Origin of the sequence: Streptomyces sp. NPDC091412, from assembly GCF_044756885.1 — a bacterium.
In the GTDB taxonomy this organism is placed as follows: Bacteria; Actinomycetota; Actinomycetes; order Streptomycetales; family Streptomycetaceae; genus Streptomyces.
Genome location: NZ_JBIVTV010000004.1, coordinates 96,818 through 151,951 on the forward strand (window position 1 = coordinate 96,818; position 55,134 = coordinate 151,951).

Consider the following 55,134-nt stretch of genomic DNA (forward strand, 5'->3'; position numbering starts at 1 on the left):
GGCCTGCTGTGGGCGGCCGTACTGCGCTCGCCGCACCCGCACGCGCGGATCGTGTCCATCGACACGGCACACGCGCGCGAGATGCCCGGCGTACGGGCCGTCGTCACCCACGAGGACGTCCCGGGCCGCCCCGTGTACGGCCGCGGCACGCCCGACCGCCCGGTGTTCGCCTCCGAGGTCGTACGCCACCACGGCGAGCCCATCGCGGCCGTGGCCGCCGACCACCCGGACACCGCGCGGATGGCCGCCGCCGCCGTCATCGTCGAGTACGAGGTGCTCGACCCGGTGACCGATCCCGAACAGGCTTTCGAGGCCGAGCCGTTGCACCCCGACGGCAACCTGATCCGGCACATCCCGCTGCGCCACGGCGACCCGGAGGCGGCCGGCGAGGTCGTCGTCGAGGGCCTGTACCGCATCGGCCGCCAGGACCCGGCCCCCATCGGCGCCGAGGCCGGTCTCGCGGTGCCCCGCCCCGACGGCGGGGTGGAGCTGTACCTGGCCTCCACCGACCCGCACACCGACCGCGACGCGCTCGCCGCCTGCTACGGACTGGAACCCGAGCGCGTGAAGATCGTCGTCACCGGCGTGCCGGGCGCCACCGCCGACCGCGAGGACCAGGGCTTCCAGCTCCCGCTCGGCCTGCTCGCGCTGAGGACCGGCTGCCCGGTGAAGCTCACGGCGACCCGCGAGGAGTCGTTCCTGGGCCACACCCACCGCCACCCGACGCTCCTGCGCTACCGCCACCACGCCGACGCCGAGGGCACGTTGGTCAAGGTCGAGGCGCAGATCCTGCTGGACGCGGGCGCCTACGCCGACACCTCCTCCGACGCCCTCGCCGCCGCCGTGTCCTTCGCCTGCGGCCCCTACGTCGTCCCGAACGCCTTCATCGAGGGCTGGGCCGTGCGCACCAACAACCCGCCCTCCGGCCATGTCCGCGGCGAGGGCGCGATGCAGGTGTGCGCCGCCTACGAGGCCCAGATGGACAAGCTGGCCAAGAAGCTCGGCCTGGACCCGGCCGAGGTGCGCCTGCGCAACGTCATGGCGACCGGCGACGTGCTGCCGACCGGCCAGACGGTGACGTGCCCGGCCCCGGTCGCCGAACTGCTCCAGGCCGTACGGGACCACCCGCTGCCGCCGCTGCCCAAGGACGTCCCCGAGGACGAGTGGCTGCTGCCCGGCGGCCTCGAGGGAGCGGGCGAACCGGGCGCGGTGCGCCGGGGCGTGGGCTACGGCCTGGGCATGGTGCACATGCTCGGCGCGGAGGGCGCCGACGAGGTCTCCACGGCGACCGTGCGGGTCCAGGGCGGCGTGGCGACGGTGCTGTGCGCGGCGGTGGAGTCCGGCCAGGGCTTCACGACGCTCGCCCGGCAGATCGTCCAGGACACGCTCGGCATCGACGAGGTGCACGTGGCCCCGGTCGACACCGACCAGCCGTCGGCCGGCGCGGGGTGCCGGGGCCGCCACACCTGGGTGTCGGGCGGCGCGGTGGAACGCGCGGCGAAGATGGTCCGCACCCAGCTCCTCCAGCCGCTCGCCCACAAGTTCGGCATGTCCACCGAACTGCTCCAGATCACCGACGGCAAGATCACGTCGTACGACGGCGTGCTGTCCACCACGGTCACGGAGGCGCTGGACGGCAAGGAGCTGTGGGCGACCGCCCAGTGCCGTCCGCACCCCACCGAGCCGCTGAACGAGTCGGGCCAGGGGGACGCCTTCGTGGGCCTGGCCTTCTGCGCCATCCGCGCGGTGGTGGACGTGGACATCGAACTGGGCTCGGTACGGGTCGTGGAGATCGCCCTCGCCCAGGACGTGGGCCGGGTGCTCAACCCGGCCCAGCTGGCCGCCCGGATCGAGGGGGGCGTCACCCAGGGCGTGGGCATCGCCCTCACCGAGAACCTGCGCACCCCGCGCGGACTGGTCCGCCACCCCGACCTCACCGGCTACGCCCTGCCCACGGCCCTGGACGCGCCCGACGTCCGGATCGTGAAACTGGTCGAGGAGCGGGACGTCGTCGCCCCCTTCGGCGCGAAGGCGGTCAGCGCGGTACCGGTGGTGACCTCCCCGGCGGCCGTCGCCTCCGCGGTGCGCGCCGCCACGGGCCGTCCCGTCAACCGTCTGCCGATCCGCCCGCAGGCCGCGGTCGTGACCACGCAGTGAGCGGTGTTCGCCCGCGGTTGCCCGGGCTGGAAGGGAACGCCGGGCGCCCGCCCGGCGTCTTCCGTTCTGAGGCGTTGTCAGTGAGGGGGCGTAGTCTTCGGGCAGTGGGGGAAAGGGCCGTCGCCCGAGGCGCGGCGCCCGGACCGCCCAGCCCGGGACGCCGTCCGTTCCGGAACCTGAACCGAACCGCACGGGGGAGCGATGAGCACGACCGACACCATTGTCAGGGTGATCACCCTGCCCGAGGCGGGCCGCGATCTGCGCCGTGGGTACGGCGAGTTCGCGTTCCGCCCGGCGGCGGCTCCCACCCGCCCGGCGGCCCGTGTCCGCGCGGCGGTGCCGGCCGTGAGGCCCGGCACCGCCTCCGGGCTGACCCTCGACCTGCGCGCCCGCCTGCTGCACCGTGAGTTCGGCCACGGCCGGATCGCGCGCTACGAGGAAGTCGACTTCCCCGCCACGCTCACCCACGAGCCCACCCGCCGCTTCCTGCGCGACACGGGCCTGCCCGAGGACGGCGTACTCCTCCAGTCCGACACCGACGTACCCCTGCCGACGCTCGCCGAGTTCTGCGCCGACGAGTGCCCCGACGACTTCTGGCCGGACGAACTTCCCGCCCGCGCCCACCAGTTGATACGCCTCGGCCGCTTCGCAGGCGGCAGCAGCCTGCTGGTCGACGGCACCACCGGCGCGGTCCTCATCTGGACCGGCCCCGAAGCCGCCCCGGCCCCCCTCAGCAAGGACGTCTCCACCCTCGCCTTCACCCTCTGGCTCCTGCGCCGCCGGGCCACCCGCCGCTGAACCGCTCGGTCGCACGGCCTACGACCAAGGTCCCGGCCGCGGGCCGACTCCCGACAGGGGCCAAAGTGGACTGCGCACCTTACGCTGGCGACCATGAGCGCCCTGGAACCGCGCGACACCGAGGTCGCGGACATCTCTGACAGATCCGGTCCCCACGACGTGGCGACCGACACCGTGCTGAGCCGCAACCACCGGGCGCTGAGCATCGGGATCGTCTCCGTCGTCCTGCTGATCGCCTTCGAGGCGACCGCCGTCGGTACGGCGATGCCCGTCGCGGCGCGGGAACTGGACGGGGTGTCGCTGTACGCGTTCGCGTTCTCGGGGTTCTTCACCACCAGCCTGTTCGCGATGGTGCTCTCCGGGCAGTGGTCGGACCGCCGGGGGCCCCTGGCGCCGCTGACCGCGGGGATCGGCTCGTTCGTGGCCGGGCTGCTGCTGGCGGGGACGGCGAGCACGATGTGGGTGTTCATCGCCGGGCGGGCCGTGCAGGGACTCGGCGGCGGCCTGGTGATCGTCGCCCTGTACGTCGTCGTCGGCCGGGCCTACCCCGAGCGGCTGCGCCCGTCGATCATGGCGGCGTTCGCGGCGGCCTGGGTGGTCCCGTCGATCGTCGGCCCGCTCGCCTCGGGCGCGGTGACGGAACACCTGGGCTGGCGCTGGGTGTTCGTCGGCATCCCGGTGCTCGTGGTGTTCCCGCTGGCGATCGCCCTGCCGCAGATACGGCGGCGGGCGGGCGGCCCGGTGGGCGAGGACGCCGGGGAGGGCGCTGAGCGGTCCTCCTTCGACCTGCGCCGCATCCGGCTCGCCCTCGGCATCTCCCTGGGCGCCGGGCTGCTCCAGTACGCGGCGCAGGACCTGCGCTGGCTGTCGCTGCTGCCCGGGGTGGCGGGGGCCGCGCTGCTGGTCCCGGCCGTGCGGGGGCTGCTGCCGCGCGGCACGTACCGGGCGGCGCGCGGGCTGCCGTCCGTGGTGCTGCTGCGCGGGGTCGCGGCGGGCTCGTTCGTCGCCGCCGAGTCCTTCGTGCCGCTGATGCTCGTCACCCAGCGTGGGCTGTCCCCGACGCTGGCCGGGTTCTCCCTCGCTGCGGGCGGGGTCACCTGGGCGCTGGGCTCGTGGGTGCAGTCGCGGCCGCGGATGGCACAGCACCGGGAGCGGCTGATGACCCTCGGGATGGTGCTGGTGGCCGCGGCCATCGCCGCCGCGCCCAGTGTGCTGATCGAGGCCGTCCCGGTCTGGACGGTCGCCGTCGCCTGGGCCTTCGGCTGCTTCGGCATGGGCCTGGTCATCGCCTCCACCAGCGTGCTGCTGCTGCGGCTGTCCGCCCCTGAGGAGGCCGGCACCAACTCCGCGGCCCTGCAGATCTCCGACGCCCTCTCCAACGTCGTCCTGCTCGCCGCGGGCGGCGCCGCCTTCGCCGCGCTGGGCGGCGGCACGGTGGCCCACACCACCACGACCACCGCCTCCGCCTCCCACCCGGCGGCGTTCGCGGTGGTCTTCCTGCCGATGGCGGCGGTGGCGCTGACGGGGGCGTGGGTGACGCGGCGACTGCGGTCCGTGGCCTGATCGCCAGGCGGCTGAGGTGCCTTCACGAGGGGATGTGACCTCAGTCCCATCCCCGGGTGACGCCGTGCCGTCGGCGCGTTGACACCGGCGGGCCGCCGGTAGGGTGGCCCGGTCGTCATACGTAGCCGAGCCCCCCAGCACAGCGAACCGGAGACCGTGACTACTACCGCCGCCAGCTCGTCCCACTCGCATCACCTCTCGCCCGCCTTCCCCGGTCGTGCCCCCTGGGGTACCGCCGGGAAGCTGCGTGCCTGGCAGCAGGGCGCGATGGAGAAGTACGTCCAGACCCAGCCCCGCGACTTCCTGGCGGTGGCCACCCCCGGCGCCGGAAAGACGACCTTCGCGCTGACGCTGGCCTCCTGGCTGCTGCACCACCACGTCGTCCAGCAGGTGACCGTGGTCGCGCCGACCGAGCACCTGAAGAAGCAGTGGGCGGAAGCCGCCGCGCGGATAGGCATCAAGCTCGACCCGGAGTACAGCGCGGGCCCGCTCGGCAAGTCGTACCACGGCGTCGCCGTCACGTACGCCGGTGTCGGCGTTCGCCCCATGCTGCACCGCAACCGCGTCGAGCAGCGCAAGACCCTCGTCATCCTCGACGAGATCCACCACGCCGGCGACTCCAAGTCGTGGGGCGAGGCGTGCCTTGAGGCGTTCGAGCCCGCGACCCGCCGGCTCGCCCTCACCGGTACGCCGTTCCGCTCCGACACCAACCCCATCCCGTTCGTGACGTACGAGGAGGACGGGGCCGGCATCCGGCGTTCGGCCGCCGACTACACCTACGGTTACGGCTCCGCCCTCTCCGACGGCGTCGTCCGGCCCGTCATCTTCCTCTCCTACAGCGGCAACATGCGCTGGCGCACGAAGGCGGGCGACGAGATCGCTGCCAAGCTGGGCGAGCCGATGACCAAGGACGCCGTCAGCCAGGCCTGGCGCACCGCGCTCGACCCGCGCGGCGAATGGATGCCGGCCGTGCTGCGCGCCGCCGACCAGCGGCTGACCGAGGTCCGCAAGGCCATCCCGGACGCAGGCGCCCTGGTCATCGCCTCCGACCAGGACTCCGCCCGCGCCTACGCCAAACTGATCCGCGAGATCACGGGCAGCAGCGCGACACTCGTCCTCTCCGACGACGCCGGCGCCTCGAACCGGATCGACGACTTCAGCGGCAGCGAGAACCGCTGGATGGTCGCCGTCCGCATGGTGTCCGAGGGCGTCGACGTGCCCCGGCTCGCGGTCGGGGTGTACGCCACCACCATCTCCACCCCGCTCTTCTTCGCCCAGGCCGTCGGCCGTTTCGTACGGTCCCGCCGGCGCGGCGAGACCGCCTCCGTGTTCCTGCCGACCGTCCCGGACCTGCTGACCTTCGCCAACGAGATGGAGGTCGAGCGCGACCACGCCCTCGACAAGCCGAAGAAGGACGGCGAGGAGGACCCGTACGCCGAGTCCGAGAAGGAGATGGACGAGGCGAACCGGGAGCAGGACGAGGACACCGGCGAGCAGGACATGCTGCCCTTCGAGGCGCTGGAGTCCGACGCCGTCTTCGACCGGGTCCTCTACGACGGCGCCGAGTTCGGCATGCAGGCCCACCCGGGCAGCGAGGAGGAGCAGGACTACCTCGGCATCCCGGGCCTGCTCGAACCCGAACAGGTGCAGATGCTGCTGCAGAAGCGGCAGGCCCGGCAGATCGCGCACAGCCGCAAGCGGCCCGACACCGAGGCCGACCTCCTCGAACTGCCCGCCGACCGGCGGCCGGTGGTGACCCACAAGGAGCTGATGGAGCTGCGCCGGCAGCTCAACACGATGGTCGGCGCGTACGTCCACCAGAGCGGCAAGCCGCACGGGGTCGTCCACACCGAGCTGCGCCGGGTGTGCGGCGGCCCGCCCAGCGCCGAGGCGACGGCGGGTCAGTTGCGCCAGCGCATCGCCAAGGTGCAGGAGTGGGCGACGCGGATGAAGTGACACGGGGGTGCCGCCACGCGTTCCTGATGCGTGGTCCGACGGCACCGCCGGAGTACGTATCGGGATGAACACCGCACTCCGTACCGGACGGTGACCGGATTCTGGACGGAGGCTTCCGCTCAGCGAACCGGCTTCGCTAATGTCCCGCTACGCCGACGCACCGTGGCAGCGCCGCCGCGGAGCGCAGCCGTGAAGCGACTTCAGTCCGGGACGGCCCGGACCGCCGGCCGATCGGTGGCCTCTGCCGCACGTCACCGACGGGACCCGGGGACGTGCCCGACGCGAAGAGGGCCGCCGACCTCACCACTAAGGAGTGGGCGTCGTGACCGCGGAGACCTCCCAGACGCTCGACCGGGGACTGCGAGTCCTCAAACTGCTGGCCGAGACGGACCACGGGCTGACCGTCACCGAGCTGTCGCACAAACTGGGCGTCAACCGGACCGTGGTGTACCGGCTGCTCGCCACCCTGGAACAGCACACGCTCGTCCGCCGCGATCTGGGCGGCCGCGCCAGGGTCGGGCTGGGAGTGCTGCGGCTGGGCCGCCAGGTGCATCCGCTGGTACGGGAGGCGGCGCTGCCCGCGCTGCGGTCGCTGGCCGAGGACATCGGGGCCACCGCGCATCTGACGCTGGTGGACGGTTCGGAGGCGCTGGCCGTCGCCGTGGTCGAACCGACGTGGACCGACTACCACGTGGCCTACCGGGCCGGTTTCCGGCACGCCCTGGAACGGGGCGCCGCGGGCAAGGCGATACTCGCGGCCCGCCGGCAGCCGGCCGTGGACCCCGGCTACACCCTGACCCACGGCGAACTGGAGGCCGGGGCCTGCGGGGCGGCGGCACCGCTGCTCGGCGTGACGGGCCTCGAGGGCAGCGTCGGGGTCGTCATGCTGGCGGACTCCGTACCGGAACGCGTGGGCCCACGCGTCGTACACGCGGCCCGCGAGGTGGCGGAGGCCCTCCGCTAGCCACTGCCACGGGGCGCCGCCCCACGGGACGCACCTCGCGCCGCCCCGGCGGCCCACCTCGTGCCGTCCCGGCAGCTCGCCCCGTGCCGTCCCGCCGGCCCGGCTCGTGCGGTGCCGACGGGCGCACTGTGCGCATGGGCGGCGGTCTACGTGCTGTGCCGGCGGTGCACACCCCGCGCTCCCGGCAGCTCGCCGCGTGCCGTGGCGGTGGCCTACCTCGTGCCGTGGTGGTGGGCGCACTTCGTGCTGTGCCGACGGCGCGCCTCGTGCTGTCCCGCCGGGCCCCACCCCGTGCTGTCCCGCCGGGCCCCCACCCCGTGCTGTCCCGGCGGGCGCACCTCCTGCTGTGCCGGCGGGTGCACCGCGTGCCGTGCCGACGGCCCACTCGTGCCGCGTCGCCGAGCCCACTCGTGCCGTGCCGACGGCCCACTCGTGCCGCGTCGCCGAGCCCACTCGTGCCGTGCCGACGGCCCACTCGTGCCGCGTCGCCGAGCCCACTCGTGCCGCGTCGCCGAGCCCGTCCCGTCCCGGCCACCGGCGGCGCCACCGCCCCCGGTCGCCGGGAACGGCTGCCAGGTGGCCGGACATCGGTCGGGGGATAGATTGAACCCGTGCTCTCTCGTCTCACACATTCCCAGGCCCTCGCCGTCTGTGCGGTGCCCGTCGCGGCTCTGATCGCCACGGCGGTGTTCGCGCCGCTGCCGTTCTCGGTGGCGCAGCCCGGGATGACGGCGAACGTGCTCGGGGAGAACAAGGGCACCCAGGTCATCACCATCTCCGGCGCCCCCACCCGCAGCACGAGCGGTCAGCTCCGTATGACGACCATCGAGGCCACCGGCCCCGACGCGAACGTCTCGCTGGGGGACGTGATCGACGGCTGGTTCGCCACCGACCGGGCGGTCATGCCGCGCGACGCGGTCTACCCGAGTGGCAACAGCCTGAAGGAGATCGAGCAGCACAACACGGAGCAGATGAGGCAGTCGCAGGACGCGGCCACCCGGGCCGCCCTGAAGTACCTCGGCGTCAGCGACAAGAAGGTCAAGGTCACGCTGAAGCTCGCCGACGTCGGTGGCCCCAGCGCGGGTCTGCTGTTCTCCCTCGGCATCGTCGACAAGCTCCACGGCGACGGAAACGGCGGCGACCTCACGGGAGGCCGCACCATCGCCGGTACGGGCACCATCAACGCCGACGGCACGGTCGGCGCGGTCGGCGGCGTGGCCCTCAAGACGCAGGCCGCCCACCGGGACGGCGCCACCGTCTTCCTGGTCCCGAAGGCCGAGTGCGCCGACGCCAAGGCCGAACTGCCCAAGGGCCTGCGCCTGGTCCCGGTGACCACCCTCAACGGCGCGGTCGGCGCGCTGGTGGCCCTGGAGAACGGCAAGGGCACGGTCCCGAGCTGCTAGTGCGGTGACCGTAAAGGTTCACCGGCTCGCGGCGCCCGGCACTCCCCCAGCCTTCGGCCGGGGGTACCCCCACGCCGCGTTGTCGCATCACCCGAGTACATCCCGTACGCGGGTGATGCTCCGCCTTGCGAGGCTCCCCCACTGCCCGAAGGGCGTGGGAGGTGCCCCCGGCACCGGACGCCGCGAGCTTCCCGGCAAACCTTCCCGGCCACAGCACTAGACCGCCGATACGGCAGGGGCCGTCCTGCGAGCGGCGGCAAGACGCAGGCCGAGGTCAACGAGGGTCCAGCCGAGCTGGGTACGGAGGGCACCGGGCTGCCTGGCCTGGGCGGCAGCGTGGTGCCCCGTGGCCTGGGCCTGGAGTTCGGCGGCGCGGGTGCGGTGCAGGATGAGGTGGGTCTCGGCATGCATGGGGCGGCCTCTCAGTCCGTGTGGGTGGGGAAGACGTGCGAGTGGACGCGCACCTGCTCGGTGTCCGGGGTGCCGTCGGCGGGGGCCAGGGCGCGGTAGCTCTCCACGAGCTCGTGCATCTTCTCGATCAGTTCGAGGGCGAGTTCGGGCGTGAGGCGCAGCGTCCAGGAGCTCATGTCCGCGGCGCGGGTCCATGCCTCGGACCAGTCGCTCCTCGTGCCGAGCCAGGTCGCCAGCTCCTGAGTGCGCTGGTTCGCGACCTCGTGCATGAACAGGTCCGCGGCGCCGCGTACTTCGGGGTCGGGGTCCTTCAGCAGCGTGTCGTCGAAACTCTCGCCCCCGTGGGCCGCCCGCCACCAGCGCTCCCGCCCCTTGCCGTGCCCGGGCGCGTCCTCGACGAAGCCGTGCGCGGCGAGCTGACGCAGGTGGTAACTGGTGGCACCGCTGGACTCGCCCAGTTTCGCGGCCAGTTGGGACGCGGTGGCCGGCCCGCCGCGCCGCAGCGCGGTCAGCAGCCGCATGCGGAGGGGGTGTGCCAGGCCACGCAGCGAGCGGGCATCAAGAGGGCGGACCCGAGGGTCCAGGGGTTCGGCCATGCATACAAAGATAGCGTTGCAAAGAAGGCTTTGCAACAGGTTCTTTGGAAGTAGCCCCTCTCACTCCTCCTCCGCCGCCTGCTCCACCAGCGGGATGATCCGCAGCGGCACCGGGTTCTCCATGACGATTGCCGTCGACGCCCGGTCGATGCCCTCGAACCCCACCACCCGGTCGATCACGCGCTGGAGATCGGCGTTGGAGCGGGCGACCAGGCGGCACAGCATGTCGCCGGTGCCGGTCGTGGTGTGCAGCTCCAGCACCTCCGGCACGGTCGCCAGATGGGCCCGTACGTCCGGGCCCTGCCCCTGCCGGATCTGGAGCGTCGCGAACGCCGTGACCGGATAGCCGAGCGCCGCCGGGTCCACCTCCGGCCCGAAGCCGCGGATCACCCCGCGCGCCTGAAGGCGGTCCAGACGCGCCTGGACCGTCCCCCGCGCCACCCCCAGCCGCCGTGACATCTCCAGCACGCCGACGCGCGGCTCGCGCGCCAGCAGCACGATGATGCGGCCGTCCAGATGATCGATCGCCACGCGTCCCGCCCCCCGAATGGTCATCCTGTACAGAAAGTCCGAAGGGCCGCCGCCTTCACCGAGCATATTGCCCAGTGAATGTGCGAACTATTGCGCACCTTGCGAGACCGGGTGACGCTTCCGCTATGACGCAGACCACACACCTCACTCCCGACGCGACCGCCCGGCAGGCCGACCCCTTCCCGGTCAAGGGAATGGACGCGGTCGTCTTCGCCGTGGGCAACGCCAAGCAGGCGGCGCACTACTACTCCACCGCCTTCGGCATGAAGCTGGTCGCCTACTCCGGACCGGAGAACGGCAGCCGGGAGACCGCGAGCTACGTCCTGGAGAGCGGCTCCGCCCGCTTCGTGTTCACCTCGGTGGTCAAGCCCGCCACCGACTGGGGCACCTTCCTCGCCCAGCACGTGGCCGAGCACGGCGACGGCGTCGTCGACCTCGCCATCGAGGTCCCGGACGCGCGCGCCGCGTACGCCTACGCCATCGAGCACGGCGCCCGCTCGGTGACCGAGCCGTACGAGCTGAAGGACGAGCACGGCACCGTCGTCCTCGCCGCGATCGCCACCTACGGCCAGACCCGCCACACCCTGGTCGAGCGGGCCGGCTACGAGGGCCCGTACCTGCCCGGCTACGTGGCCGCGAAGCCCATCGTCGAGCCGCCCGCCCAGCGCGTCTTCCAGGCCGTCGACCACTGCGTCGGCAACGTCGAACTCGGCCGCATGAACGAGTGGGTGGAGTTCTACAACAAGGTCATGGGCTTCACGAACATGAAGGAGTTCGTGGGCGACGACATCGCCACCGAGTACAGCGCGCTGATGTCGAAGGTCGTGGCCGACGGCACGCTCAAGGTCAAGTTCCCGATCAACGAGCCCGCCGTCGCCAAGAAGAAGTCCCAGATCGACGAGTACCTGGAGTTCTACGGCGGCGCCGGCGTCCAGCACATCGCGCTCAACACCAACGACATCGTGCAGACCGTACGCACGATGCGCGCCGCCGGTGTCGAGTTCCTGGACACCCCCGACTCCTACTACGACACCCTCGGCCAGTGGGTCGGCGACACCCGCGTGCCCGTGGAGACCCTGCGCGAGCTGAAGATCCTCGCCGACCGCGACGAGGACGGCTACCTGCTACAGATCTTCACCAAGCCGGTCCAGGACCGCCCGACCGTCTTCTTCGAACTCATCGAACGGCACGGCTCGATGGGCTTCGGCAAGGGCAACTTCAAGGCCCTGTTCGAGGCGATCGAGCGCGAGCAGGAGCGCCGCGGGAACCTCTGAGCCCGCCCGCCGCGAGCCCGCCCACGGGCACTCCGCCCGCCGCGACACCCGCCCGCCGCGACACCCGCGCGGCGGGCGGGCGGCCGTCGCGGCTCGCTGGTCGCGGACGTGTCCGGGCCCGGCAGAGGGTTCTCCACGGCGCCCACCGTGCGTCAGGACGGCGACCGTCACCCGGCAGGCCGAGGGGCGGGGCCGACGGGGTTCACACCGATGGCCCCGGGTGCGAGGCTGTGATCGTGAGCCGCATTGAAGCCGCACCCGACGAAGCCCAGGGCAACCTCACCGACCGGCTCCTCGCGGGCCTGCCGGCCGAGGCGGTCCTCATCGATCCCGATGTCACGTCCTCCTACGCCAACGACATGGCCAGCTTCTGCCCGTCCGGCGCCCCGGCCGTCGTCGTCCTGCCGCGCACGGTGGAACAGGTCCAGCACGTCATGCGCACCGCCACCGAACTGCGCGTCCCGGTCGTCCCGCAGGGCGCCCGCACCGGCCTGTCCGGTGCGGCCAACGCCTCCGACGGCTGCATCGTGCTGTCCCTGACCAAAATGGACCGCATCCTGGAGATCAGCCCGGTCGACCGGGTCGCGGTCGTCGAGCCGGGCGTCGTCAACGCCGCGCTCTCCCGCGCGGTGAACGAACACGGCCTGTACTACCCGCCGGACCCCTCCAGTTGGGAGATGTGCACGATCGGCGGCAACATCGGCACCGCCTCCGGCGGCCTGTGCTGCGTGAAGTACGGGGTCACCGCCGAGTACGTGCTCGGTCTGGACGTCGTGCTGGCCGACGGGCGGCTGATGTCCACCGGCCGCCGCACCGCCAAGGGCGTCGCCGGATACGACCTGACCCGCCTGTTCGTCGGCTCCGAGGGCTCGCTCGGCATCGTCGTGCGGGCCGTTCTGGCACTCAGGCCGCAGCCGCCGCAACAGCTCGTGCTGGCCGCCGAGTTCGACTCCGCGGCCGCCGCCTGCGACGCCGTGTGCCGGATCATGGCGGGCGGACATGTGCCCTCCCTGCTCGAACTGATGGACCGTACGACGGTGAAGGCCGTCAACGACCTCGCCCGCATGGGCCTGCCGGAGACCACCGAGGCGCTGCTGCTGGCCGCGTTCGACACGCCGGACCCGGCCGCCGACCTCGCCGCGGTCGGCGCGCTGTGCGAGGCGGCCGGCGCCACCCAGGTCGTCCCCGCCGACGACGCCGCCGAGTCCGAGATGCTGTTGCAGGCGCGGCGGCTGTCGCTCACCGCGCTGGAGGCCGTCAAGGGCACGACGATGATCGACGACGTGTGCGTGCCCCGCTCCCGGCTCGGCGAGATGCTCGAAGGCATCGAACGGATCGCCGAGAAGTACCAGCTCACCATCGGGGTCTGCGCGCACGCGGGCGACGGCAACACCCATCCGACCGTCTGCTTCGACGCGCAGGACCCCGACGAGTCGCGGCGCGCCCGCGAGTCCTTCGACGAGATCATGGCCCTCGGTCTCGAACTCGGCGGCACCATCACCGGCGAGCACGGCGTGGGCGTGCTGAAGAAGGAGTGGCTGGCGCGCGAGATCGGCCCGGTGGGGGTCGAGATGCAGCGGGCGATCAAACAGGCCTTCGACCCGCTGGGCATCCTCAACCCCGGCAAGCTGTTCTGACGCCGCCGCGTTCACTGGGCGAGCAGCCCGGCCAGCTCGTCGTCGATGCCGAGCTGCTCGCCCTCGGTGCCCGGCGGCACCAGGCGCAGCGTGCGCTCCAGCCAGGCCGACACCTGCGCGGCGGACGCCTCCAGCAGGGCCTCGCCGTCGGGCGCGCTCAGTGCCAGCAGCACCACGCTGCGGCCCAGCGCCTTCGACGGCCACACCCGCACGTCGCCGTTTCCGCACGGCCGGAACACCCCCTCCACGAGCAGTTCCCGGGCGAACGTCCAGTGCACGGGGTGCTCGGAGTCGACGTGGAAGACGACGTGCACGGCGTACGGGTCGTCGGTGCGGTAGGCGAGCCGTGCCGGGACGGGGACGCCGCACTCGGGCGACAGGATCAGTCTCAGCTCCAGTTCGCGCTCCACCACGGTGTGCCGCATGGTTCTCTCCTCTCTCCCACGGGCCCCTCGGTGGGCCCGTGTGAAGGGAGAGGGCGCTGGACGCCGGGCATTACGCGGGTTGTCCGAACTTTTTCGATCCGGATCTCGCGTGATCGTGAAGTATGTGTACGAGGTTGCCCGGAAAGGAGTGGGTCCGGCCGGACCGGCGGTGTCGGCTGTCCCGGTCTGATAGATGTGGAGGCCCTCAAGACGACCTCCGAGCAGATACGGGACGACGGACATGAGCGCCCCAACCCCGGCACCCGGTGACGACAGGCCACGCGAAGGCTACTACCCGGACCCGTCCATCCCTGGCTACGTCCGGTACTGGAACGGCGCCTCCTGGGTGCCGGGCACCAGCCGCCCGGCACCGACCGACGGCGAGCCGCTCGGACCGCCGCCCGGCGTGCACACCACGGCGGTCCCGACAGTGGAGGAGACGGGACCGCACTTCTTCGACGAGGACCCCGTCGCCGACCCGAATCCCGCCGCGGCACCGCAGGGCGGCCGGCCCGAACCGGCGTCGGCGTGGGGCGCCGACCGCAACCGGCAGTCCGGCTTCGGCGGCGGCCAGGACCACCGCGTCTCCTGGGGCGCCCCGGCCCCGGCCGACCCGCGGGTGGCCCACACGGCGGACCCCGCACCGGCCGACGCGGATCCGGCCCGGGACGGGGGCCGCTCCGACGGCACGTTCGTCTTCCGCCGCCCCACGACCGGCGGCACTCCCGGGGCCCCGGGTGACGCCGTCCCCGGCGTTCCGGGACCGGGCACGCCCGTCGACGAGGGCACGATGACCTTCCGCGCGGTGCCTCCCAGGACTCCGGGGGCAGGCACGCCGGGCCTTCCCGGCCAGGGCTTGCCCGGCTCCGGCTCCGGGGCCGCGTCCGGCTCCGGCCTGCCGGGCCCGTCCGGTGGCGCCGGCTTCCCGGGCGGCGCCGGGGCGGCCGGGGCCCCCGCTGCCGGTGGGCCCGCCGCGAGCGGTGCCGGCGGTCCCGGTTTCGGGGCCGGAAAGGCCGCCGCCGCGCGGGCGGCGGCCGCGCAGCCGCCCGGCCAGGCCGGGGCCCGGCCCGGTGGTGCCTCCGCACAGGCTCCCGTCCCGGCCGCGCCACCGATGTCCTCCCCCTCGGCCCCGCCCCTTCAGCCCGGTGGGCAGCAGGGTCCCGGCGCTCCCGCCGGGACGCCGCTGGCCAGTGGTGCCGGTGGTGGGCAGTCCTCCTGGGCGCAGCAGGTGCACCGGCTCGCCGGGTCGGGTGAGCAGCAGCCCGTGGCGCCCTGGAAGCCGCCGGTCGAGGACCCGTTCCAGGCGGCGGCACGGCGGCAGGCCTCGGCCCGGCCCGCCGGCCTCGGCAAGCGACTGGCCGCCCGGCTCGTCGACTCGGTCGTCCTCGGGGGCGTCACCGCCGTGGCCGCCGTACCGCTCGGCACCAAGGCGATCGACCACGTCAACGGGAAGATCGACGCGGCCCGGCTCTCCGGCCGCACGGTGACGGTCTGGCTCCTGGACGGCACCACGGCGACGTACCTCGGCGTCGTCCTCGCCGTCCTGCTGCTCTTCGGCGTGGTCTACGAGGTGCTGCCCACCGCCAAGTGGGGCCGCACTCTGGGCAAGAAGCTGTGCGGCCTGGAAGTGCGGGACATCGAGGGCCACGGGCCCCCGTCGTTCGGCCCGGCCCTGCGCCGCTGGCTCGTCTGGGGTGTCCCGGGCCTCCTCGGCATCGGTCTGGTGGGCATGGCGTGGTGCCTGTTCGACCGGCCGTGGCGCCAGTGCTGGCACGACAAGGCGGCGCACACGTTCGTGGCGGGCTGACGAGACCGGCGGGGCGGCTCCGCCTCCGCGCCGGACTCATCCGCGCCGGCCTTGTCCGTGCCGGTCCCACTCGTGCCGGTCCCCTCCACGCCGGCCTTGTCCGCGCCGGTCCCACTCACGCCGGTCTCATCCGTACGGCCGCGCAGCGGGTGCGCGGCGGTCGGGCTCGCGATCCACTCGGCGCATGAGCACCGAACCGCCCTCCGGCTCCGGACCGCAGCCCCCTTCCCCCGGGGGAAGGCGATCACCCCACGGCCAGGGTCCGTGGGGCGAGAGCGCGCGGGGCGACGACGGGCAGGGCGGCGGCGCGTGGGGCGGCGCCCAGGAAGGCGGGCGGTCGGGCGGCTCCCCGTACTCCGACGACCCGTCAGCAGGCATGCCCCCGCCGCCCGGCGAGCAGCCTCCGCCGCCCGGAGAGCAACCACCCCCCGGCGGCGGGCCACAGGGCGGTGGGCCGTACGGCGGTGGCCCGCAGGGCGGCGGAGGTCCTTACGGTCCGCAGGGCGGTGGCTACGGCGGTGGCGGCCCCTACGGCGGAGGCCCGCAGGGCGGCGGTTACGGCGGCGGTCCCTACGGCGGTGACCCGCTCGCCGGTATGCCCCCGCTGGCCGACAGCGGCAAACGCACCCTCGCCCGGATCGTCGACCTGGTCCTGGTCGGCATCGTCGTCACCCTGGTCACCTGGGGCCTGCGGGTCAACGAGTACGCGGTCAACGCCGAGAACGTGCAGGTCGGCAAGTCGGTGGCGCAGTCGGTGGTCGGCGTGGTGCTCTACATGGCCTACGACACCTTCATGATCTCCAGATACGGGCAGACCCTGGGCAAGAAGTGGCTGGGCATGCGGGTGGCCAACCTCGACGACGGCTCCACCCCGTCCGTCCCGACCGCGCTGGCACGCGCGGCGGTGCTCTGGGTGCCCTTCTGGTTCTGCTGCGCCTGCCTGTGGCTGGCGATCAGCGGCGGGTGGAGCTTCTTCGACCGCCCCTACAAGCAGGGCCTGCACGACAAGGCGGCCAAGACGGTGGTGGTCAGCACCGGTTGACCTCGGCCCGGGGCGGCGAGGAGCTTCGCAGAAGGCCGGAGAACGCCGGAGGAGGTCAGGAGGCCGTCGGCCCCCGTACCGGCTCGACTCCGGCCGTGACGGGCTGCCGGTGTGCCCGCGCCCGGACCCGCGTCTGGACCCGTGCCTGCCGGGCGCCGGCCGGCTCGGCCGTGCGTGCCTTCGGCATCGGCACCGTCATCGCGACCAGGAGCCCCAGCGCGAGTGCCGCGAGGGCGATGACCACGATTCCCAGGCCCGAAGTCGTCCGGGACAGCAGCAGCATGGCGAGCGTCGAGAAGATCACGGTGCAGGAACCGTAGGCGAGCTGTGCGGCGGTGGGACGAGGCATGGCAATCGGTCCTCGAAAGTGGGGGTCTCCCCCCGTGCCTCTCGCTGCGGGGGAGGGTGCGGACAGGGATCTGTAGGTGTGACGCGGGCATCGGCCTGGCATTCCGCCGGGTTCCCGGCGGTCCGCCAATCGACTCTATTCGCCTGTGTGCCCGACTGGAACCGCTGGTAAGCACGACCTAACCCATGGTGCCGGTGCACGGGGGGCGCACGGAGTCATGCGGTCCACGGAGTGGACGGGCGCACGCGCCCGCCGGGGCCGTTCGACCCTGGTGCACCGGTGTCCGTAAAGCGAACACCCGCTCCATAGTGCACTTGACGGGTTCAAGTCAAGATCTGTTTTTTCTTGCGAACGTCTAGTCGAATGACGTCACTTGACTACACGCGTTCATCGTGCGCGGACCTCTCCATGGCCCATGACCCCCCTTCCGCGCGCACGGACGCGGCTGGGGAGGACCACAAGTGACCAGTAGACGCTGGACGTTCAGAACGACCGCGATCGGTGTCGCGCTCGCGGCGGCCACCGCCACGTTCTCGACGTTCGCCGTGGCGGAGGCCGCGACGACGGCCGACTCCGCTTCCGTGAACCGGCACGACCCGCAGCCGGTGGAGCAGCACTCGCACGACCTCGACGGCCCGCTGAGCAAGACGCAGAAGGCCCAGCGCCAGGAGGCCCTGAGCCAGGTCATCGCCGGCAAGGCCAAGGTGCAGGACCGCAAGGGCTCCAAGGTCGTCGAGCTCAAGGGCAAGAAGGGCGACACCAAGTACGTCGAGCTGGGCCGGGAGAAGACCGACAAGATCTTCACCATCCTGGTCGAGTTCGGCGACAAGACGGACCCGAAGTACGGCGGTACCCCCGGTCCGCTGCACAACGAGATCGCCGCGCCGGACCGCAAGAAGGACAACTCCACGGCCTGGCAGAAGGACTACAACCAGAAGCACTTCCAGGACCTGTACTTCGGCACCGGCAAGAACGTCGAGTCGGTGAAGAAGTACTACGAGACCCAGTCCTCGGGCCGTTACTCGGTCGACGGCGTGGTCTCCGACTGGGTCAAGGTGCCCTGGAACGAGGCCCGTTACGGCAACAACGCGTGCGGCTCCACCAACTGCCCGAGCGTGTGGAACATCGTCAGCGACGGTGTGAACGCCTGGGTCGCCCAGCAGAAGGCGGCCGGCAAGACCGACGCCCAGATCAAGGCGGCGCTGGCCGAGTACGACCAGTGGGACCGCTACGACTACAACGGCGACGGCAACTTCAACGAGCCCGACGGCTACATCGACCACTTCCAGATCGTGCACGCCGGTGAGGACGAGTCCGCCGGCGGCGGCGCCCAGGGCACCGACGCGATCTGGGCGCACCGCTGGTACGCCTTCGGCACCGACGCCGGCGCCACCGGCCCCGAGTACAACAAGCTCGGCGGCGCGCAGATCGGCAACACCGGCATCTGGGTCGGCGACTACACCATCCAGCCGGAGAACGGCGGCCTCGGCGTCTACGCCCACGAGTACGGCCACGACCTCGGCCTGCCGGACGAGTACGACACCTCCGGCGGCGAGAACTCCACCGGCTTCTGGACGCTGATGTCCTCCGGTTCCTGGCTCGGCCGCGGCAAGGAAGCCATCGGCGACCTGCCCGGCGACATGAACGCCTGGGACAAGCTCCAGCTCGGCTGGCTCAACTACGACGTCGCCAAGGCGGGCGTGAACTCGGCGCACAAGCTGGGTCTGTCCGAGTACAACACCAAGCACCGGCAGGCCGTGGTGGTCTCCCTGCCCGACAAGGCGGTCACCACCACGATCGTCACCCCGGCCCAGGGTGCCACCCAGTGGTGGAGCGGCAGCGCCAACAACCTGAAGAACACCCTGACCCGGTCCGTGGACCTCACCGGCAAGAAGTCGGCCGCCCTCACCCTTGACGGCTGGTACGACATCGAGGCCAACTACGACTTCCTCTACACCGAGGTCTCCACCGACGGCGGCGCCAACTACACCGTCCTCGACGGCACGGTGAACGGCCAGCCGATCCCGCGCGACGGCAGCGGCAACCCGGCCCTGCACGGCACGGTCGACGGCTGGAAGAACCTGTCGTACTCCCTGGACGCCTACGCGGGTCAGAAGGTCCTGCTCCGCTTCCGCTACCAGACCGACGGCGGAGTGGCGCTGAAGGGCTTCACGGCCGACCGGATCACGCTGACCGCGGACGGCTCGGTGGTCTTCGCGGACGACGCCGAGAGCGCGGACCCGGCGTGGACGGCGAACGGCTTCTCCCGCATCGGCGCGTCCTTCACCAAGGACTACAAGCAGTACTACATCGCCGAGAACCGCCAGTACGTGTCGTACGACACCACGCTGCAGACCGGCCCGTACAACTTCGGCTTCGCCGACCGTCCTGACTGGGTCGAGCACTTCCCGTACCAGAACGGCCTGCTGATCTGGAAGTGGGACACCTCCGAGGCCGACAACAACACCAGCAAGCACCCGGGCACCGGCCGGATCCTCCCGGTCGACTCGCACCCGGACGCGCTGCGGTGGTCCGACGGCACGCTGATGCGCAACCGCATCCAGACCTACGACTCGACGTTCAGCCTGTACGGCACGGACGGCATCACGCTGCACAAGGCGGGCGTCACGACCAAGATCAAGTCGTCGAAGGGGGTGTCGGTCTTCAACGACCGCGCCAACACCTACTACGACCCGGCGAACCCGGCCGGCGGTGTCAAGATCACTGACACCAACACCAAGATCAAGATCACCAAGGAGGCCAAGGACGGCTCCACGATGGAGATCGAGGTCGGCGGCGCGCTGAAGTAATCAGCGTTTACGCAGGTCAAGCGCACATCGGCGGCAACCCCCTGGCGGGTTGCCGCCGATCGTGTTTAGGTGCGTCCTGTGACCCGCTTATTGACACCGACCGGAACGGGGGAGTGACCGCATGGCCGCAGGAGGTTTCTGCAAGCTGCCGAACGGCACCGTGGTGGTGGCGCTGAACCTGCCCAGCCCCACCCTCGACGGCGCCGGCGGCGTGCGCGTGCTCGTCCACGCGCACAACCGCGCCCGGGCCCTGACCCGGCTGCGCAACCTGGGCCTGCGCGCGGTCTACCTGCGGGGCAACGCGGCCCCGCCGACCCCGGACGAGGTCACCGCGGTCCTGCACCACCCCGACGGCCTGATATGGCGTACGTCACCCGGTGACACCGTGGGCGCCCCGGAGCTGTGGCACCCGATCAGAGCCCTGCTGCGCAGACCGGCCGCACACCGACAGGCGTCGTGACGGCCACCGGCAGGCGTCGCGCGAGCCCGTCCCGGTCAGGGCCCGGACAGGACCTGGAGAGGGAGGGGCAGGCGCGGACCATCTCGGGCCGCCTCGGACCGGTCGCTCCCTGATCCGGCCTGATCCAAGCGAAAGACCCTAGGCGACGACCGGCTTGCCCATGAGCTCGACGCCCGCCCGCCGCAGCTCCTCCAGTGCCCGTTCGGTGGTCGCCTGGGTCACCCCGGCGGTGAGGTCCAGGAGCACCTGGGTGCGGAAGCCCTCCCGCACGGCGTCCAGGGCGGTGGCGCGCACGCAGTGGTCCGTGGCGATCCCGACCACGTCCACCTCGTCGATGTGCCGGGCCCTGAGCCAGTCGGCCAGCGGCTCGCCGTTCTCGTCGGTGCCCTCGAAGCCGCTGTAGGCCGCCGAGTAGGCGCCCTTGTCGAAGACCGCGTCGACGGCTCCGGAGGCGACGGCCGGGGCGAAGTTCGGGTGGAAGCCCACGCCCTCCGTGCCCGCGACGCAGTGCGCGGGCCAGGAACGGACGAAGTCGGGGTTGTCGGCGAAGTGACCGCCGGGCGCGATGTGGTGGTCCCGGGTCGCCACCACGTGCCGGTAGCCCGCGGGAGCCTGCCCGATGAGCTCGGTGATCGCGGCGGCGACGTCGGCGCCCCCGGCCACCGCGAGGCTGCCCCCCTCGCAGAAGTCGTTCTGCACATCGACGACGATCAAGGCGCGGCGCATGGTCGGTGTCCTTCGGTTGTCGGATCGGCGGGCGGAGGGGACGCGGGTCCGGTCGTGAGGCCACGGTCCCGGCGGATCCGCCACTCGGACGTGAGGGGACTTTCGGGGGCGTACCGAAGCGGGGGCACGCGCTTTAGCTACCCGAGCCCGTGTGGACGTACTCCGTCGGAAGGACGGGTTCCCCTCGGGAGAGCTGGGTCGCCGACAGCGGCAGGTTGGCGCGGGCGGTCGCGTGCCGGTCCCGGGCGGCGTCCAGCGGCTCGCGGGCGACCACCTCGCCGCCCTTGACCAGCTCCACCAGGAGCTGCCGGCCGGCCAGCCGGTCCGGCACCGGGCCGGTGCCCACGACCTCCGCCTCCGCGACCCCGTGCGCGTCCAGCCGGCGCGCCGCCCACTTGCGGCCGCCGACGGAGGTCTTGCCGCCGGTGGACTTCTTCGCCACCGGCACCAGCGGCGCCCCGGCGTCGCCGGTCTCGGCGCGCGCGACCAGCTTGTAGACCATGGACGCCGTCGGGTGGCCGGAGCCGGTGACCAGCTGGGTGCCGACGCCGTAGGCGTCCACGGGCGCCGCCGCCAGCGAGGCGATGGCGTACTCGTCCAGGTCCGAGGTGACGATGATCTTCGTGTCCCGGGCGCCCAGCTCGTCGAGCTGCTGGCGCACCCGGTGCGCGACCAGCAGCAGGTCGCCGGAGTCGATGCGCACCGAGCCCAGCTCGGGCCCGGCGATCTCGACGGCCGTACGGACCGCCTCGGTCACGTCGTAGGTGTCCACCAGCAGGGTGGTGTCCCGGCCGAGCGAGTCCACCTGCGCCTGGAAGGCGTCCCGCTCGCTGTCGTGCAGCAGGGTGAAGGCGTGGGCGGAGGTGCCCACCGTCGGGATGTTGTAGCGGAAGCCGGCGGCCAGGTCGGAGGTGGAGGTGAAGCCGCCGAGGTAGGCGGCCCGGGAGGCGGCGACCGCGGCCAGCTCGTGGGTGCGGCGGGCGCCCATCTCGATCAGCGGGCGGCCGCCGGCGGCCGAGGCCATCCGGGAGGCGGCGGCCGCGATCGCCGAGTCGTGGTTGAGGATCGACAGGATCACGGTCTCCAGCAGCACGCACTCGCCGAACGACCCCTCCACCCGCATGATCGGCGAACCCGGGAAGTACACCTCGCCCTCGGGGTAGCCCCAGATGTCCCCACCGAACCGGTAGTCGGCGAGCCATTCGAGGGTCGGCTCGTCCACCACCCGGCGCTCGCGCAGGAAGGCGAGGACGTCCGCGTCGAAGCGGAAGTTCTCCACCGCGTCCAGCACCCGCCCGGTGCCGCCCACGACCCCGTAGCGGCGTCCGTCGGGCAGCCGCCGGGTGAAGACCTCGAAGACGCTGCGCCGCCCGCCCGTCCCGCCCTTCAGAGCGGCCTGGAGCATCGTCAGCTCGTAGTGATCGGTGAACAGAGCCGTCGAGGGAACGTCCACCGGCAGCCCAAGGTCCGCAACGCCCACCGAAGCTCTCCTAGACATGTCGCGCGGGTGCCCCCGGCGTCGGCCGGGGGTCCGGGGGCCGTCCCCGGATGATGCCTGGCGAAGAATCGTACTCCCATTTCGTCAGACTGACGATTTAGCCCTCCGTTTATGCGAGTACCCCCTCGGGGTGGCAGCATGGGCCGTGTGACGGCAGCCGCACCCATCGAGATCGAGAAGACCGAGTCGGCGGAGGAGGTCTTTGCCGTACCCGAACCCGACGTGCCCTGGGTGACGATCGTCCACAACGACCCCGTCAATCTCATGAGCTATGTGACGTACGTCTTCCAGACGTACTTCGGCTACTCCAAGGACAAGGCCACCAAGCTCATGCTCGACGTCCACCACAAAGGCCGGGCCATCGTCTCCAGCGGAACCCGTGAGGAGATGGAACGGGACGTTCAGGCCATGCACGGCTATGGTCTGTGGGCCACCCTCCAGCAGGACCGGAAGTAGCGAACTCCCTCCATGCCAGGAACCTTCGAACCGCTCCCCGGCGGCGGTGCGTCCGTCGCCCTCGACGACGTCGAGATCTCCATCATCCGCTCGCTGGCCGTGCAGCTCCTCGAGCTCATCGGTCCCGGCCCCGCCGAGGACACCCCCGCCGACCCGCTCGCCGAGCTGTTCGCCGAGGGCCCGAGCGAACCGCCGTCCGACCCCGTCCTCAAGCGGCTCTTCCCGGACGCCTACCGCGACCCCGAGACTCCCGGCAACCCCCAGGAGGCCGCCGAGCAGCGCGCCCACTCCGCCGAGTTCCGCCGCTACACCGAGAACGACCTGCGGGCCGGCAAGCGCGAGAACGCCCTCGCGGTGATCCACTCGCTCAACGCGCTCACCCCCGGCGAAGGCGGCCTGGCGGAGCTGGAGCTGACGCCGGCCGAGTCCCAGCGGTGGCTCGGGGCGCTCAACGACCTGCGCCTCGCCATCGGCTCCCGGCTGGAGATCACCGACGAGGACGACGCGGACGACTTCTACCGGCTGCCGGACGAGGATCCGCGCAAGCCAATGGTGATGGCCTACCTCTGGCTGGGCGGGCTCCAGGAGACCCTCGTCTCCACTCTCATGCCGTAGCCCCGCGCCTCTCGCGCCGCGGTCCCGCGCCTCTCGCCGTGGTCCCATGCCGTGATCCACCCGGCTCATGCCGTGATCCACCCGGTATATCCGGATTTCGCGTTCGCTCAGAGGACGCTCAAATCCGGATAACGATCGCGTCACTGCGACGGCCGGGTATGGGTGCGCTCTGCGCGCTTCGTCCCCTTCTTCCCGTGGGATGCATCACACAGCTCCCCGTCGATCAGTGTTGCGGCCGTGATAAATCTTCACGACCGCCCGGCGGACACCACCCATGTCCGGCCGGGTGCGCCACCGAGCCGGCAACAGCCGGCCAGGCACAGCGGTACCGGGGAGACCCGGGCACGCACTCCATCAATCCGGGGGGATCGAAACCCGATCCGGGGCCGACCGAGGGCCCGGGGTCGGCATGGAGAAAGGCGCACACCACATGACCTCACCGCAGGTCACGGAAGCCCCCGAAGAGGGGTACGAGCGAGGACTCGGCAGCCGCCAGGTCCAGATGATCGCCATCGGCGGCGCCATCGGCGTCGGCCTCTTCCTGGGTGCAGGGGCGAACATCGCCAAGGCCGGACCAAGCCTCATCGTCATGTACGCCCTCGCGGGCCTGATCATCTTCTTCATCATGCGAGCGCTCGGCGAGCTCCTGCTGTACCGCCCCGTCTCGGGCTCCTTCGCGGAGTACTCCCGCGAGTTCCTCGGCCCGTTCTTCGGCTTCTTCACCGGCTGGACGTACTGGCTGATGTGGGTGGTGACCGGAATGGCCGAGCTGACGGCCGCCGCGATCTACGTCCACTACTGGTTCCCCGCCATCCCGCAGTGGGTGACCGCGCTGGTGTTCCTGGTGGTCCTGTTCGTGGCCAACCTGATCTCCGTGAAGGTCTTCGGCGAGATCGAGTTCTGGTTCTCGATGGTCAAGGTCACCGCCCTCATCGGCATGATCGTGATCGGTCTCGGCGTCCTCACCTTCGGCTTCAGCGCCGCCGGCGACACCGCCGCCGTCAGCAACCTCTGGGAGTTCGACGGCTTCTTCCCCAAGGGCGTCGGCTCCTCCCTGATGACTCTCCAGGGCGTGATGTTCGCCTACCTCGCCGTCGAACTGGTCGGCGTCACCGCGGGCGAGTCCGAGGACCCGGAGAAGACCCTCCCCAAGGCGATCAACACCCTGCCCTGGCGGATCGCCCTGTTCTACGTCGGCGCCCTCACCGTCATCCTGTGCGTGGTGAAGTGGACCGAGTTCGCCCCGGGCGTCAGCCCCTTCGTGAAGGCGTTCGCGGTCATCGGCATCCCGGCCGGCGCGGGCATCGTGAACTTCGTGGTGCTCACCGCGGCCCTGTCCTCCTGCAACTCCGGCATGTACTCCACCGGCCGCATGCTGCGCACCCTGGCGGACAACGGCGAGGCCCCCCGCTTCTTCAGCCGCCTGTCGACCTCCAAGACCCCGGCGCTGGGCATCACCGTCTCCGTCGCCTTCATGGGCATCGGCGTCGTGCTGAACTACATCGTCCCGGAGAAGGCCTTCGGCTACGTCACCTCCGTCGCCACCGCGGCCGGCATCTGGACCTGGCTGATGATCCTGATCAGCCACGTCCTGTACCGCCGGGGCGTCGAGTCGGGCCGGCTGCGCGCCTCCTCCTTCCCGGCCCCCGGCGGCTCCAAGTGCTCCTACGTCGCCATCGCGTTCCTGCTCTTCGTCACCGGCCTGATCGCGTACGACGCCGACTCCCGCGTCTGCCTGTACGTGATGGCCGCGTGGGCCGCCGCCCTCGCCATCGGCTGGGCGGTCCTCAAGAACCGCAACCCGCAGGTCGCCGACCCCCGCGAGCCGCAGCTCGAGAAGGTCGGCTGACCCCGCGGGGTTCCCGGACCGGACGTCCCGGCAGGAGCGGGCCCCCCAACCCGCTCCCGCGGCCGCTCAGGATGTCCGCAATGTGGGCCGTTCCGTACCGAACTCCGGTACGGAACGGCCCGCCTGTCTATGCTGGCCGCCATGCTGACCCTTACCCAGGCCCTCTACGACCAGATCGTCGCTCACACCCGCAAGGACCACCCGGACGAGGCGTGCGGCGTCGTGGCCGGACCCGTGGGCTCCGGCCGGCCCGAGCGGTTCATCCCCATGGTGAACGCGGCCCGCTCGCCCACCTTCTACGAGTTCGGCTCGCAGGACCTGCTCAGGCTCTACCGGGAAATGGACGACCTGGACGAGGAGCCGGTGATCGTCTACCACTCGCACACCGCGACCGAGGCCTACCCCTCCCGCACCGACATCAGCTACGCCAACGAGCCCGGCGCGCACTACGTGCTGGTCTCCACCGCCGACACCGACGGGCTCGGCGAGTTCCAGTTCCGCTCGTTCCGCATCGTCGAGGGCGAGGTCACGGAGGAGGAGGTCAAGGTGGTGGAGGCGTACTGATCGGGGAACGTCTCGCGACGTGGATGGAAAGTGTCCGCGTGACGAGATCACACTCCGGGTCCCGGACCGGGAATCGATACGATGACCGCATGGTTTTCCACGACGTGAGCGACAAGACGCCGGGCATGCTGCTCGTGGCGCGGCTGCACGTCGACCTGTGCAGGCTGAACAGCGCCATCTGTTGACGTTCCGCGCCGCCGCACGGCCGTGAGGGCCGCGGCGCTCCCCCAGTGCCGAAAGCCCGGGGGCAACCCCTACGGTGCGCCCGGCCGCGTCCGAGCCGGGGGATCCATCCCGACGACATCCTTACCGACAGGAGCCCGCAACCATGGCCATCGAGGTCCGCATCCCCACCATCCTCCGCCAGTACACCGACGGCCAGAAGGCCGTGGACGGCAACGGGGAGACCCTCGCCGAGCTCTTCGCCGACCTCGAGACCCGGCACCCGGGCATCCAGGCCCGGATCGTCGACCAGGCGAACGGCGAGCAGCTGCGCCGCTTCGTCAACGTCTACCTGAACGACGAGGACGTGCGCTTCCTGGACGGTATCTCCACCAAGCTCGCCGACGGTGACAACGTGACGATCCTGCCGGCCGTCGCCGGCGGCATGCGCTGATCGGTCGCTGATCAGAGATGCGTTACGACTCCCCGCTGGCCGCGGTGGGCAACACCCCCCTGGTGTGCCTGCCGCGGCTGTCGCCGTCGGCCGACGTCCGCATCTGGGCGAAGCTGGAGGACCGCAACCCGACCGGCTCGATCAAGGACCGGCCCGCCCTGCACATGATCGAGCAGGCGGAGAAGGACGGCCGGCTCACCCCGGGCTGCACGATCCTCGAACCCACCTCCGGCAACACCGGCATCTCGCTGGCCATGGCGGCCAAGCTCAAGGGCTACCGCATGGTGTGCGTGATGCCCGAGAACACCTCGCAGGAGCGCCGGGACCTGCTCGGCATGTGGGGAGCGCAGATCATCTCCTCCCCGGCCGCGGGTGGTTCCAACACCGCCGTGCGCGTCGCCAAGGAACTGGCCGCCGAGCACCCGGACTGGGTGATGCTCTACCAGTACGGCAACCCGGACAACGCCGGTGCCCACTACGCCACCACCGGCCCCGAGATCCTCGCCGACCTGCCCTCGATCACGCACTTCGTCGCGGGCCTCGGCACCACGGGCACCCTCATGGGCGTCGGCCGCTACCTGCGCGAGCACAAGCCGGACGTGAAGATCGTCGCCGCCGAGCCGCGCTACGACGACCTGGTGTACGGCCTGCGCAACCTCGACGAGGGCTTCGTCCCCGAGCTCTACGACGCCTCCGTCCTCACCACCCGCTACTCGGTCGGCTCGGCCGACGCGGTCACCCGCACCCGTGAACTCCTCCAGCAGGAGGGCATCTTCGCGGGCGTCTCCACGGGCGCCGCGCTGCACGCGGCGATCGGCGTCGGGAAGAAGGCGCTGAAGGCGGGCGAGAGCGCCGACATCGTGTTCATCGTCGCCGACGGCGGCTGGAAGTACCTCTCCACCGGCGTCTACACCGCGGCCACCACCGAGGAGGCCATCGAGACCCTCCAGGGCCAGCTCTGGGCGTAGGTTCTGCCGCCCACCCCCGGTCCGTCCCCCATCTGTGTGCGTGGAGCCCCGGCCGTCGTATCGGCCGGGGCTCCGGCGTGCGTGGGGGACGGGATCCTGATGTGCTGGAGAAACGTCACACCGGCAGAAGGACAGGGCACGGCACCCCGGGCACAGCAGAAAGGCGGCCGACCCCATGCGCCGTTCGACGCTTCACGGCACCACCGTCACCGCCGCGGTGGCGACCCTGCTCCTCGTCGGCTGCGGCGCACAGCACGACGGCGCGGGCTCCGGCAAGGACGGCACCCCCACCCGGCCGACGACCGCGCCCGCTTCCCCGCCCGGATCCGCCCCCTCGGAGTCCGCGACCGGGCCCGCCCCGGCCTCCTCCGACCGCCCCGCCCCCGGCTGCACGGACCGTGCCGAACTCACCGCGGCCGACTCCGGGCGCACCCTGTGCCTGACCGTCGGCGGGCAGGTGCGCCTCACCCTGGACGGCACCGAGGACCGCCCCTGGACACCGGTCAGGTCCAGCGGCTCCGCCCTGCGGGCCGCCAACGCCGGCATCGTGATCCTGCCGGGCGACGCCGTCGCCGCGTTCGACGCCGTCACGCCCGGAACGGCCCGGCTGACCTCCACCCGCCCACTGTGTGCGGCGGGCCCCGGCCGGATCGCGTGCCAGGGCATCCGGCAGTGGACGGTCACCGTGCGGGTGACAGGGCCGTGAGGCCGACGCGCCACGACCCACGGACACGGCAGCGCCGCGCCCGTTCCACTCGGCTGGGCCGGGCTCGTCCCATTCGGCCGGGCCACGTCCGTCCCGTTCGGCTGGGCCGTGCCCGCTGCGTTTGGTGGGGCCGTGTTCGTCCTGTTCGGCTGGGCCGCGCCTGCTCTGTTTGGTCGGGCCGTGCCTGTCCTGTTCGGCTGAGTTGCGCCCGTTCCGTCCGCTCGGGCCGTGTTCGCCCTGTTCGGCTGGGCCGCGTTCGCCCCGTTCGGCTGGGGCGGGCCGGTCCGGTTCAGCCGGCCCGCGTCCGTTCCGTTCAGCCCGCCAGGTATCGCACCTGGTCCCAGAGGACCGGGTCCACGACCCCCACCCGGCGGCGGAAGTCCCACACCGGTACCTCCCGGACCTCGTCGGTCTCCAGGAAGCTGGTCCGGCCCTGCGTGTCCCCGACCGAGCCCGGCGGCAGCGGGATCACTCCGGACCGCTCGTCGTGGTATCTGCTGGTGATCTCCGCGACCCTGGCGCGCTTGCCGTGCACCGCCAGAACCAGACAGGGCCGGTCCTTCGCCCCCGGCCCGTCGCCATGGGGCACGCTGGCCCACCAGATCTCCGCGGGCTGCGGACGCGCCGCGGTACGGCGGCCGGTCAGGCGGCCGGGACGTGACCTTCTCGGAGGCCTGCGACCCCGTCCCCAGCCGTCGACGAGCGTGGCGACGAGCGCGAGCAGCACCACCGCCGCGAGCGCCAGCCACCAGGACGTGTCCACAACCATGACGTTACCGGCGTGCGACCCTCGGTGCGCGCCCTTCAACGCTCCCCATGCGCCCCAGGTCCAGCCGAACCGGTGACACCACAGGTGAGTTCGCCCACAACAGCCCTTACCGGAGGAGCGACCGGACGTATCCCGCCTTACGCTCGACGGACCGCACGACCCCCGTCACCTTCCTCTCTGAAGTTTTCCCGCCAGCGGAGGTTTCTGCTTCATGAAGCTCACCGTCGTCGGCTGCTCGGGGTCGTTCCCGTCCGCGGAATCGGCCTGCTCGAGCTACCTCGTCGAGGCCGACGGCTTCCGGCTGCTTCTCGACCTGGGCAACGGCGCCCTGGGCGAGCTGCAGCGCCACTGCGGTCTCTACGACCTCGACGCCATCTTTCTGAGTCATCTGCACGCCGACCACTGCATCGACATGCTCGGCTACTTCGTCGCGCGCTACTACCGGTACGACGGAGGCCGCTGCGACCCCATCCCGGTGTACGGGCCCGAGGGCACCGAGCACCGGCTGACCACCGCCTACGCCGACACCCCCACGGCCTCCTCGATGAGCGAGGTCTTCGACTTCCACACGGTCAAGCCCGGCACCTTCGAGATCGGCCCCTTCACCGTGCACACCGAGCGGGTGGCCCACCCCGTGGAGGCCTACGCCATCCGCGTCGAGCACGGCGGGCGGGCGCTGACGTACTCCGGGGACACCGGGGTGAGCAAGGCGCTGGAGGAACTCGCCCGGGACAGCGACCTCTTCCTGTGCGAGGCCGCCTTCACGGACGGCAAGGAGAACATCCCCGATCTGCACCTCAACGGCCGCGAGGCAGGTGAGACCGCCGCGCGCGCCAAAGTCCGCCGCCTGGTCCTCACCCACATCCCCCCGTGGACCGACCCGCAGATCAACCTCGCCGACGCCCGCGCGGCCTACGCCGGCCCGGTGGAGCTGGCGGCGCCCGGAGCGTCGTACGACATCTAGGGTTTTTGTTTGGATCAGGCCGGATCAGGGCGCGGTGCCAGGGCCCGCGAGCCCGGCGTGATCCAAACGAGAGGCCCTGGGCCCAGGACACGAAAGGCCCCCGGAGTCATGGAACTCCGGGGGCCTTCTCACGTCGTGGCCGGGCTCACGCCTTGGTGAGCGCCTCGGTCTCCTCCTCGGGCTCACGGCCGGGGGTGGGGAGGTTGAACTTGATGATGGCGAAGCGGAACACCGTGTAGTAGATCGCCGCGAACACCAGGCCGATCGGGATGATCAGCCATGGCTTGGTCGCCAGGTTCCAGTTGAGGGCGTAGTCGATGAAGCCGGCGGAGAAGGTGAAGCCGGCGTGCACGCCGAGCGCCCAGGTGATCGCCATGGAGGCGGCGGTCAGCACCGCGTGGATCGCGTAGAGCAACGGCGCGATGAACATGAACGCGAACTCGATCGGCTCGGTCACACCGGTCACGAAGGAGGTGAGCGCGAGCGAGACCATCATGCCCGTCACGACCTTGCGCCGCTCGGGACGGGCGCAGTGGGCGATCGCGAGGGCGGCGGCCGGCAGACCGAACATCATGATCGGGAAGAAGCCCGACATGAACTGACCGGCGGTCGGGTCACCGGCGAAGAAGCGGTTGAGGTCGCCGTGGACCATGTCACCGGCCGCGTTCTTGAAGTCGCCGATCTGGAACCAGGAGACCGTGTTGACGAACTGGTGCATGCCGACCGGGATCAGCGCGCGGTTGATCAGACCGAACAGGCCGGCGCCGAGAGCGCCGAGGCCGGTGATCCACTCGCCGAGGTTGGAGATCCCCTCACCGATCGGCTCCCAGACCAGGCCGAAGAAGACACCCATCGCGGTGCCGACGAACGCCATGATGATCGGCACCAGCCGGCGGCCGTTGAAGAAGCCGAGCCAGTCCACGAGCTTCTTGCGGTGGTAGCGCTGCCACAGCACCGCCGACAGCAGACCCATCAGGATGCCGCCGAGCACCCCGGGGTTGTTGTAGGTGGCCTCGACTATCTTCCCGCCCTCGATGTGCTGCTCGGTCAGCGGGAAGGCCTACAGGACGTTGCTGTAGACCAGGAAACCGACCAGGGCGGCCAGCGCGGTGGAGCCGTCCGACTTCTTGGCGAAACCGATCGCGACGCCGAGGCAGAACAGCATCGGCAGGTTGTCGAAGATCGCGCCGCCGGCCGTGGCGAACACCGCTGTGACCTTGTCGGGCAGGTGCAGCTTGTCCTGCACGTCCTGCTGGCCCAGACGCAGCAGGATGCCCGCGGCCGGCAGCACGGCGATCGGCAGCTGAAGGCTGCGGCCGACCTTCTGAAGGCCCTGGAACAGGCCGGAACCCCGCTTTTTCGCGGGCGCCGCCGTCGATGTCGCGCTGGCGGTGGTCATGACGTCCTCCATCGGGTGGTGGTCTACACCACTCACTGGTGTAGACCTGTTGTAGCACGATGAAGGGGGCCCCCGGAACCCGCGATTCTCGCGACCGGACCACTACGCACCGTGTGGATTTGGGGTCAGGGTCGGTAATGAAGGGCAAGCGGTGGGCGTCGAGCCTCGTTTTGGCCCCCGTGCCTACGCTGGTGTAGACCAGTCGGCGGACGGTTCCGCTGCCATGAGCGCACCATTCTGCACCCATGGCACGACCGCTCGCAAAGATGGGCCAATTATGGGTTACTGCGACAAAGCGGTTCGGATCAGGGAGAAGGAACATGGCCACCAAGGCTGAGAAGATCGTCGCCGGGCTGGGCGGCATCCAGAACATCGACGAGATCGAGGGCTGCATCACCCGGCTCCGCACCGAAGTGCACGACGCCTCCCTGGTCGACGAGACCGCCCTCAAGGCCGCCGGCGCTCACGGCGTCGTCAAGATGGGCACCGCCATCCAGGTCGTCATCGGCACCGACGCCGACCCCATCGCCGCGGAGATCGAAGACATGATGTAAACGCCGCGGGCAGCCGCGGTCCACCTTCAAGGGGCTCTTCCCGATCCGGCAGGAGCCCCATCTCCATGGGGGACTACGCTCGACGCCATGTCTCGTATCGACGGCCGCACCCCCGAACAACTCCGCCCGGTCACCATCGAACGCGGGTGGAGCAAGCACGCCGAGGGCTCCGTCCTCGTCTCCTTCGGCGACACCAAGGTCTTCTGCACCGCCTCCGTCACCGAAGGCGTTCCGCGCTGGCGCAAGGGCAGCGGCGAGGGCTGGGTCACCGCCGAGTACTCCATGCTGCCCCGTGCCACCAACACCCGCGGCGACCGCGAGTCGGTCAAGGGCAGGATCGGCGGCCGTACCCATGAGATCTCCCGCCTCATCGGCCGCTCCCTGCGCTCGGTCGTCGACTACAAGGCACTCGGCGAGAACACCATCGTCCTGGACTGCGACGTCCTCCAGGCCGACGGCGGCACCCGGACCGCGGCCATCACGGGCGCCTACGTCGCCCTCGCCGACGCCGTCGCCTGGGCCCGCGGCAAGAAGCTGATCAAGGCCGGCCGTCAGCCGCTCACCGGCACCGTCAGCGCCGTCTCGGTCGGCATCGTCGGCGGTGTGCCGCTGCTCGACCTCTGCTACGAGGAGGACGTCCGCGCCGAGACCGACATGAACGTCGTCTGCACCGGTGACGGCCGCTTCGTCGAGGTCCAGGGCACCGCGGAGGCCGAACCCTTCGCCCGCGAGGAACTCAACAGCCTCCTCGACCTCGCCGTGGCCGGCTGCGCCGAACTCACGGTGATCCAGCGCACGGCACTCGAGACGGCCCTGGCGAAGTAGAGGAGCAGCCCCGCATGACCCGCTTGATCCTCGCCACCCGCAACTCCGGCAAGATCGTCGAACTCAGGGCGATCCTGGCCGACTCGGGCCTGCCCCACGAACTCGTGGGCACCGACGCCTACCCGGACGTCCCCGACGTCAAGGAGACCGGCGTCACCTTCGCCGAGAACGCCCTGCTGAAGGCCCACGCCCTGGCCCAGGCCACCGGCCTCCCCGCGGTCGCGGACGACTCCGGCCTCTGCGTCGACGTCCTCGGCGGCGCCCCCGGTATCTTCTCGGCCCGCTGGGCCGGCCGCCACGGCGACGACAAGGCCAACCTCGACCTGCTCCTGGCCCAGCTCTCGGACATCGCCGACGACCACCGCGTCGCCCACTTCGCCTGCGCCGCGGCCCTCGCCCTGCCGGACGGCACGGAGCGGGTGGTGGAGGGGCAACTGTGCGGCACCCTGCGCCACGAGCCCGCGGGCACGAACGGCTTCGGCTACGACCCGATCCTCCAGCCCGACGGGGAGACCCGCACCTGCGCGCAACTGACCCCCGAGGAAAAGAACGCGATCAGCCACCGCGGCAAGGCATTTCGCGCCCTGGTACCGGTGGTGCGGGAACTGCTGGGCTGAGCACACAGAAACGGCCTGCGCATCGATCCTTCGATTCGCAGGCCGTTCATGTGCGGCGGAAGGGATTCGAACCCTCAAGCCCGATCAAGGGCCACAGATCCTAAGTCTGCTGCGTCGCCATTGCGCCACCGCCGCTAGCCGTCTGCCATCGTACCGGGAGCCACCCGTCGCCTTCCGCCTCCCCTGCACCAGGTGTTGGTGATCGCATGACAGTTGGGGCACAGTAGGCGCAGATTCTCCCTCCGGTCGTCACTCCGGTCTCCATCGATGTGGTCGACCTCCAGCGTCATGGGGTTCCCGAGCCACTCGGGGCCGACCCCAGAACCTGCGCAGCGTTCCGGTACTCCGATGTCCCGGAGGGCACGACGTAACAGCGCGGTGCCTGTCCGACGCTTCCCGTCATGGTGGACCAGGATGTCCTCGGGGCCTCTGGCGTTGTGGCTCCGCTTGCCACGCCGGTGCCCCTGCCCGAGGAAGTGGGCGGTTGAGATGCCCTCTTCGGCGATCCACTGGCGCAGCAGCGCACGCTGCCAGTGGTTGTCGGGACGATCCAAGCGTTGCAGCACCTCTGTGAGGGATGCCGACTCAGCGATCACCCCACGCAGTTCGTCGTACGTGGGCTGGGGACGCCTGCCGCAGGGGCTGAAGTGCGATACGTCAATGCCGAAGTCGGTGAACCGCTTCATGAGATACCGCCGGAGGCCGGCGTATGGCCGCGTGCCGAGAAGGCCGATGACCTCGTCGATGTCGGAGCACTCTGCGGCGGCTTCCTCCAGCCGCTCACCGGTGTATTGCAGACCGCTGCTCATCGGTCACGTCTGTCACGGATGGTGCCGCGTCCCCGGTATGTGTCCGTTGTGGAATGGCAGTTGGGGCACAGGAGGCGCAGGTTGCCGATGCGGTTGTCGCGCCAATTGCCGTTGATGTGGTCGACCTCCAGCGGCAGTGATTGCCCCTGCCACACCGCCTCGATGCCGCACAGGACGCAGCGCTCTTCCAGGCCATGAGCGAGCAGCGCTCGTTTGAGGCGGTCGCTCGGGACTCGCCGGGCTTGAGTGTCCCGCAGTTCGACGAGCACGGCGCCTGGAGTCCGACGGGGCCTGGCGTCGCCACCTCGCGTCGGCACCTGAAAGTGCGAGGTGTCGAGACCGTACGCCGTGACACGTCGGCTGATGTGCGTGTGCTGCCCTCCGACGATCTCCAACCCGAGATGGCGCAGTACCTCGCACATGTTCGTCGACGCCGAGACTGCTGCTTGGAGTACTTCCCTGGTCCACCGCACACCCTCCCGCTCGAAGTGCGACGTATCCACGCCCAGTTTCCTCATCCGTTCCCGGATGTAGTGCCTCGTCGAACTTCCTGGATCCACCCCCAACCGCTCCAACGCTTCCGACAACGTCCGCGACGTCCGCGCCGCCTCCTCCAGCCGTTCTCTGGTGTACGGACTGGCACCCATCGAATCCCCTCCGATTCCGGCCGCGCGTTCGTGGCCTCGCACGGAGTAACGAACCGGTTATCGGACAGTCACGTACGGGATGCGGAGCGGCCCGCACCGGGCACCCCGGTGCGGGCCGTACAAGTGGCGGGAGCGGCCCTCAGATCCCCAAGTCCTTGATGATCTTGGCCACGTGGCCCGTGGCCTTCACGTTGTAGAGGGCTCGTTCGACCTTGCCCTCCTCGTCGACGACGATCGTGGAGCGGATGACGCCGACGACGGTCTTGCCGTAGAGCTTCTTCTCGCCGAAGGCGCCGTAGGACTCCAGGACCTTCTTCTCCGGGTCGGCGAGCAGCGTGACCTTCAGGGACTCCTTGTCGCGGAACTTCGCGAGCTTCTCCGGCTTGTCGGGGGAGATGCCGATCACGTCGTACCCCGCGCCCGCCAGCAGGTCCAGGTTGTCGGTGAAGTCGCAGGCCTGCTTGGTGCAGCCGGGGGTGAGGGCGGCCGGGTAGAAGTAGACGACGACCTTCCGGCCCTTGTGGTCGGCCAGCGACACCTCCTTGCCGTCGGCGTCGGGGAGGGCGAAGGCGGGGGCCACGTCCCCGGGCTGGAGTCGCTCGGTCATGGAAGCTCGTCTCCTCGTGCGTGCGCAGCGTGCGTGCGGATACCGTGTCGCTCCGAGGGTAACCGGGGGTGCTGGCAGTGCGGTCGGAGCGAGAACTGACAGACTGTCCCGAACAGGCATCAGTTGACTTCGGAGGCGGCACGGTGGCGGACACCGCGGACACCAGAACCCCGGCTGAGATCGAGGCGGACATCAGGCGCCGCCGCGAGGTGCTGGCCGAGACGCTCGACGAGATCGGGGTGCGCGTGCACCCGAAGACCATCGTCGGGGACGCGAAGGCCAAGGTCGCCTCCAACATCGACCACACGCTCGGGCGGGCCTACGTGCAGGTCAACCGGGTGGTGAGCGATGTGCGGGCGCAGTTCGTGGACGAGGAGGGCGCCCCGCGCCTGGAGCGGGTCGTACCGGTCGCGCTCGTCGCCGTCGGCCTGGTCGGACTGCTCGCTATGGGCGCCCGCCGGCGTCGCCGCTGAGCGGCACGACGCCCCACCGCGTGACGACGTGCCGAAGGCAGGTAGGTTCGAGGCGTGAGCGCCAAGAGAAATGAGCACAGCAGCCAGCACGACAAGCTGCCCATCCGGATGCTGCACGACCGGGTGCTCGTCCGGCAGGACACGAGCGAGGGCGAGCGGCGTTCGGGCGGTGGCATCCTGATTCCCGCGACCGCGGCGGTGGGACGCCGGCTGGCCTGGGCCGAGGTCGTCGCGGTGGGGCAGAACGTGCGGACCGTCGAGCCGGGGGACCGGGTGTTGTTCGATCCGGAGGACCGTGCCGAGGTCGAGGTGCGCGGGGTCGCGTACGTGCTCATGCGCGAGCGTGATCTGCACGCGGTGGCCGCGGACCGGTTCGAGGGTTCGGAGGACTCCACCGGCCTGTATCTGTAGCGGTTCGGGACGTCCTGGGACGTCCCGCGCGACGTTGTGACGACGGCTTCGGAAGGCCGACCGCCGAGGGGCTGGTGACCATGGTCACCAGCCCCTTTGTCGTTCCTTTGCTAGCCTCGGGTCCAACCCGACGAGACGCGCCGTACCGGGATGAACGCAAAGACGACGCACGCCCGTTCATGTCCTGACGTCGTCCCGGAGGTGCCTGTCATGGCCTGGGTCCTGCTCATTCTCGCCGGTCTGCTGGAGGTGGGCTGGTCGATCGGGATGAAGTTCACCGACGGCTTCACCCGCCCCCTGCCCAGCGTGCTCACCGGCGCAGGGATCGTGACCAGCATGGTTCTGCTGTCGTACGCCGCCCGCTCCCTGCCCATCGGCACCGCCTACGGCGTGTGGGTGGGCATCGGGGCGGCCGGTGCGGCGGTGATCGGCATGGTGGTGCTGGGGGAGCCGGCGACCGCCGCCCGGATCTTCTTCGTGTGTCTGCTGCTGGTGGCCGTGGTGGGACTCAAGGTCACGTCCGGTCACTGAACACGCCTTGCAGGCCGGTGCCGGTGCCGCCGTCGCCGGGGGCACCGGCACCCGCGTTCCCGCCCGCGTTGCCCGGGGTGCCGGCGTTGCCTCCGCCGGGCGAGGCTCCCGGGCCGCCCGGCGGGGTGCCTCCGACGTCCCCGGAGCCCGGGTCGGTGGGGCCGCCCGGCGGGGTGCCGGCGTCGGCCCCGCCGGTGGTGGGGTCGCCGCCGCCGGTGTCACCCGTGCCGCCGTCGCCCTGTCCCTGGTCCTGGCCCTGGTCCTGTCCCGGGTCCTGGCCGCCGGGGTCGGCCGTGCCGCTGTCGTCCTGCCCGCCGTCGCCCGGGTTCTCGTCGGGCTCCGAGGGCGGCGGCTGGATCTGGTCGGCGCCCGGCTGGAGTTGGAGGTCGAAGTCGGTGACCAGGGTGTTCTTCAGGGCGTCCCCGGTGTACTGCGCCCAGATCTGGGCGGGCGGCCCGCCGCCGTTGACACGGGCCAGCCCCATGGCGTCGTAGAGCGGCTTGTGATGGGCGGTGACCGGGTCCTGGCCCATGACCGAGACGACGGTGGCGAGTTCGGGCGTGTAGCCGGCGAACAAGGCCGCGGTGTCCTCCTCGGCGGTGCCGGTCTTGCCGGCGGCGGGCCGGCCGGCGGCCTGGGCGGCGGTGGCGGTGCCGTTCTGCACGACGCTGCGCAGTATCGAGGTGGTGGTGTCGGCGGCCTCACGGGTGATCGCCTGGATCTCGGTGCGCTTGGGCAGTTCGACGGTGTCGGTGCCGTCCTTGGTGATCTTCTTGATCATCGTGTACGGGGCGTGCTTGCCGTGGTTGGCGAGTGTGGCGTAGGCGTCGGCCATGTCGACGACGCTGGCGGTGGCCACTCCGAGCGCGATGGACGGGGAGGGGGTCAGGGACGGGGTGTCGGCCGACAGGCCGAGGGCGATGGCGGTGTCCCTGACCTTGTCGGAGCCGACGTCGGCGGCCATCTGCGCGTACACCGCGTTGACGGACTTGTCCGTGGCCTCGCGGACGGTGATGTTGCCGTAGGACCGCTGGTCCTCGTTCTCGGGGGCGTAGGAGCCGCTCCAGCCCTGGACGGGGCGCTTGTTGGTGCCGTCGTAGTAGGTGTTCGGGGTGATCGTGCGGCCGTCCTGGGTCGCGGAGCCGTTCTGGACGGCGGAGGTGAACACGAACGGCTTGAAGGTGGAGCCCACCTGGAAGTCCCGGCGGGTGGCGTTGTTCGTGTACTGCTTGACGTAGTCGATGCCGCCGTACATGGCGACGAGCTCGCCGGTCTTCGGGTCGATGGAGGCGGCGCCGGCCCGGACGTAGGTGTCGACCTTGCGGTTCTTCCGGTCGAGCTTGCTCATCACCTGGTCGTCCACGGCCTTGACCAGGGCGTCCTGCTTCTTCTTCTCCAGGGTGGTGGTGATCTGGTAGCCGCCCGCGGAGAGCTGGTCCTCGTTCAGGATCTTGTGCTCGGCCAGGTACTCCTTGACCGCGCGGACGATGTAGCCGCGCTGCCCGGACATGCCCGTGGGGACGGTGGCCTCCTTGGGCATCGGGAACTTCATGCCGGCCCGCTGCGAGGCGCTCAGCCAGCCCTTCTTGACCATGCCGTTCAGGACGTAGTTCCAGCGGGCCAGGGCGACGGACTTGTTCTCCGGGTGGGCGACGACGTCGAACTCGCTGGGCGCGTTGACCAGTGCGGCCAGGTAGGCGGCGCGGGCCGGGTCGAGGTCCTGGGCCTTGACGCCGTAGTACGCCTGGGCGGCGGCCTGGATGCCGTAGGCGTTGCGGCCGAAGTAGCTGGTGTTGAGGTAGCCCTCGAGGATGTCGTTCTTGGACTCGGTGCGGTCCAGCTTGATCGCGATGAAGAACTCCTTCACCTTGCGGGTGACGGTCTGCTCCTGGCCCAGGTAGTAGTTCTTCACGTACTGCTGGGTGATCGTCGAACCGGACTGCTTGCCCTTGCCGAGGGCGGTGTTCCAGCCGGCCCGCAGCATCGCCTTGGGGTCGATGGCGGACTCGGTGTAGAAGTCGCGGTCCTCGGCGGCGAGCACGGCGTGCTGGGCGTCCTTGGAGACCTGGGAGAGCGTGACGTTCTCCCGGTTGATCTCGCCGTCCCGGGCGATCTCGGAGCCGTCGGCGTACAGGTAGACGTTGGCCTGCTTGACGGCCATGGCGTTGGCGGGCGGGATCTGCACCAGCGAGTAGCCGATGAGGAACGCGCCGATGACCAGCAGCATGGCGGTGAGGAAGCCGCCGAGCACCATCCGCCAGGTCGGCACGGCACGGCGCCAGCCGGTGCGCCGGGGCCGTCCGGCCTTTCCGCCGCCCGTCCCGTTCTCCGCCTCGCTCCCTGGACCGCTCTCCGCTTCGCCCCCGGTCTCGGGTGCCGCCGGTGGCTGGTGGTCGGCCACGCCCTGGTTCGGCTGCTGCGGCTCGTCACTCATGTCGTGCTCGGACTCCTGTTTCCCGTCGTACGTCCCCGTACGTGTCACGGCGTACGTCCCCGTACGCCGTCATGCGCCTTCGGCGCCCCCAGGTGAAGACTCTCGCAGCAACCGTTCCGTTCCCGGTCCCGGGCATTTGTCCGGGCCGGAAAATGCGTGGCATGTCACGCCCGGCACGCATTAGGCTCCCGCGCTTTCGGTGTCGTGGCCTGGGAGGCGGTGTACGTGGGCGCAGGACGGTTGTACGCGGCCGTCGCGGCGGGGGGATTCAGACGGTACGCGACGTATCGGGCGGCGACGGCGGCCGGGGTGTTCACCAATACGGCATTCGGGCTGATCCTGGTGTACACGTACCTCGCGCTGTGGGATGTCCGACCGCACCTGGGCGGATACGACCAGGCGCAGGCCGTGACGTACGTGTGGCTGGGGCAGGCGTTCCTGGCGGCCCTCGCGATCGGCGGGGGCGGCGTCGAGGACGAGCTGATGGAACGCATCCGAACGGGTGACATCGCCGTCGACCTGTACCGGCCGGCCGACCTCCAGCTGTGGTGGCTGTCGGCCGACGCGGGCCGGGCGATGTTCCAGCTGCTGGGCCGCGGGGTGCTGCCCTTCGTGTTCGGGGCGCTGTTCTTCCCGGTGGCCCTGCCGTCGGACCCGCTGGTCTGGGCGGCGTTCCTCGGGGCGGTGCCGCTGGCGCTGCTGGTGGGCTTCGGGATCCGCTTCCTGGTGGCGCTGAGCGCGTTCTGGCTGCTGGACGGCGCGGGCGTGGCGCAGATGGCCTGGCTGGCCGGGTACTTCTGTTCGGGGATGCTGCTGCCGCTGAACGTCTTCCCGGGCGCGCTGGGCGAGGTGGTCCGGGCGCTGCCGTGGTCGTCGCTGCTCCAGGCCCCCGCCGACATCCTGCTGGGGCACGCGGACCCGCTGGGCACGTACGTGTTCCAGGGGGCGTGGGCGGTGGCGCTGCTGGCGGCGGGGCGGCTGGTGCAGTCGGCGGCGACGCGGCGGGTGGTGGTGCAGGGTGGCTGAGTCCACCGCGGGCCCGGCCGGCAACCGGCTGGTGGAGGGGCTGCGCGCCTACCGCCTGATCGCCGCGATGTGGATCCGCTCCACGATGGCCTACCGCGCCTCCTTCGTCATGACCACCGCCGGGAGCTTCGTGGCGACCGGGCTGGACTTCGTGACGATCCTGCTGATGTTCTCCCGCGTCGACGCGCTCGGCGGCTACGCGCTGCCGGAGATCGCCTTCCTGTACGGGCTGTCCGCCACCGCCTTCGGGCTCGCCGATCTGGCGATCGGCTCCATGGACCGGCTGGGGCGGCGGGTGCGCGACGGCACGCTCGACACGCTGCTGGTCCGGCCGGCGCCGGTGCTCGCGCAGGTGGCCGCCGACCGGTTCGCGCTGCGTCGGCTGGGCCGGGTGACGCAGGGGGTGCTGGTGCTGGGCTGGGCGATGTCACGGCTGGACGTCGACTGGACGCCGCTGAAGCTGCTGCTGATGCCGGTGATGGTGGTGAGCGGCTGCGCGATCTTCTGCGCGGTGTTCGTGGCGGGGGCGGCCTTCCAGTTCGTGGCGCAGGACGCCTCGGAGGTGCAGAACGCGTTCACCTACGGGGGCACCACGCTGCTCCAGTACCCGCCGACGGTGTTCGCCAAGGAGCTGGTGCGCGGGGTGACGTTCGTCCTGCCGCTGGCCTTCGTCAACTGGCTGCCGGCGCTGTACGTGCTGGGGCGGCCGTATCCGCTCGACCTGCCCCGGTGGACGGCGTTCGCGCCGCCGCTGGTCGCGGTGGCGTGCTGCGCGCTGGCGGGGGCGGCCTGGCGGGTGGGGCTGCGGTCGTATCGGAGCACCGGGAACTGACGGGAACTGACGGGAACTGATGGGAACTGACGGGATCCAAAGGGGCGAAGGGGAGAAGGGGCGTACAGGGCGCATGGCGATGACGGTGGACGGTGTGGAGGGCAGGGACGGTGTGGGCGGCGCGGACAGCGAGGACGGCGCGGGCGGTGGTCTCATCGAACTCGACCGGGTCGAGAAGGTCTTCGACGTGCGGAAGAAGACCGGGTTCCTGAGGCGCGAGCGGCGGCAGGTGCGGGCGGTCGACTCGATCTCCTTCAGCGTGGCGCGCGGGGAGATGGTCGGCTACATCGGCCCGAACGGCGCGGGCAAGTCGACGACGATCAAGATGCTCACCGGCATCCTGACGCCCAGCGGCGGCCGGCTGCGGGTCGCCGGCATCGACCCCTCCCGCGAGCGGACCCGGCTCGCCCGGCGCATCGGCGTGGTGTTCGGGCAGCGGACGACCCTGTGGTGGGACCTGCCGCTGATCGACTCCTACCGGCTGATGCACCGCATGTACCGGATCCCCGACGGCCGTTACCGCGACAACCTCGACCGTTGTGTCGAACTCCTCGAACTCGGCGAGCTGTTGGACGTCCCCGTGCGGCAGCTCTCGCTGGGCCAGCGGATGCGCGGCGACATCGCGGCGGCCCTGCTGCACGACCCGGAGGTCCTCTACCTGGACGAGCCGACCATCGGCCTGGACGTCATCAGCAAGGCCAAGGTCCGTGGGTTCCTGCGCGACCTGAACACCGAACGCGGTACGACGGTGCTGCTGACCACGCACGACCTCCAGGACATCGAGCAGCTGTGCTCGCGGGTGATGGTCATCGACCACGGGCGCCTGATGTACGACGGCCCCCTCACCGGCCTGCGCGAGGCGGGCGAGAGCGAACGCACCCTGGTGGTCGACCTGGAGCGAGAGCTGCCGCCGATCGAGCTGCCGTCCGCGCGCGTGGTGCGGGTCGAGGGGCCCCGGCAGTGGCTGGCCTTCCCGGCGGCCGAGTCGGCGGCGCCCCTGGTGGCGCGGATCGCGGCGGAGTACCCGCTGGTGGACCTGTCGGTGCGGGAGCCCGACATCGAGGCGGTCATCGCGAGGATGTACGCCGAGAAAGCGGTCTCGTAGGCTGCTGCCATGACGGAGGACCTGCCGGAGCTTCGCGCTTCCGACGCCGATCGTGAACGAGTCGTCGAACATCTGCGGGACGCCCTCGCCGAGGGGCGGCTCGACATGACCGAGTTCGAGGAGCGACTGGAGGCGGCGTACCAGGCGCGCACGTACGGCGAACTCGCGCCGCTCACCCGGGACCTGCCCGTGCCCGGGGTGGTCGCCCCGGCGGTGAACATGGTCAAGCAGCCGGCGCGGGACGGCAGTTGGGCGTCGCGGGTGGTCGGCGGCGAGGGGTCCTCGTCGTGGGCCGTCGCCATCATGGGCGGGTTCGAGCGCAAGGGGCGCTGGACCGTGCCCAAGCGGTTCAACTGCTTCACCTTCTGGGGCGGCGGCGGCATCGACCTGCGCGACGCCAACTTCGCCGACCACGAGGTCGTGATCAACTGCGTGGCGATCATGGGCGGTATGGATGTGATCGTGCCGCCCGGCGTCGAGGTGGTGGTGCGCGGCATCGGCATCATGGGTGGCTTCGACCACCGCGAGGACGGCGTGCACGGCGAGCCGGGCGCCCCGCGCGTGATCGTGACCGGTGTGGCCTTCTGGGGCGGCGTGGGCGTCAGACGGAAGATCACCGAGGAGGAACGGCGCCGCCTGAAGGAGCAGCGCCGCCGGGAGAGGCTGGAGCGCAGGGAGGAACGCCGCAGGCTCGAGTAGCCGCGGCACCCCACCGCGGCGCGCCCTACAGCTGTGCCTGCCCCGCCTTCTTCAGCAGCTTCAGCTCGAACACCTCGGCCATCTCGCGGTATCCGAGGTCACTGGGGTGCAGATGGTCCCCGGAGTCGTAGTCGCCCCGCAGCCGCCGCGGAGCGTAGGGGTCCCGCAGCGCCCTGTCGAAGTCGACCACCGCGTCGAACACCTGCCCGCCGCGGATCTCCGCGTTGACCTGCTGCCGTACCGCGTCCCGGGCGGGCGTGTACCCGCGGTGTCCCTCGAACGGCATCAGCGTCGCCCCGACGACCTTCAGCCCGCGCGCGTGCGCCCGCGTCACCAGCGTGCGCAGCCCGCCGGTGATCCGCTGCGGGTCGGCGAGTCGCGGATCGCGCAGGATGTCGTTGATGCCGAGGTCGATGACGACGACCTTGGCACCGGCCCGCTCCAGCACGTCCCGCTCGAACCGGCTCAGCCCGCTGGGGTTGTCCGAGGGCCGCCCGAGCCCGTCGGACAGCACCTGGTTGCCGCTGATGCCCTCGTTGACGACGCTGTAGCGCGGCACGTCCCGGCCGTCCTCGACCGCCGCCCACAGCCGGCCGGACAGGACGTCGGTCCAGCGGCGGTCGGCGCCGACGGTGGCGGTGACGCCGTCGGTGATCGAGTCGCCGAGGACGACGACCGTCCCCTGGGCCTCGTCGCTCAGCACGTCCAGCGAGGTCAGATGGCGCCAGACGCTCGTCCGCTCCGTGTACGGCGTTCCGGTCACGTCCTCGGTGCGGTCGCCCTGGGCGACGTAGGAGATCTGGCGGGCGTGCGGGTGGTAGGTGACCGGGCCCGACGAGGTGGGGGAGTAGGTGGTGACCAGGACGTCGCCGCCCCGCGGTACGGCGATGCGCACGGAGTCGCTCGTCACCTGCCCGCCGGCCGGTACGACGACCGAGCGGGCGCCGGCGAAGGTGAGCCGCCGCATGGTGCGCGTGGCGGCGGCCGCGGTGGCGTCACCGGCGGCGACGGCGATCGAGGCGTGGGTGACGTTGAGCGGCGCCCGGCCGTAGAGATTGGACAGCGTGATCCGGGCACTCGTCCCGGCGACGCTCGTGTGCACGACGTTGCGCACCGAGCGGCCCGCCATGCCGTTGGTCGCCGTGCCGGGTTCGGCGGCGGCCGGTGAGGTGGCCCAGGTGGCGACCCAGGTGCCGGAGGAGGCCGGAGCGGCGGAATGGCCCGGCGCACGGCCGGCGGCCGGGGCGTCGGCCAGGCGGCCGGTGCCGGAGGCGATCCCGGCGTAGATGGCGGCGGAGACGACGACGATCAGTGCGACGATCGCGGTCAGCAGGGCGTAACCGTGGCGTCTGGTCATGCGGGCGATGCTCTCCTCGGGCGACGCCGGCCGGAGCCCCGGGACTCCGCTCTGATGGGCACATGGTGGGCCATGAGCCCGGGGAGAATCGGCAGGATCCTGCCGAACCCCCCTCCGGACAGACGCCGGGAACTCTTGTTCCGTTCCGGGAGTCGGTCAGGAAGGGACAATTGTCTGCGGGATCACCGAACGGGTGGAGTGGATGGAACAGACGACGCAGGCCGGCCGGGGAACGGGGGACGCCGTCTCCCAGCGCGCGATGACCGTGTTCAGCCCCGCCGACGAGGAGCGGCGCCGCGGGGTGCGCCGCATGAAGCTGACCGCCACCGGGCTGCTGCTGTTCGTCGCCGTGGTGTACGTGCTCGCCAAGTGGGGCGAGAACGCGGGCGCCGGCACCTGGACGGCGTACGTCGCCGCGGCCGCCGAGGCCGGCATGGTCGGCGCGCTCGCCGACTGGTTCGCGGTCACCGCCCTCTTCCGCCATCCCCTCGGCCTGCCCATCCCGCACACCGCGATCATCCCGACCAAGAAGGACCAGCTCGGCATCTCACTGGGCGAGTTCGTCGGCGAGAACTTCCTCTCCGAGGACGTCGTACGGCAGCGGCTGCGTGCCGTCGGCATCGGCAGCCGCCTCGGCGCCTGGCTCGCCCAGCCGGAGCACGCGGACCGGGTGACCGCGGAACTGGCCACCGCGCTGCGCGGCGCCCTGACCGTGCTGCGCGACTCCGACATCCAGGCCGTCGTCGGCGAGGCGATCACCCGCAGAGCCAACTCGCAGGAGATCGCGCCCGGCATCGGCAAGCTGCTGGAGAAGGTCGTCGCCGACGGCGGCCACAAACGGGTCGTCGACCTGGTCGTCTCCCGTGCGCACGACTGGCTGGTGCTGCACAGCGACTCCGTGATGGACGCCGTGCAGGGCGGCGCGCCCGGCTGGACGCCGAGGTTCGTCGACAGGAAGGTCGGCGAGCGGGTCTACAAGGAGCTGCTGCGCTTCATCACCGAGATGCGGGACATGCCCTCGCACCCGGCGCGCGGCGCGCTCGACCGCTTCCTCACCGACTTCGCCTCCGACCTCCAGTCCGACACGGACACGCGCGCGCGTATCGAGCGGCTCAAGGGCGAGGTGCTGCGCCGCGGCGAGGTGCAGGACCTGATCGCCTCCGCCTGGACGGCCGTACGGTCCATGATCGTCGCGGCGGCCGAGGACGAGCGCAGCGAGCTGCGCCTGCGGGTCCGTGCCTCGCTGCTGTCCCTGGGCGCCCGGATGGCCGAGGACTCCAAGACGCAGGGCAAGGTCGACTCCTGGGTCGAGGGCGCGGCGGTCTACGTGGTGACGACCTACCGCAAGGAGATCACCTCCCTGATCACCGACACCGTGGCCGGCTGGGACGCCGAGCACACCACCCGCAAGATCGAGGCCCACATCGGCCGCGACCTCCAGTTCATCCGCATCAACGGCACGGTGGTGGGGTCGTTGGCGGGAGTGGTGATCTATGCGGTGACGCGGGCCATGGGGGCGTAGGGCCTCGGTGACGGACGGGACGGGGCCTCCGGGCCCTGTCGTCGCATTCCCGCCTGTCGCGTCGGGTCCGGGCTTGGGCCGGTCGGCCGTCACCGGGGCGTGATCCACGCGGTTCGGGGGAACTCGCATGGCGTTCCGCTCGTCGTGGAGGGAGCCCATGGCCACCGCCGAGGCCGAGACCGGCCGTACCGTGACCACCGCCATTCCCGCCCGCCTGGACCGCCTTCCGTGGTCGCGCTGGCACTGGACGATCGTCGTCGGTCTCGGCACCGTGTGGATCCTCGACGGTCTCGAGGTCACGGTCGTCGGCAACATCGCCAGCCGTCTGTCCGAGCCCGGCAGCGGCCTGTCGATCAGCTCCGCACAGGTCACGGGCACCGCGGCCGCCCTCTATGTGGCGGGCGCCTGCGTCGGGGCCCTCTTCTGGGGCCGCCTGACCGACCGCTACGGCCGCAAGAAGCTCTTCATGATCACCCTCGCGGTGTATCTGGCGGCCACCGCCCTGACCTCGGTCTCCTTCGAGGCCTGGTGGTTCTTCCTCTTCCGCTTTCTGACCGGCTTCGGCATCGGCGGCGAGTACGCGGCCATCAACTCCGCGATCGACGAACTGATCCCCGCCGCGTACCGCGGGCGCGTCGACCTGATCATCAACGGCAGCTTCTGGGTGGGCGCCGTCGGCGGTTCCCTGCTGTCGATCCTCGCCCTGAACACCGGCATCCTGGCCGCCGACGTGGGCTGGCGGCTGACGTTCGCGCTCGGCGCCGTCCTCGCCCTGGTGATCCTTCTCGTCCGCAGGCACGTCCCGGAGAGCCCGCGCTGGCTGCTGATCCACGGCAGGGACCGGGAGGCGGAGGAGGTGGTGACCGATATCGAAGACCGGATCGAAACCGAGCGGGGCGAGCCGCTGCCCGAGCCGCGCGGCGAGATCACGATCCACCAGCGCCGCAGCGTGAGCTTCGTCGAGATCGCTCGCACGGTCTTCGCCGACTACCGCAGGCGCGCCGTCCTCGGCTTCTCCCTCTTCATCGGCCAGGCCTTCCTCTACAACGCCATCACCTTCGGCTTCGGCGCGATCCTCACCAAGTTCTTCCACGTCCCCTCGGACCACACCGGCTACTACTTCGCCGTCATCGCGGCGGGCAACTTCCTGGGTCCGCTGCTGCTGGGCCGCCTCTTCGACACGGCCGGCCGCCGGGTGATGATCTCCTCCACCTACCTGCTGTCCGGCCTGCTCCTGTTCGGCACGGCCTGGCTGTTCGGCCGCAGCACGCTGAGCGCCGGCACGCTGACGGCCTGCTGGTGCGTGGTCCTGTTCTTCGCCTCGGCCGGCGCCTCCAGCGCCTACCTGACCGTCTCCGAGATCTTCCCGATGGAGACCCGGGCGATGTCCATCGCCTTCTTCTACGCCCTCGGCACCGCGGCCGGCGGTATCAGCGGCCCGCTCCTCTTCGCCGACCTCACCAGCACCGGCAGGATCGGCGACACGGTCCTCGCCTTCCAGATCGGCGCCGCCCTGATGTGCGCGGCGGGCCTGGTCGCCGCCTTCCTCGCGGTCAAGGCCGAACGCCGCTCCCTGGAGGACATCGCCACACCGCTGACGGCGGTGCAGGCACCGGAGGCGGAGGCGTTGCCCTAGCTCTCGTTCGGGCGGGTCGCACAACCCCAGGCTGTCACCACGTCCTGAAGGAACCAGCCATGTCGAACTTCACCCCGTACCTGGAGCGCAACCGGACTTTCGCGGCCTCAGGTGCCCAGGCCGACGTCCCCCAGGTCCCGTTCATCCCCTTCAAGCAGCTGTACCTGATCATCTGCATCGATCCGCGCGTGGAGCCCGCGGCGGTGCTGGGCGTCCGGCTTGGAGAAGCGATCGTCGCACGTAACGTCGGCGGCCGCGTGACGCCGGCGGTCATCAAGGACCTCGCCTGGATCGTGCACCTGCACGAGAACAAGACCCCCGACGCGGACTGGTTCGAGATCGCCGTCATCCACCACACCGACTGCGGCTCGGGACTGCTCGCCGACGACGATCTGCGCGCCGGCTACGCCGCCCGCGGCGGCTGGGACGAACAGACCTCCTTGGAGATGGCCGTCCTGGAGCCGTCCAAGACGGTCCAGAAGGACATCGCCAGGCTGCGCTCGGCACCCGAACTCGCGTCGGCCATCGGCGACATCAAAATCGGCGGCTACGCCTACGACCTCGGGACAGGGGTGATCACCACCGTCGTGCAGCCCGGCTGAGCGGGACACGGTCGGCCCCGGCAGACCCGGTCCGGCGGCGAGACGGAGGCAGCTGCGTCCGACAGACCGGTTCCCGGCCGTCCGGCACCCGCTCGAAGGATCTCTGACTCAGGACATCAGCCGTGACAGCCTCTTACCGCCACGCGGGACGGAAGCTCGTGGACTTGCACAACCCTTTGCCGAGGTGCGTGGTCATGAATGCATCACGTTGATAACTGATGTCACCGAGGTGAACATGAAGTTCCGTCGTTCTCTGACTCTCGCGGCGGCGACGGCCGCCATGGCCCCGGCCGTACTTCTCACAGCGCCGGGCGCGTATGCGACGGATGACGCCTCACCCGCGAGCGCGACGACGGTCACCGCCGTCGCCGAGGACGATTCCTCTTCGACCGAGGGGGACTCGACCCCGCCCACGGGCGACTCGACCCCGTCCGACGACGCGAACGACAGCACCGGTCCCGGTGGGCCGGGCTCCGTCGGGGACAGCGGTGAGAAGGCCGGTACCGGTACCGGCGCGGACGGTTCGGCCGGCGAAGGCCAGGGCGGCTCGGCCGGTGAGGACGAGGCAGGCAAGGGCAGGGAGAACGCTGCCGAGGACCCCTCCAAGCCCGGCTCGGACGGCCCGAAGGGCGAGGACGAGCCAACCGGTAACTGGTGCGGTCCCTACCACAGCAACAACAAGCTGTTCATCCCCGTGGGGCGCGATTTTCCCCATACGGTCGTCGCCGGCAGCGGGTTCCACCCCTTCACGCTCCACGTGATCAACGACAGCGACCATGACATCAAGAGCCTCGAACTCGGCATCAGCACCAGGACATACGACTTTGAGACCCGTAAGTCCGCGTACAAGTACCTCGCCTTCCAGTACAAGCACCCGGCCGCTGGGACGTGGGCGGACGTCGACCTGGGCCAGTGGGGGAGCCAGTGGAGCGCCGGCCGCTTCGTCACCGTTGATGTCGCGGCCCACGAGTCCCTGACCGTCGACATGCGCATGAGCGTGGCCGGCGACGCGCCGGCCGGAATCGGCGAGGTCGATACCTCTGGCTGGTACACCGACGACGACGGCAACTCCTGCTCCTCCTATACGGACATCACCTCCGAGTTCAACATCGACGCGGCCGGTACCGACACAGGCAACCCGCCGGAGACCGAACCCGGGACCGAGCCCGGGACCAAATCCGGGACCGAGCCCCAGGGCGGCAGGAACGAGAACACGCCGACGCCCACCGCCACCGTCACCAACGGGACGAACTCGAACGGCCACTTGGCCCAGACCGGCGCCGGTTCCGCCCTCCCTGCCATCGCCCTGGCCGGCGGCCTCGCGGTCTGCGCCGGTGTCGGCGCGGTCTACGTAGTCCGCCGACGCAAGGCCACGGGCGCCGGCACCACAGCCTGACGCACGACGAGGCGGCCGCACCGGCCTCATCGAAGGAACCGGTCGGCCGTCTCGGCGCCGTAGGGTCAGCCGCCGTAGAAGTACCGCGTGCCCTTCTCGATGAAGTGGGACGCGTAGACCCGGCCGAAGACGGGCTTGCCGCGGTACATGCCCACATGGCCCCGCCCGCTGTCGACCACCACCGGCCGGGCCATGCAGGCGAACTTGTTGCGCTGCTGCTCCTCCGCCCACAGCACGGCGGCCGGATCGACGTTCTCGCTGACCAGGACGGGGAAGGCGCCGACCCCGGTCTGGAGGCCCACGGGCAGCCCGCCCTTGGTGTCCTTGGCGTACTTCAGGACCCCGTAGGTGAAGTCCCTGATGGTGCCCACCGTGATCTCGGGGACCGCCGCGGCCACCGTGAACAGGTGCAGATTCGTGGCCACCCAGAGCATCCGGAAGTCGGAACGGCGTCCCACGAGGACGGGCATCCCGTGCCAGTCCTCCCACCGGGTGCCGCAACCGTCGGCCCGCAGCCGGCCCTCCAGGCCGGCGAGGTAGGCCCCCGCCCCCGACTGCTGCTGCCCGAACTCCTGTTCATACATGAGCGGGATCCTATGCCCGCCGTGGCGTCGTCCGTCAGGCTCCCGTCGTCGAGCCCGGCCTGACGATCATCAGGACCGTCACGGCGGCCCACAACAGGTTGAACTGGCCGGTGAACATGGCGAGTCGAACGGTGGCCCTGGGGCTCAGGGTGGGGGCGGCGGTCGTGGGGGCGGTGACGGTGGTGGTGGTCGTCGCGGCGCCGCCGTCCCCGCCGTCAGCGCCGTCGGTGCCCTCTGCCACCCGCCGTTCCTCCAGGGCCTCGGCCATGGCGGTCTGCCGGGGCAGCACCAGCGCGACGAGGACGACGGCGGCGAGCGCGGTGAGGACGATCGACACGATCAGCCAGGTGTCGCCGAGCACGCCCATGTTCTTGGCCGTGGCGAACCCGAACACCGGGACGGCGACCCCGACGACGGCGTAGACCCGGCAGATGCGCAGCAGCAACAGCACGGTCTCCACTGCCCGCGGGTCCTCGGGCGAGGCCAGAGCCCGGCGCGCGGCGGGCGGGAACATGCTGGCGGCTACGGTGACGGGCCCGATGGCGACGATCGCGGCCAGGACGTGCACGGCGAGAAGGAACTTGGTCACGCCTCGACGCTAGACACCGGGCCGATCTTGAAGAAGTGGCGGGAGTGACAGGGATCAACGGATTCCCGCCACCGCCGCCACCACCCCCGGCGCGGACGATCGGCGGCCTTGCCCACCCCCTCCGGGAGGCCGGGCCCAGCGGTGGCCTAGCGGGCGTCCCGCCGGTCGGCCACGGCCCAGGAGGCGAGGGCGACCGCACCCGCGACCGTGAACACGGACGGCCAGGCGCCCACCTTCTTGGCCAGCGGATGCGACCCGGCGAAGGCGGCGACGTAGGCGGCGGTGAGCGCCCCTGCCGCCTTCCCGCCGGCCCGCTGCCGCCACTGCCACGCGGACGCGGCCCCGGCGACCGCCAGTACGGCCCCGCCCCACTCCCGCTTCCCGGTCCACCGGGCCACGCCGTACCCACCGACGAGCCCACTCGCGGCGACCACTGCCGCAGGAACCCTGGCCATCACTGCCTCCCGCTCTCGTAGGACAAACCAGGCTAACCCGCACGTCAGGCGGTGGACTGACGGGGGCCTGCCATCCCCGCCGAATGGTGAGACGCAGGTCACGTCGATCGCCTCGGCGGGTCTGTCACACATCGCGGACCGGGCCCGTCGTAGGTGTGTAAGCGAAAGCAAGCGAAGCAGCACGAACCAGAACGAAGCAGCGCGAACCTTTACAAGGAGCCCAGCATGGAAGCTCGTCTCAACCTCTTCGGCAACGCCCTCGCGGCCACGTTCCTCCGTCAGATCAACGCCGCGGGCAAGACCGTGACGGACTCGCCCCTCCCGGCCTCGACCCAGGAACTGGTGAAGATCCGCGCCAGCCAGATCAACGGCTGCGGCTTCTGCCTCGACATGCACACCAAGGACGCCGCCCACGCCGGCGAGACGGCCGTACGCCTCAACATGGTCGCCGCCTGGCGCGAGGCCAAGGTCTTCACCGAGGCCGAGCGCGCCGCCCTGGAACTGGCGGAGCAGGGCACCCGCATCGCCGACGCCGCGGGCGGTGTCACCGACGAGGCCTGGGCCGACGCCGCCAAGCACTACGACGAGGACCAACTGGCGGCCCTGGTCACCCTCATCGCCATGATCAACACCTACAACCGCCTGAACGTCATCGTCCAGCAGCCCGCGGGCGACTACGAACCGGGCATGTTCGGCTGACCCGGTACCCGGGCCCCCGTCGACTGCGACGGCTCGCCCGTCGACCTCGTCGGCCCGCTCGTCGGCCTCAACGGCCCGCCCGAGGACCCGTCGAGCCGGCCTGAGACCCTTTCCCCATGACCACACCACCAGACGGACTGCCCCGCTACCGGGTCCTGACCGGCCCGGACGACGCCTCGTTCTGCCGCCGCGTGAGCGAGGCGCTCGACCTCGGCTACCGACTCCACGAAGGCCCGGCCCTCACCTTCAACGGCGAGAACGTCATCGTCGCCCAGGCGGTGGTCTGGCCGACGGGGCCGCAGGAGCGGGGATAGGGACGTCCGTGCCCGGGCGAGCCGAGAGTCACGCCCGGGCCGTGCGGCCGGTTCCGGGGCCGGTCAGACGACCACCCCGGCTCTCTTGTACGAACGCAGCAACAGCGCCGCCTCCGCCCCCGTCACTCCGTCCAGTTCCGCGAACACCCGCGTGGTGAAGTCGTGCACGTCCTGGGCCGAGCGGTGGCTGGAGTAGCCGAGAACGTTCGCCCGGCCGGTGGTGATGACCAGGTGCCGTACGTCGGATTCACGGGCCAGGCGGCGTACGGCCGTGTCCAGCGCGCGGTGTTCGACGGAGAGCCGGAAGCGGGCCTCGACGGGGAAGCCGAGCACACCGGGCTCGGTGTGCAGACGCAGGTGCAGCACGTGCGAGTCCATGAGCCGGGCGAGCCTGCGCCGGGCCGTGGTCTCGCTCACGCACAGCTCGCGGGCGAGCCGGGCCATGGGGATGCGCGCGTCCCGCTCGAGCAGAGCCACCAGATGGCGGTCGAGCTCGTCGACGACCAGCGGCTCGGGCAGGGCCCCGCCCTCGGCGACGCGACGGCGGGACGGCGTGGGCTCCTGGCGGTACGGGTCCCAGTCGTTGGCGGTCAGCAGGAGCCGTAGGACCACCGCCGTGTGCACGTCGGTGACACCGGGAATGCCGGCGATCGATCCGTCCACCGTGGTCAGGAGCTGCTCGGGGCCCGGCACGAGGACCTCGGCCAGTACCTCGGGCGAGCCGGTGGCCACGTCCACGGAGCGCGTGTCCGGGCGGCGCGCGAGCGCGAGGGCCACCGCGTGCAACGTCCCGGGCGCGCAGCGCACCGCCAGCTCCACGACCAGTCCCTCGCCCAGGTACTCGGGTACCAGGAACGCCGTGAACCGCACCAGGCCGGAACCGATGAGCCGGTCCAGCCGGCGTGCCACGGTGCGCTCGTGCACCTCGAGGCGGCCCGCCACATCCGCCCAGGCGGCCCTGGGGTCGCGGGCCAGCAGCCGCAGGATGGCGTGGTCCAGCGCGTCCAGAGCCGACGGCGCCGCTTCACCGGGCTTGCCTGAATCCGCCAATGATCACCTCTCACATGCTTGTTTCCACTGAATATCCGGGGAGTCATTGCCGAGACTAAGTCGTTCGGGCGACCTTGAGGGGCACTTTCCGCCAGCCACTTTCCGTGAACAGGTGCGGCTTCCATGAACGACACCCCGATCCTCGCCCCTTCGCCCACGAGAGCCGCCCTCCGCCCGACCCCGGTCGCCGCGGTGATCGTCTCCCTGGTCCTGGTGGAGCTGTCCAGCGGCATCACCCAGGGCTTTCTGGGCCCGCTGCTGAAGGGGCTCACCACCACCCTGCACGTGAGCGTCGCCGAGCTGAACTGGATCAGCATCGCGAACCTGCTCTCCAGTGTCGCCTTCACGCCCATCCTGTCCCGTCTGGGCGATCTGCACGGCCACCGTCGCGTGCTGCGCTGGAACCTGGGCATCGTGCTGACGGGCTCGGTCCTGGTGGGGCTGAGCCGGTCGTTCGGGCTGCTGCTCGCGGGGCAGGTGCTCCAAGGCGCGTTCGCCGGGTTCTTCCCGCTGCTCGTCGGCATCCTGCGCAACCGGCGCACCGCCGCCGAGAGCCGGCGCGGCATCAGCCTCATGGTGGCCGCGCTGGTCGGCGGGCTCGCGCTGGGCACGGTGAGCAGCGGCCTGATCGCGGAGTACGTGGCGGCGCCGACCGCCGCGCTGTGGGTGCCCGCCGCAGCGGTGGGTCTCGCCCTTGCGGTGACCTGGCCGCTGCTGCCGGAGACGGAGGAACGGCCGGGCGGCTCCGCGGACTGGCTCGGCGCCGGGCTGCTGTGCGTGGGGCTCGTCGCCATCACGCTGGGGCTCGGGCAGGGCGGAGCGCCCGGCTGGGAGTGGACCTCGGCGAGGACGCTGAGCTGCCTGGCCGGCGGTGTGCTGGTGACGGCGGTGTGGGTGCTGGCCGAACTGCGGACCGCGGCGCCCGTCATGGACGTACGCCTGTTCCGGCGCCGCAACGTCGTCGTGGTCGCGATCGTCACCCTGACCTTCAGCTCCTGCATGCTCGGTCTGCTGGTCGCCAACCCGGTGTTCCTGAGCACCTCGCGCGCCGAGGCGGGCTACGGGCTCGGGCTCACGCCGCTGGCCACCGCGTTCGCGCTGCTGCCGAACATGCTGGCGCTCGTACTCGGCGCCCTGGTCGCGCCCGCCGTCGCCGCACGGCTCTCCGACCGGCGGACCCTGCTCGCGGGCTCGCTGCTGATGGCTGCCGGAAACCTCGCCGTGTACGTCTCCCACAGCAGCCTCGTGCCCTACCTGACCTGCACCGCCGTCGTCGGTCTCGGCAGCGGGCTGCTCCAGCACTCCACCCGGACCCTCGCCGTCGAGGCCGTACCGCACGACCAGACCTCGATGGGCTCCGGCATCAACGAACTCCTCATCAACGTCGGCGGCTCGCTCGGCGCCGCCGTGGTGCTCTCCGTCTTCGCCGCCGAGACCGCCGCGGGCAGGTCGCTGCCCGCCGTCACCGCCTACACCCACGCCTGGGCGATCTGCGCCGCCGTGTCCCTGGCGGGCGCGCTCGTCTCCCTGCTCTACCGCCGCCCCGCGAAGGAGGCCCAGTGACCAGCGCCCAGCTGAAGGAACGGTGCCGGGACACCGTCACCCGCGCGCAGGACCAGGTCCTCGCGCTCAGCCACAGCCTGCACGCCGATCCGGAACTCGCCTACGAGGAGCACCGGTCCGCCGGGAAGATCGCCGACCTGGCCGAGGGCGCGGGCTTCGCGGTCGAACGAGGCGTGTGCGGACTGCCGACCGCGTTCACCGCGACCGCCGGCTCGGGGGACCTGGTCATCGGGATCTGTGCCGAGTACGACGCGCTGCCCGGCATCGGCCACGCCTGCGGCCACAACGTCAACGGCGCCGCCGCCGTCACCGCCGCCCTCGCGCTCGCCTCCGTCGCCGACGACATCGGCGTCACCGTCAAACTCCTCGGCACACCCGCCGAGGAGTACGGCGGCGGCAAGGCCGACATGCTGCGCGAAGGGGCCTTCGACGACGTGGCGGCGGCGATGATGGCACACGCCGCGCCCACCGACGCCATCGGCAT

At 71.1% G+C, this 55,134-nt stretch carries 56 protein-coding genes, 1 tRNA gene, 1 pseudogene and 1 riboswitch (2 of these 59 only partly in view); of the genes and pseudogenes, 39 read left to right on the top strand and 19 right to left on the bottom strand.

What is annotated here, in order from left to right:
- The 6 genes from ACIQMV_RS11745 to ACIQMV_RS11770 all read left to right on the top strand — a co-directional run.
- Positions 1-2,157, top strand: the 3' portion of a protein-coding gene (locus tag ACIQMV_RS11745; RefSeq protein WP_402592521.1) for a xanthine dehydrogenase family protein molybdopterin-binding subunit. Its footprint begins 147 nt before the window's first position; 2,157 of the gene's 2,304 nt are visible here — the last part of the coding sequence; the start codon falls outside the window, past its left edge; it ends in the stop codon at positions 2,155-2,157.
- A 201-nt stretch (positions 2,158-2,358) separates the two neighbouring features.
- Entirely contained in the window at positions 2,359-2,955 is a 597-nt protein-coding gene (locus ACIQMV_RS11750; RefSeq protein WP_402592522.1) for an SUKH-4 family immunity protein, read from the top strand.
- Positions 2,956-3,048: 93 nt separating this feature from the next.
- Positions 3,049-4,518 carry an MFS transporter gene (locus tag ACIQMV_RS11755; protein ID WP_141360532.1) on the top strand — a complete coding sequence of 490 codons (1,470 nt, stop codon included), beginning with the start codon at positions 3,049-3,051 and terminating at the stop codon, positions 4,516-4,518.
- Positions 4,519-4,674: 156 nt separating this feature from the next.
- Entirely contained in the window at positions 4,675-6,474 is a 1,800-nt protein-coding gene (locus ACIQMV_RS11760; protein WP_402592523.1) for a DEAD/DEAH box helicase, read from the top strand.
- Between the two features lie 322 nt (positions 6,475-6,796).
- Positions 6,797-7,438 (top strand): IclR family transcriptional regulator, encoded by a 642-nt coding sequence (locus tag ACIQMV_RS11765; protein WP_141360534.1) that lies wholly within the window; start codon positions 6,797-6,799, stop codon positions 7,436-7,438.
- Between the two features lie 611 nt (positions 7,439-8,049).
- Positions 8,050-8,841, top strand: coding sequence for a S16 family serine protease (locus ACIQMV_RS11770; RefSeq protein ID WP_402592524.1), 792 nt, complete (start codon positions 8,050-8,052; stop codon positions 8,839-8,841).
- Between the two features lie 216 nt (positions 8,842-9,057).
- Here the strand turns inward: ACIQMV_RS11770 and ACIQMV_RS11775 are convergent, their stop codons facing one another.
- The 3 genes from ACIQMV_RS11775 to ACIQMV_RS11785 are packed head-to-tail and all read right to left on the bottom strand — an operon-like array spanning position 9,058 to position 10,379.
- Complete coding sequence (locus ACIQMV_RS11775; RefSeq protein WP_402592525.1) at positions 9,058-9,252, bottom strand: hypothetical protein; 195 nt, start codon at positions 9,250-9,252, stop codon at positions 9,058-9,060.
- An 11-nt stretch (positions 9,253-9,263) separates the two neighbouring features.
- Complete coding sequence (locus ACIQMV_RS11780; RefSeq protein ID WP_401780210.1) at positions 9,264-9,848, bottom strand: ArsR/SmtB family transcription factor; 585 nt, start codon at positions 9,846-9,848, stop codon at positions 9,264-9,266.
- Between the two features lie 60 nt (positions 9,849-9,908).
- Positions 9,909-10,379 carry an Lrp/AsnC family transcriptional regulator gene (locus ACIQMV_RS11785; protein ID WP_172632955.1) on the bottom strand — a complete coding sequence of 157 codons (471 nt, stop codon included), beginning with the start codon at positions 10,377-10,379 and terminating at the stop codon, positions 9,909-9,911.
- Between the two features lie 125 nt (positions 10,380-10,504).
- Between ACIQMV_RS11785 and hppD the strand changes: the two genes are divergently transcribed.
- Both hppD and ACIQMV_RS11795 read left to right on the top strand, forming a co-directional pair.
- Positions 10,505-11,653, top strand: a complete 1,149-nt coding sequence (hppD, locus tag ACIQMV_RS11790) for a 4-hydroxyphenylpyruvate dioxygenase (protein WP_141360538.1) — start codon at positions 10,505-10,507, stop codon at positions 11,651-11,653.
- 230 nt (positions 11,654-11,883) lie between these two features.
- Positions 11,884-13,290 (top strand): FAD-binding oxidoreductase, encoded by a 1,407-nt coding sequence (locus ACIQMV_RS11795; protein ID WP_225078624.1) that lies wholly within the window; start codon positions 11,884-11,886, stop codon positions 13,288-13,290.
- 11 nt (positions 13,291-13,301) lie between these two features.
- Here ACIQMV_RS11795 and ACIQMV_RS11800 read toward each other — a convergent pair whose 3' ends face one another.
- On the bottom strand, positions 13,302-13,715 hold the full coding sequence (locus ACIQMV_RS11800; RefSeq protein ID WP_402592526.1) for an SsgA family sporulation/cell division regulator: 414 nt from the start codon (positions 13,713-13,715) through the stop codon (positions 13,302-13,304).
- A gap of 241 nt (positions 13,716-13,956) precedes the next feature.
- Here ACIQMV_RS11800 and ACIQMV_RS11805 point away from each other — a divergent pair, with 241 nt between their 5' ends.
- Together ACIQMV_RS11805 and ACIQMV_RS11810 are read left to right on the top strand one after the other, a co-directional pair.
- On the top strand, positions 13,957-15,522 hold the full coding sequence (locus ACIQMV_RS11805) for an RDD family protein (protein ID WP_402592527.1): 1,566 nt from the start codon (positions 13,957-13,959) through the stop codon (positions 15,520-15,522).
- Between the two features lie 184 nt (positions 15,523-15,706).
- Positions 15,707-16,564 carry an RDD family protein gene (locus tag ACIQMV_RS11810; protein WP_402592528.1) on the top strand — a complete coding sequence of 286 codons (858 nt, stop codon included), beginning with the start codon at positions 15,707-15,709 and terminating at the stop codon, positions 16,562-16,564.
- Between the two features lie 55 nt (positions 16,565-16,619).
- Here the strand turns inward: ACIQMV_RS11810 and ACIQMV_RS11815 are convergent, their stop codons facing one another.
- Positions 16,620-16,913, bottom strand: a complete 294-nt coding sequence (locus ACIQMV_RS11815; RefSeq protein WP_390841959.1) for a hypothetical protein — start codon at positions 16,911-16,913, stop codon at positions 16,620-16,622.
- 461 nt (positions 16,914-17,374) lie between these two features.
- Here ACIQMV_RS11815 and ACIQMV_RS11820 point away from each other — a divergent pair, with 461 nt between their 5' ends.
- The gene (locus ACIQMV_RS11820; RefSeq protein ID WP_402592529.1) at positions 17,375-19,723 is read left to right on the top strand and encodes an immune inhibitor A domain-containing protein; all 2,349 of its coding nucleotides are present in this window, start codon (positions 17,375-17,377) and stop codon (positions 19,721-19,723) included.
- A gap of 121 nt (positions 19,724-19,844) precedes the next feature.
- Entirely contained in the window at positions 19,845-20,183 is a 339-nt protein-coding gene (locus tag ACIQMV_RS11825; RefSeq protein WP_141360545.1) for a hypothetical protein, read from the top strand.
- A gap of 138 nt (positions 20,184-20,321) precedes the next feature.
- Here ACIQMV_RS11825 and ACIQMV_RS11830 read toward each other — a convergent pair whose 3' ends face one another.
- The gene (locus ACIQMV_RS11830) at positions 20,322-20,909 is read right to left on the bottom strand and encodes an isochorismatase family protein (RefSeq protein WP_402592530.1); all 588 of its coding nucleotides are present in this window, start codon (positions 20,907-20,909) and stop codon (positions 20,322-20,324) included.
- A gap of 133 nt (positions 20,910-21,042) precedes the next feature.
- Entirely contained in the window at positions 21,043-22,389 is a 1,347-nt protein-coding gene (locus tag ACIQMV_RS11835; protein ID WP_402592531.1) for a nicotinate phosphoribosyltransferase, read from the bottom strand.
- Between the two features lie 156 nt (positions 22,390-22,545).
- On the opposite strand from ACIQMV_RS11835, the gene clpS reads away from it, so the two are divergent.
- The 8 genes from clpS (at position 22,546) to ACIQMV_RS11875 (ending at position 28,181) form a co-directional block, all read left to right on the top strand.
- Positions 22,546-22,863 (top strand): ATP-dependent Clp protease adapter ClpS, encoded by a 318-nt coding sequence (clpS, locus tag ACIQMV_RS11840; RefSeq protein ID WP_141360548.1) that lies wholly within the window; start codon positions 22,546-22,548, stop codon positions 22,861-22,863.
- 12 nt (positions 22,864-22,875) lie between these two features.
- Positions 22,876-23,478, top strand: coding sequence for a DUF2017 domain-containing protein (locus ACIQMV_RS11845; RefSeq protein ID WP_402592532.1), 603 nt, complete (start codon positions 22,876-22,878; stop codon positions 23,476-23,478).
- 430 nt (positions 23,479-23,908) lie between these two features.
- Positions 23,909-25,327 (top strand): amino acid permease, encoded by a 1,419-nt coding sequence (locus tag ACIQMV_RS11850; protein WP_402592533.1) that lies wholly within the window; start codon positions 23,909-23,911, stop codon positions 25,325-25,327.
- A 141-nt stretch (positions 25,328-25,468) separates the two neighbouring features.
- Positions 25,469-25,891, top strand: coding sequence for a Mov34/MPN/PAD-1 family protein (locus ACIQMV_RS11855; RefSeq protein WP_402592534.1), 423 nt, complete (start codon positions 25,469-25,471; stop codon positions 25,889-25,891).
- An 89-nt stretch (positions 25,892-25,980) separates the two neighbouring features.
- Positions 25,981-26,076, top strand: coding sequence for a putative leader peptide (locus ACIQMV_RS11860; protein WP_348638506.1), 96 nt, complete (start codon positions 25,981-25,983; stop codon positions 26,074-26,076).
- A gap of 143 nt (positions 26,077-26,219) precedes the next feature.
- On the top strand, positions 26,220-26,507 hold the full coding sequence (locus ACIQMV_RS11865) for a MoaD/ThiS family protein (RefSeq protein WP_141360553.1): 288 nt from the start codon (positions 26,220-26,222) through the stop codon (positions 26,505-26,507).
- A 17-nt stretch (positions 26,508-26,524) separates the two neighbouring features.
- On the top strand, positions 26,525-27,475 hold the full coding sequence (locus ACIQMV_RS11870) for a PLP-dependent cysteine synthase family protein (RefSeq protein WP_401780235.1): 951 nt from the start codon (positions 26,525-26,527) through the stop codon (positions 27,473-27,475).
- Positions 27,476-27,650: 175 nt separating this feature from the next.
- Positions 27,651-28,181 (top strand): hypothetical protein, encoded by a 531-nt coding sequence (locus ACIQMV_RS11875; protein ID WP_402592535.1) that lies wholly within the window; start codon positions 27,651-27,653, stop codon positions 28,179-28,181.
- Positions 28,182-28,494: 313 nt separating this feature from the next.
- Here the strand turns inward: ACIQMV_RS11875 and ACIQMV_RS11880 are convergent, their stop codons facing one another.
- Positions 28,495-28,944 (bottom strand): type II toxin-antitoxin system PemK/MazF family toxin, encoded by a 450-nt coding sequence (locus tag ACIQMV_RS11880; protein WP_402592536.1) that lies wholly within the window; start codon positions 28,942-28,944, stop codon positions 28,495-28,497.
- A 217-nt stretch (positions 28,945-29,161) separates the two neighbouring features.
- Here ACIQMV_RS11880 and ACIQMV_RS11885 point away from each other — a divergent pair, with 217 nt between their 5' ends.
- Entirely contained in the window at positions 29,162-29,914 is a 753-nt protein-coding gene (locus tag ACIQMV_RS11885) for an MBL fold metallo-hydrolase (protein ID WP_402592537.1), read from the top strand.
- Between the two features lie 145 nt (positions 29,915-30,059).
- Here the strand turns inward: ACIQMV_RS11885 and ACIQMV_RS11890 are convergent.
- Positions 30,060-31,313: pseudogene (locus tag ACIQMV_RS11890) on the bottom strand (PTS transporter subunit EIIC).
- 320 nt (positions 31,314-31,633) lie between these two features.
- On the opposite strand from ACIQMV_RS11890, the gene ACIQMV_RS11895 reads away from it, so the two are divergent.
- From ACIQMV_RS11895 to rdgB, 3 genes are all read left to right on the top strand, one after another.
- Positions 31,634-31,867 carry a glucose PTS transporter subunit EIIB gene (locus ACIQMV_RS11895; RefSeq protein WP_141360559.1) on the top strand — a complete coding sequence of 78 codons (234 nt, stop codon included), beginning with the start codon at positions 31,634-31,636 and terminating at the stop codon, positions 31,865-31,867.
- Between the two features lie 87 nt (positions 31,868-31,954).
- Positions 31,955-32,692, top strand: coding sequence for a ribonuclease PH (rph, locus tag ACIQMV_RS11900; protein WP_402592538.1), 738 nt, complete (start codon positions 31,955-31,957; stop codon positions 32,690-32,692).
- Between the two features lie 14 nt (positions 32,693-32,706).
- Positions 32,707-33,309, top strand: a complete 603-nt coding sequence (rdgB, locus tag ACIQMV_RS11905; protein WP_402592539.1) for an RdgB/HAM1 family non-canonical purine NTP pyrophosphatase — start codon at positions 32,707-32,709, stop codon at positions 33,307-33,309.
- Between the two features lie 51 nt (positions 33,310-33,360).
- Here rdgB and ACIQMV_RS11910 read toward each other — a convergent pair.
- From ACIQMV_RS11910 to bcp, 4 genes are all read right to left on the bottom strand, one after another.
- A tRNA-Leu gene (locus tag ACIQMV_RS11910) sits at positions 33,361-33,444 on the bottom strand.
- Positions 33,444-34,118, bottom strand: coding sequence for an HNH endonuclease (locus ACIQMV_RS11915; RefSeq protein ID WP_402592540.1), 675 nt, complete (start codon positions 34,116-34,118; stop codon positions 33,444-33,446). Before ACIQMV_RS11915 ends, ACIQMV_RS11910 begins: the two co-directional genes overlap by 1 nt.
- A complete protein-coding gene (locus ACIQMV_RS11920; RefSeq protein WP_402592541.1) occupies positions 34,115-34,765 on the bottom strand; it encodes an HNH endonuclease in 651 nt (216 codons plus the stop codon). The genes ACIQMV_RS11915 and ACIQMV_RS11920 overlap by 4 nt, the downstream gene beginning before the upstream one ends.
- A gap of 139 nt (positions 34,766-34,904) precedes the next feature.
- Complete coding sequence (gene bcp / locus ACIQMV_RS11925) at positions 34,905-35,372, bottom strand: thioredoxin-dependent thiol peroxidase (RefSeq protein ID WP_141360562.1); 468 nt, start codon at positions 35,370-35,372, stop codon at positions 34,905-34,907.
- Positions 35,373-35,515: 143 nt separating this feature from the next.
- On the opposite strand from bcp, the gene ACIQMV_RS11930 reads away from it, so the two are divergent.
- From ACIQMV_RS11930 to ACIQMV_RS11940, 3 genes are all read left to right on the top strand, one after another.
- Positions 35,516-35,845 (top strand): DUF3618 domain-containing protein, encoded by a 330-nt coding sequence (locus ACIQMV_RS11930; RefSeq protein WP_141360563.1) that lies wholly within the window; start codon positions 35,516-35,518, stop codon positions 35,843-35,845.
- A gap of 54 nt (positions 35,846-35,899) precedes the next feature.
- Positions 35,900-36,256 (top strand): co-chaperone GroES, encoded by a 357-nt coding sequence (locus tag ACIQMV_RS11935; protein WP_141360564.1) that lies wholly within the window; start codon positions 35,900-35,902, stop codon positions 36,254-36,256.
- A 96-nt stretch (positions 36,257-36,352) separates the two neighbouring features.
- Positions 36,353-36,428, top strand: a riboswitch (guanidine-III (ykkC-III) riboswitch).
- Between the two features lie 38 nt (positions 36,429-36,466).
- Positions 36,467-36,787: a multidrug efflux SMR transporter gene (locus ACIQMV_RS11940; protein WP_141360565.1), complete on the top strand. Its 321-nt coding sequence runs from the start codon at positions 36,467-36,469 to the stop codon at positions 36,785-36,787.
- Here ACIQMV_RS11940 and ACIQMV_RS11945 read toward each other — a convergent pair.
- Positions 36,771-39,221 (bottom strand): transglycosylase domain-containing protein, encoded by a 2,451-nt coding sequence (locus tag ACIQMV_RS11945; protein WP_402592542.1) that lies wholly within the window; start codon positions 39,219-39,221, stop codon positions 36,771-36,773. The two genes, ACIQMV_RS11940 and ACIQMV_RS11945, sit on opposite strands and share 17 nt — an antisense overlap.
- A 225-nt stretch (positions 39,222-39,446) precedes the next feature.
- Between ACIQMV_RS11945 and ACIQMV_RS11950 the strand changes: the two genes are divergently transcribed.
- The 4 genes from ACIQMV_RS11950 (at position 39,447) to ACIQMV_RS11965 (ending at position 42,883) form a co-directional block, all read left to right on the top strand.
- A complete protein-coding gene (locus ACIQMV_RS11950; protein WP_172632956.1) occupies positions 39,447-40,247 on the top strand; it encodes an ABC-2 family transporter protein in 801 nt (266 codons plus the stop codon).
- The gene (locus ACIQMV_RS11955; protein WP_253266161.1) at positions 40,240-41,079 is read left to right on the top strand and encodes an ABC transporter permease; all 840 of its coding nucleotides are present in this window, start codon (positions 40,240-40,242) and stop codon (positions 41,077-41,079) included. Before ACIQMV_RS11950 ends, ACIQMV_RS11955 begins: the two co-directional genes overlap by 8 nt.
- A gap of 79 nt (positions 41,080-41,158) precedes the next feature.
- Positions 41,159-42,184: an ATP-binding cassette domain-containing protein gene (locus ACIQMV_RS11960; protein ID WP_402592902.1), complete on the top strand. Its 1,026-nt coding sequence runs from the start codon at positions 41,159-41,161 to the stop codon at positions 42,182-42,184.
- A 9-nt stretch (positions 42,185-42,193) separates the two neighbouring features.
- Positions 42,194-42,883 carry a DUF1707 domain-containing protein gene (locus ACIQMV_RS11965; protein ID WP_141360567.1) on the top strand — a complete coding sequence of 230 codons (690 nt, stop codon included), beginning with the start codon at positions 42,194-42,196 and terminating at the stop codon, positions 42,881-42,883.
- A gap of 25 nt (positions 42,884-42,908) precedes the next feature.
- Here ACIQMV_RS11965 and ACIQMV_RS11970 read toward each other — a convergent pair whose 3' ends face one another.
- Positions 42,909-44,240, bottom strand: a complete 1,332-nt coding sequence (locus ACIQMV_RS11970; RefSeq protein WP_402592543.1) for an SGNH/GDSL hydrolase family protein — start codon at positions 44,238-44,240, stop codon at positions 42,909-42,911.
- Positions 44,241-44,442: 202 nt separating this feature from the next.
- Here ACIQMV_RS11970 and ACIQMV_RS11975 point away from each other — a divergent pair, with 202 nt between their 5' ends.
- The 4 genes from ACIQMV_RS11975 to ACIQMV_RS11990 all read left to right on the top strand — a co-directional run bounded on the left by ACIQMV_RS11975 (position 44,443) and on the right by ACIQMV_RS11990 (position 49,396).
- Positions 44,443-45,762, top strand: a complete 1,320-nt coding sequence (locus ACIQMV_RS11975) for a DUF445 domain-containing protein (RefSeq protein ID WP_402592544.1) — start codon at positions 44,443-44,445, stop codon at positions 45,760-45,762.
- 157 nt (positions 45,763-45,919) lie between these two features.
- Entirely contained in the window at positions 45,920-47,398 is a 1,479-nt protein-coding gene (locus tag ACIQMV_RS11980; protein ID WP_402592545.1) for an MFS transporter, read from the top strand.
- 59 nt (positions 47,399-47,457) lie between these two features.
- Complete coding sequence (locus ACIQMV_RS11985; RefSeq protein WP_402592546.1) at positions 47,458-48,000, top strand: carbonic anhydrase; 543 nt, start codon at positions 47,458-47,460, stop codon at positions 47,998-48,000.
- 235 nt (positions 48,001-48,235) lie between these two features.
- On the top strand, positions 48,236-49,396 hold the full coding sequence (locus ACIQMV_RS11990; RefSeq protein ID WP_402592547.1) for an LPXTG cell wall anchor domain-containing protein: 1,161 nt from the start codon (positions 48,236-48,238) through the stop codon (positions 49,394-49,396).
- 65 nt (positions 49,397-49,461) lie between these two features.
- On the opposite strand, the gene ACIQMV_RS11995 is transcribed toward ACIQMV_RS11990, so the two are convergent.
- The 3 genes from ACIQMV_RS11995 to ACIQMV_RS12005 form a co-directional block, all read right to left on the bottom strand.
- Positions 49,462-49,980 (bottom strand): levansucrase, encoded by a 519-nt coding sequence (locus ACIQMV_RS11995; protein ID WP_402592548.1) that lies wholly within the window; start codon positions 49,978-49,980, stop codon positions 49,462-49,464.
- Between the two features lie 34 nt (positions 49,981-50,014).
- Entirely contained in the window at positions 50,015-50,569 is a 555-nt protein-coding gene (locus ACIQMV_RS12000; RefSeq protein WP_402592549.1) for a DUF2269 family protein, read from the bottom strand.
- Positions 50,570-50,715: 146 nt separating this feature from the next.
- Positions 50,716-51,024 (bottom strand): hypothetical protein, encoded by a 309-nt coding sequence (locus ACIQMV_RS12005; protein WP_402592550.1) that lies wholly within the window; start codon positions 51,022-51,024, stop codon positions 50,716-50,718.
- 225 nt (positions 51,025-51,249) lie between these two features.
- Here ACIQMV_RS12005 and ACIQMV_RS12010 point away from each other — a divergent pair, with 225 nt between their 5' ends.
- Both ACIQMV_RS12010 and ACIQMV_RS12015 read left to right on the top strand, forming a co-directional pair.
- Positions 51,250-51,723, top strand: a complete 474-nt coding sequence (locus ACIQMV_RS12010) for a carboxymuconolactone decarboxylase family protein (RefSeq protein ID WP_402592551.1) — start codon at positions 51,250-51,252, stop codon at positions 51,721-51,723.
- A 116-nt stretch (positions 51,724-51,839) separates the two neighbouring features.
- Positions 51,840-52,037 carry a DUF1737 domain-containing protein gene (locus tag ACIQMV_RS12015; RefSeq protein ID WP_402592552.1) on the top strand — a complete coding sequence of 66 codons (198 nt, stop codon included), beginning with the start codon at positions 51,840-51,842 and terminating at the stop codon, positions 52,035-52,037.
- Between the two features lie 63 nt (positions 52,038-52,100).
- Here the strand turns inward: ACIQMV_RS12015 and ACIQMV_RS12020 are convergent, their stop codons facing one another.
- Positions 52,101-53,087 carry an Lrp/AsnC family transcriptional regulator gene (locus ACIQMV_RS12020; RefSeq protein WP_402592553.1) on the bottom strand — a complete coding sequence of 329 codons (987 nt, stop codon included), beginning with the start codon at positions 53,085-53,087 and terminating at the stop codon, positions 52,101-52,103.
- A gap of 123 nt (positions 53,088-53,210) precedes the next feature.
- Here ACIQMV_RS12020 and ACIQMV_RS12025 point away from each other — a divergent pair, with 123 nt between their 5' ends.
- Together ACIQMV_RS12025 and ACIQMV_RS12030 are read left to right on the top strand one after the other, a co-directional pair.
- Positions 53,211-54,650 carry an MFS transporter gene (locus tag ACIQMV_RS12025; protein ID WP_402592554.1) on the top strand — a complete coding sequence of 480 codons (1,440 nt, stop codon included), beginning with the start codon at positions 53,211-53,213 and terminating at the stop codon, positions 54,648-54,650.
- Positions 54,647-55,134 carry the start of an amidohydrolase gene (locus ACIQMV_RS12030; protein WP_402592555.1) on the top strand. Its footprint extends 691 nt past the window's final position, so the window shows 488 of its 1,179 coding nt (coding positions 1-488); the start codon lies at positions 54,647-54,649; its stop codon lies off the right edge, out of view. The genes ACIQMV_RS12025 and ACIQMV_RS12030 overlap by 4 nt, the downstream gene beginning before the upstream one ends.

Bases quoted from the DNA above. Each gene is read 5' to 3' on its own strand.
- ACIQMV_RS11920 (WP_402592541.1), bottom strand. From the start codon at position 34,765: ATGGGTGCCAGTCCGTACACCAGAGAACGGCTGGAGGAGGCGGCGCGG.
- bcp (WP_141360562.1), bottom strand. From the start codon at position 35,372: ATGACCGAGCGACTCCAGCCCGGGGACGTGGCCCCCGCCTTCGCCCTC.
- ACIQMV_RS11960 (WP_402592902.1), top strand. From the start codon at position 41,159: ATGACGGTGGACGGTGTGGAGGGCAGGGACGGTGTGGGCGGCGCGGAC.
- ACIQMV_RS11885 (WP_402592537.1), top strand. From the start codon at position 29,162: ATGAAGCTCACCGTCGTCGGCTGCTCGGGGTCGTTCCCGTCCGCGGAA.
- ACIQMV_RS11850 (WP_402592533.1), top strand. From the start codon at position 23,909: ATGACCTCACCGCAGGTCACGGAAGCCCCCGAAGAGGGGTACGAGCGA.
- ACIQMV_RS11980 (WP_402592545.1), top strand. From the start codon at position 45,920: ATGGCCACCGCCGAGGCCGAGACCGGCCGTACCGTGACCACCGCCATT.
- hppD (WP_141360538.1), top strand. From the start codon at position 10,505: ATGACGCAGACCACACACCTCACTCCCGACGCGACCGCCCGGCAGGCC.
- ACIQMV_RS11800 (WP_402592526.1), bottom strand. From the start codon at position 13,715: ATGCGGCACACCGTGGTGGAGCGCGAACTGGAGCTGAGACTGATCCTG.
- ACIQMV_RS11940 (WP_141360565.1), top strand. From the start codon at position 36,467: ATGGCCTGGGTCCTGCTCATTCTCGCCGGTCTGCTGGAGGTGGGCTGG.
- rph (WP_402592538.1), top strand. From the start codon at position 31,955: ATGTCTCGTATCGACGGCCGCACCCCCGAACAACTCCGCCCGGTCACC.
- ACIQMV_RS12025 (WP_402592554.1), top strand. From the start codon at position 53,211: ATGAACGACACCCCGATCCTCGCCCCTTCGCCCACGAGAGCCGCCCTC.
- ACIQMV_RS11810 (WP_402592528.1), top strand. From the start codon at position 15,707: ATGAGCACCGAACCGCCCTCCGGCTCCGGACCGCAGCCCCCTTCCCCC.
- ACIQMV_RS11995 (WP_402592548.1), bottom strand. From the start codon at position 49,980: ATGTATGAACAGGAGTTCGGGCAGCAGCAGTCGGGGGCGGGGGCCTAC.
- ACIQMV_RS11895 (WP_141360559.1), top strand. From the start codon at position 31,634: ATGGCCACCAAGGCTGAGAAGATCGTCGCCGGGCTGGGCGGCATCCAG.
- ACIQMV_RS11915 (WP_402592540.1), bottom strand. From the start codon at position 34,118: ATGAGCAGCGGTCTGCAATACACCGGTGAGCGGCTGGAGGAAGCCGCC.
- ACIQMV_RS11755 (WP_141360532.1), top strand. From the start codon at position 3,049: ATGAGCGCCCTGGAACCGCGCGACACCGAGGTCGCGGACATCTCTGAC.
- ACIQMV_RS11830 (WP_402592530.1), bottom strand. From the start codon at position 20,909: ATGCGCCGCGCCTTGATCGTCGTCGATGTGCAGAACGACTTCTGCGAG.
- ACIQMV_RS11870 (WP_401780235.1), top strand. From the start codon at position 26,525: ATGCGTTACGACTCCCCGCTGGCCGCGGTGGGCAACACCCCCCTGGTG.
- ACIQMV_RS11970 (WP_402592543.1), bottom strand. From the start codon at position 44,240: ATGACCAGACGCCACGGTTACGCCCTGCTGACCGCGATCGTCGCACTG.
- ACIQMV_RS11805 (WP_402592527.1), top strand. From the start codon at position 13,957: ATGAGCGCCCCAACCCCGGCACCCGGTGACGACAGGCCACGCGAAGGC.
- ACIQMV_RS12015 (WP_402592552.1), top strand. From the start codon at position 51,840: ATGACCACACCACCAGACGGACTGCCCCGCTACCGGGTCCTGACCGGC.
- ACIQMV_RS11775 (WP_402592525.1), bottom strand. From the start codon at position 9,252: ATGCATGCCGAGACCCACCTCATCCTGCACCGCACCCGCGCCGCCGAA.
- ACIQMV_RS11860 (WP_348638506.1), top strand. From the start codon at position 25,981: ATGGTTTTCCACGACGTGAGCGACAAGACGCCGGGCATGCTGCTCGTG.
- ACIQMV_RS12005 (WP_402592550.1), bottom strand. From the start codon at position 51,024: ATGGCCAGGGTTCCTGCGGCAGTGGTCGCCGCGAGTGGGCTCGTCGGT.
- ACIQMV_RS11845 (WP_402592532.1), top strand. From the start codon at position 22,876: ATGCCAGGAACCTTCGAACCGCTCCCCGGCGGCGGTGCGTCCGTCGCC.
- ACIQMV_RS11945 (WP_402592542.1), bottom strand. From the start codon at position 39,221: ATGAGTGACGAGCCGCAGCAGCCGAACCAGGGCGTGGCCGACCACCAG.
- clpS (WP_141360548.1), top strand. From the start codon at position 22,546: ATGGGCCGTGTGACGGCAGCCGCACCCATCGAGATCGAGAAGACCGAG.
- rdgB (WP_402592539.1), top strand. From the start codon at position 32,707: ATGACCCGCTTGATCCTCGCCACCCGCAACTCCGGCAAGATCGTCGAA.
- ACIQMV_RS11975 (WP_402592544.1), top strand. From the start codon at position 44,443: ATGGAACAGACGACGCAGGCCGGCCGGGGAACGGGGGACGCCGTCTCC.
- ACIQMV_RS11875 (WP_402592535.1), top strand. From the start codon at position 27,651: ATGCGCCGTTCGACGCTTCACGGCACCACCGTCACCGCCGCGGTGGCG.
- ACIQMV_RS11865 (WP_141360553.1), top strand. From the start codon at position 26,220: ATGGCCATCGAGGTCCGCATCCCCACCATCCTCCGCCAGTACACCGAC.
- ACIQMV_RS11815 (WP_390841959.1), bottom strand. From the start codon at position 16,913: ATGCCTCGTCCCACCGCCGCACAGCTCGCCTACGGTTCCTGCACCGTG.
- ACIQMV_RS11965 (WP_141360567.1), top strand. From the start codon at position 42,194: ATGACGGAGGACCTGCCGGAGCTTCGCGCTTCCGACGCCGATCGTGAA.
- ACIQMV_RS11985 (WP_402592546.1), top strand. From the start codon at position 47,458: ATGTCGAACTTCACCCCGTACCTGGAGCGCAACCGGACTTTCGCGGCC.
- ACIQMV_RS11750 (WP_402592522.1), top strand. From the start codon at position 2,359: ATGAGCACGACCGACACCATTGTCAGGGTGATCACCCTGCCCGAGGCG.
- ACIQMV_RS12010 (WP_402592551.1), top strand. From the start codon at position 51,250: ATGGAAGCTCGTCTCAACCTCTTCGGCAACGCCCTCGCGGCCACGTTC.
- ACIQMV_RS11990 (WP_402592547.1), top strand. From the start codon at position 48,236: ATGAAGTTCCGTCGTTCTCTGACTCTCGCGGCGGCGACGGCCGCCATG.
- ACIQMV_RS11780 (WP_401780210.1), bottom strand. From the start codon at position 9,848: ATGGCCGAACCCCTGGACCCTCGGGTCCGCCCTCTTGATGCCCGCTCG.
- ACIQMV_RS11825 (WP_141360545.1), top strand. From the start codon at position 19,845: ATGGCCGCAGGAGGTTTCTGCAAGCTGCCGAACGGCACCGTGGTGGTG.
- ACIQMV_RS11855 (WP_402592534.1), top strand. From the start codon at position 25,469: ATGCTGACCCTTACCCAGGCCCTCTACGACCAGATCGTCGCTCACACC.